This window comes from Curtobacterium sp. VKM Ac-2861, from assembly GCF_013204965.1.
Taxonomy (GTDB): domain Bacteria; phylum Actinomycetota; class Actinomycetes; order Actinomycetales; family Microbacteriaceae; genus Curtobacterium.
In genome coordinates, this window is sequence record NZ_JABMLA010000004.1 from 400031 (window position 1) to 456312 (window position 56282).

57 protein-coding genes and 1 tRNA gene (2 of these 58 running past the window's edge) are annotated in these 56282 nt (G+C 69.1%); 34 read left to right on the plus strand and 24 right to left on the minus strand.

Features of this window, described 5'->3' with window-relative positions; translation table 11 throughout:
• Window positions 1–789, minus strand: the 5' portion of a protein-coding gene (locus tag HQQ88_RS12820; protein ID WP_173169621.1) for a hypothetical protein. It extends 693 nt beyond the left edge of the window; the window shows 789 of its 1482 coding nt (coding positions 1–789); it begins with the start codon at window positions 787–789; the stop codon falls past the left edge of the window.
• Window positions 790–859: 70 nt separating this feature from the next.
• Here HQQ88_RS12820 and HQQ88_RS12825 point away from each other — a divergent pair, with 70 nt between their 5' ends.
• The 4 genes from HQQ88_RS12825 to HQQ88_RS12840 all read left to right on the plus strand — a co-directional run bounded on the left by HQQ88_RS12825 (window position 860) and on the right by HQQ88_RS12840 (window position 3576).
• Window positions 860–1690 carry an endonuclease/exonuclease/phosphatase family protein gene (locus HQQ88_RS12825; RefSeq protein WP_173169622.1) on the plus strand — a complete coding sequence of 277 codons (831 nt, stop codon included), beginning with the start codon at window positions 860–862 and terminating at the stop codon, window positions 1688–1690.
• A complete protein-coding gene (locus HQQ88_RS12830) occupies window positions 1687–2268 on the plus strand; it encodes a hypothetical protein (protein ID WP_173169623.1) in 582 nt (193 codons plus the stop codon). Before HQQ88_RS12825 ends, HQQ88_RS12830 begins: the two co-directional genes overlap by 4 nt.
• A 156-nt stretch (window positions 2269–2424) precedes the next feature.
• Window positions 2425–2498, plus strand: a tRNA-Pro gene (locus tag HQQ88_RS12835).
• A 271-nt stretch (window positions 2499–2769) separates the two neighbouring features.
• On the plus strand, window positions 2770–3576 hold the full coding sequence (locus HQQ88_RS12840) for an isocitrate lyase/phosphoenolpyruvate mutase family protein (RefSeq protein ID WP_173169624.1): 807 nt from the start codon (window positions 2770–2772) through the stop codon (window positions 3574–3576).
• Between the two features lie 165 nt (window positions 3577–3741).
• Here HQQ88_RS12840 and HQQ88_RS12845 read toward each other — a convergent pair whose 3' ends face one another.
• A complete protein-coding gene (locus tag HQQ88_RS12845) occupies window positions 3742–4611 on the minus strand; it encodes a GyrI-like domain-containing protein (protein WP_173169625.1) in 870 nt (289 codons plus the stop codon).
• 170 nt (window positions 4612–4781) lie between these two features.
• Between HQQ88_RS12845 and HQQ88_RS12850 the strand changes: the two genes are divergently transcribed.
• On the plus strand, window positions 4782–5837 hold the full coding sequence (locus HQQ88_RS12850; RefSeq protein WP_173169626.1) for an HD domain-containing protein: 1056 nt from the start codon (window positions 4782–4784) through the stop codon (window positions 5835–5837).
• A 27-nt stretch (window positions 5838–5864) separates the two neighbouring features.
• On the opposite strand, the gene HQQ88_RS12855 is transcribed toward HQQ88_RS12850, so the two are convergent.
• A complete protein-coding gene (locus HQQ88_RS12855) occupies window positions 5865–7106 on the minus strand; it encodes an FAD-dependent monooxygenase (protein WP_173169627.1) in 1242 nt (413 codons plus the stop codon).
• Between the two features lie 192 nt (window positions 7107–7298).
• Here HQQ88_RS12855 and HQQ88_RS12860 point away from each other — a divergent pair, with 192 nt between their 5' ends.
• Complete coding sequence (locus HQQ88_RS12860) at window positions 7299–7748, plus strand: TetR/AcrR family transcriptional regulator C-terminal ligand-binding domain-containing protein (RefSeq protein ID WP_173169628.1); 450 nt, start codon at window positions 7299–7301, stop codon at window positions 7746–7748.
• 336 nt (window positions 7749–8084) lie between these two features.
• On the opposite strand, the gene HQQ88_RS12865 is transcribed toward HQQ88_RS12860, so the two are convergent.
• The 3 genes from HQQ88_RS12865 to HQQ88_RS12875 all read right to left on the minus strand — a co-directional run bounded on the left by HQQ88_RS12865 (window position 8085) and on the right by HQQ88_RS12875 (window position 11218).
• The gene (locus tag HQQ88_RS12865) at window positions 8085–9176 is read right to left on the minus strand and encodes a nitronate monooxygenase (RefSeq protein WP_173169629.1); all 1092 of its coding nucleotides are present in this window, start codon (window positions 9174–9176) and stop codon (window positions 8085–8087) included.
• A 202-nt stretch (window positions 9177–9378) separates the two neighbouring features.
• Window positions 9379–10626, minus strand: a complete 1248-nt coding sequence (locus tag HQQ88_RS12870) for an MFS transporter (RefSeq protein WP_173169630.1) — start codon at window positions 10624–10626, stop codon at window positions 9379–9381.
• 76 nt (window positions 10627–10702) lie between these two features.
• On the minus strand, window positions 10703–11218 hold the full coding sequence (locus HQQ88_RS12875; protein ID WP_216834667.1) for a GNAT family N-acetyltransferase: 516 nt from the start codon (window positions 11216–11218) through the stop codon (window positions 10703–10705).
• 536 nt (window positions 11219–11754) lie between these two features.
• On the opposite strand from HQQ88_RS12875, the gene HQQ88_RS12880 reads away from it, so the two are divergent.
• A complete protein-coding gene (locus tag HQQ88_RS12880; protein WP_173169631.1) occupies window positions 11755–12309 on the plus strand; it encodes a hypothetical protein in 555 nt (184 codons plus the stop codon).
• A gap of 23 nt (window positions 12310–12332) precedes the next feature.
• Window positions 12333–12791: a hypothetical protein gene (locus HQQ88_RS12885; protein ID WP_131921972.1), complete on the plus strand. Its 459-nt coding sequence runs from the start codon at window positions 12333–12335 to the stop codon at window positions 12789–12791.
• A gap of 396 nt (window positions 12792–13187) precedes the next feature.
• Here the strand turns inward: HQQ88_RS12885 and HQQ88_RS12890 are convergent, their stop codons facing one another.
• On the minus strand, window positions 13188–13664 hold the full coding sequence (locus tag HQQ88_RS12890) for a hypothetical protein (RefSeq protein ID WP_173169632.1): 477 nt from the start codon (window positions 13662–13664) through the stop codon (window positions 13188–13190).
• A gap of 217 nt (window positions 13665–13881) precedes the next feature.
• On the opposite strand from HQQ88_RS12890, the gene HQQ88_RS12895 reads away from it, so the two are divergent.
• Entirely contained in the window at window positions 13882–14265 is a 384-nt protein-coding gene (locus HQQ88_RS12895) for a hypothetical protein (RefSeq protein WP_173169633.1), read from the plus strand.
• Between the two features lie 70 nt (window positions 14266–14335).
• Here the strand turns inward: HQQ88_RS12895 and HQQ88_RS12900 are convergent, their stop codons facing one another.
• Genes HQQ88_RS12900 through HQQ88_RS12910 form a run of 3 tightly spaced genes read right to left on the minus strand, consistent with a single transcriptional unit; the run spans window position 14336 to window position 16742 of the window.
• Complete coding sequence (locus tag HQQ88_RS12900; protein WP_173169634.1) at window positions 14336–14998, minus strand: ATP-binding cassette domain-containing protein; 663 nt, start codon at window positions 14996–14998, stop codon at window positions 14336–14338.
• A complete protein-coding gene (locus HQQ88_RS12905; RefSeq protein ID WP_173169635.1) occupies window positions 14995–16287 on the minus strand; it encodes a hypothetical protein in 1293 nt (430 codons plus the stop codon). The genes HQQ88_RS12900 and HQQ88_RS12905 overlap by 4 nt, the downstream gene beginning before the upstream one ends.
• Window positions 16275–16742: a hypothetical protein gene (locus tag HQQ88_RS12910; RefSeq protein WP_173169636.1), complete on the minus strand. Its 468-nt coding sequence runs from the start codon at window positions 16740–16742 to the stop codon at window positions 16275–16277. Before HQQ88_RS12910 ends, HQQ88_RS12905 begins: the two co-directional genes overlap by 13 nt.
• Window positions 16743–16892: 150 nt before the next feature.
• Here HQQ88_RS12910 and HQQ88_RS12915 point away from each other — a divergent pair, with 150 nt between their 5' ends.
• Window positions 16893–17606, plus strand: coding sequence for a GAF and ANTAR domain-containing protein (locus HQQ88_RS12915; RefSeq protein ID WP_173169637.1), 714 nt, complete (start codon window positions 16893–16895; stop codon window positions 17604–17606).
• A gap of 195 nt (window positions 17607–17801) precedes the next feature.
• Here the strand turns inward: HQQ88_RS12915 and HQQ88_RS12920 are convergent, their stop codons facing one another.
• Entirely contained in the window at window positions 17802–18809 is a 1008-nt protein-coding gene (locus HQQ88_RS12920; protein ID WP_173169638.1) for a carboxypeptidase-like regulatory domain-containing protein, read from the minus strand.
• 275 nt (window positions 18810–19084) lie between these two features.
• On the opposite strand from HQQ88_RS12920, the gene HQQ88_RS12925 reads away from it, so the two are divergent.
• On the plus strand, window positions 19085–20110 hold the full coding sequence (locus tag HQQ88_RS12925; RefSeq protein WP_173169639.1) for an alpha/beta hydrolase: 1026 nt from the start codon (window positions 19085–19087) through the stop codon (window positions 20108–20110).
• Here HQQ88_RS12925 and HQQ88_RS12930 read toward each other — a convergent pair.
• Genes HQQ88_RS12930 through otnK form a run of 3 tightly spaced genes read right to left on the minus strand, consistent with a single transcriptional unit; the run spans window position 20100 to window position 22805 of the window.
• A complete protein-coding gene (locus HQQ88_RS12930; RefSeq protein WP_173169640.1) occupies window positions 20100–20912 on the minus strand; it encodes a DeoR/GlpR family DNA-binding transcription regulator in 813 nt (270 codons plus the stop codon). The genes HQQ88_RS12925 and HQQ88_RS12930 overlap by 11 nt on opposite strands.
• A 4-nt stretch (window positions 20913–20916) precedes the next feature.
• Window positions 20917–21588: a class II aldolase/adducin family protein gene (locus tag HQQ88_RS12935; RefSeq protein WP_235035866.1), complete on the minus strand. Its 672-nt coding sequence runs from the start codon at window positions 21586–21588 to the stop codon at window positions 20917–20919.
• Entirely contained in the window at window positions 21585–22805 is a 1221-nt protein-coding gene (gene otnK, locus HQQ88_RS12940) for a 3-oxo-tetronate kinase (RefSeq protein ID WP_159572042.1), read from the minus strand. Before otnK ends, HQQ88_RS12935 begins: the two co-directional genes overlap by 4 nt.
• A 175-nt stretch (window positions 22806–22980) precedes the next feature.
• On the opposite strand from otnK, the gene HQQ88_RS12945 reads away from it, so the two are divergent.
• From HQQ88_RS12945 to HQQ88_RS12970, 6 genes are all read left to right on the plus strand, one after another.
• Window positions 22981–24294: a homoserine dehydrogenase gene (locus tag HQQ88_RS12945; RefSeq protein WP_173169641.1), complete on the plus strand. Its 1314-nt coding sequence runs from the start codon at window positions 22981–22983 to the stop codon at window positions 24292–24294.
• Window positions 24291–25634, plus strand: coding sequence for a gluconate:H+ symporter (locus HQQ88_RS12950; protein WP_173169642.1), 1344 nt, complete (start codon window positions 24291–24293; stop codon window positions 25632–25634). Before HQQ88_RS12945 ends, HQQ88_RS12950 begins: the two co-directional genes overlap by 4 nt.
• A gap of 86 nt (window positions 25635–25720) precedes the next feature.
• Window positions 25721–27013, plus strand: a complete 1293-nt coding sequence (locus HQQ88_RS12955) for an MFS transporter (protein WP_173169643.1) — start codon at window positions 25721–25723, stop codon at window positions 27011–27013.
• The gene (locus HQQ88_RS12960) at window positions 27006–27944 is read left to right on the plus strand and encodes an amidohydrolase (RefSeq protein WP_132100911.1); all 939 of its coding nucleotides are present in this window, start codon (window positions 27006–27008) and stop codon (window positions 27942–27944) included. Before HQQ88_RS12955 ends, HQQ88_RS12960 begins: the two co-directional genes overlap by 8 nt.
• A gap of 12 nt (window positions 27945–27956) precedes the next feature.
• Window positions 27957–28901, plus strand: coding sequence for an amidohydrolase family protein (locus HQQ88_RS12965; protein WP_173169644.1), 945 nt, complete (start codon window positions 27957–27959; stop codon window positions 28899–28901).
• Between the two features lie 24 nt (window positions 28902–28925).
• Entirely contained in the window at window positions 28926–30239 is a 1314-nt protein-coding gene (locus tag HQQ88_RS12970; RefSeq protein WP_173169645.1) for an MFS transporter, read from the plus strand.
• Window positions 30240–30248: 9 nt separating this feature from the next.
• Here the strand turns inward: HQQ88_RS12970 and HQQ88_RS12975 are convergent, their stop codons facing one another.
• Together HQQ88_RS12975 and HQQ88_RS12980 are read right to left on the minus strand one after the other, a co-directional pair.
• Window positions 30249–30896 carry a hypothetical protein gene (locus HQQ88_RS12975; protein ID WP_216834669.1) on the minus strand — a complete coding sequence of 216 codons (648 nt, stop codon included), beginning with the start codon at window positions 30894–30896 and terminating at the stop codon, window positions 30249–30251.
• Window positions 30893–31441 carry a hypothetical protein gene (locus HQQ88_RS12980; protein WP_254067080.1) on the minus strand — a complete coding sequence of 183 codons (549 nt, stop codon included), beginning with the start codon at window positions 31439–31441 and terminating at the stop codon, window positions 30893–30895. Before HQQ88_RS12980 ends, HQQ88_RS12975 begins: the two co-directional genes overlap by 4 nt.
• Window positions 31442–31618: 177 nt before the next feature.
• Between HQQ88_RS12980 and HQQ88_RS12985 the strand changes: the two genes are divergently transcribed.
• The 3 genes from HQQ88_RS12985 to HQQ88_RS12995 all read left to right on the plus strand — a co-directional run bounded on the left by HQQ88_RS12985 (window position 31619) and on the right by HQQ88_RS12995 (window position 34378).
• Entirely contained in the window at window positions 31619–32221 is a 603-nt protein-coding gene (locus tag HQQ88_RS12985) for a TetR/AcrR family transcriptional regulator (protein ID WP_173169647.1), read from the plus strand.
• Window positions 32222–32318: 97 nt separating this feature from the next.
• The gene (locus tag HQQ88_RS12990) at window positions 32319–33167 is read left to right on the plus strand and encodes an HAD-IIB family hydrolase (RefSeq protein ID WP_173169648.1); all 849 of its coding nucleotides are present in this window, start codon (window positions 32319–32321) and stop codon (window positions 33165–33167) included.
• The gene (locus HQQ88_RS12995) at window positions 33164–34378 is read left to right on the plus strand and encodes a glycosyl transferase (RefSeq protein ID WP_123939447.1); all 1215 of its coding nucleotides are present in this window, start codon (window positions 33164–33166) and stop codon (window positions 34376–34378) included. The genes HQQ88_RS12990 and HQQ88_RS12995 overlap by 4 nt, the downstream gene beginning before the upstream one ends.
• 88 nt (window positions 34379–34466) lie before the next feature.
• On the opposite strand, the gene HQQ88_RS13000 is transcribed toward HQQ88_RS12995, so the two are convergent.
• Complete coding sequence (locus HQQ88_RS13000; protein ID WP_173169649.1) at window positions 34467–35510, minus strand: LLM class flavin-dependent oxidoreductase; 1044 nt, start codon at window positions 35508–35510, stop codon at window positions 34467–34469.
• A gap of 57 nt (window positions 35511–35567) precedes the next feature.
• Between HQQ88_RS13000 and HQQ88_RS13005 the strand changes: the two genes are divergently transcribed.
• Entirely contained in the window at window positions 35568–36431 is an 864-nt protein-coding gene (locus tag HQQ88_RS13005) for an SMP-30/gluconolactonase/LRE family protein (RefSeq protein ID WP_173169650.1), read from the plus strand.
• 164 nt (window positions 36432–36595) lie between these two features.
• Window positions 36596–37597: an SPFH domain-containing protein gene (locus tag HQQ88_RS13010; RefSeq protein WP_165901188.1), complete on the plus strand. Its 1002-nt coding sequence runs from the start codon at window positions 36596–36598 to the stop codon at window positions 37595–37597.
• Between the two features lie 22 nt (window positions 37598–37619).
• Here the strand turns inward: HQQ88_RS13010 and HQQ88_RS13015 are convergent, their stop codons facing one another.
• On the minus strand, window positions 37620–37865 hold the full coding sequence (locus HQQ88_RS13015; protein WP_131847656.1) for a hypothetical protein: 246 nt from the start codon (window positions 37863–37865) through the stop codon (window positions 37620–37622).
• A gap of 107 nt (window positions 37866–37972) precedes the next feature.
• Between HQQ88_RS13015 and HQQ88_RS13020 the strand changes: the two genes are divergently transcribed.
• Genes HQQ88_RS13020 through HQQ88_RS13035 form a run of 4 tightly spaced genes read left to right on the plus strand, consistent with a single transcriptional unit; the run spans window position 37973 to window position 40066 of the window.
• Window positions 37973–38521, plus strand: a complete 549-nt coding sequence (locus HQQ88_RS13020) for a hypothetical protein (RefSeq protein ID WP_173169651.1) — start codon at window positions 37973–37975, stop codon at window positions 38519–38521.
• Window positions 38518–38949: a VOC family protein gene (locus tag HQQ88_RS13025; protein ID WP_216834670.1), complete on the plus strand. Its 432-nt coding sequence runs from the start codon at window positions 38518–38520 to the stop codon at window positions 38947–38949. The genes HQQ88_RS13020 and HQQ88_RS13025 overlap by 4 nt, the downstream gene beginning before the upstream one ends.
• Window positions 38950–38965: 16 nt before the next feature.
• Window positions 38966–39418 carry a GNAT family N-acetyltransferase gene (locus tag HQQ88_RS13030; RefSeq protein ID WP_173169652.1) on the plus strand — a complete coding sequence of 151 codons (453 nt, stop codon included), beginning with the start codon at window positions 38966–38968 and terminating at the stop codon, window positions 39416–39418.
• A gap of 18 nt (window positions 39419–39436) precedes the next feature.
• Complete coding sequence (locus HQQ88_RS13035; protein WP_173169653.1) at window positions 39437–40066, plus strand: hypothetical protein; 630 nt, start codon at window positions 39437–39439, stop codon at window positions 40064–40066.
• A gap of 44 nt (window positions 40067–40110) precedes the next feature.
• On the opposite strand, the gene HQQ88_RS13040 is transcribed toward HQQ88_RS13035, so the two are convergent.
• Window positions 40111–41928, minus strand: coding sequence for a BCCT family transporter (locus HQQ88_RS13040; RefSeq protein WP_216834672.1), 1818 nt, complete (start codon window positions 41926–41928; stop codon window positions 40111–40113).
• A gap of 387 nt (window positions 41929–42315) precedes the next feature.
• Between HQQ88_RS13040 and HQQ88_RS13045 the strand changes: the two genes are divergently transcribed.
• The 4 genes from HQQ88_RS13045 to HQQ88_RS13060 are packed head-to-tail and all read left to right on the plus strand — an operon-like array spanning window position 42316 to window position 47873.
• On the plus strand, window positions 42316–43587 hold the full coding sequence (locus HQQ88_RS13045; RefSeq protein ID WP_134194323.1) for an ABC transporter substrate-binding protein: 1272 nt from the start codon (window positions 42316–42318) through the stop codon (window positions 43585–43587).
• A 26-nt stretch (window positions 43588–43613) separates the two neighbouring features.
• Window positions 43614–44585: a carbohydrate ABC transporter permease gene (locus HQQ88_RS13050; protein ID WP_173169654.1), complete on the plus strand. Its 972-nt coding sequence runs from the start codon at window positions 43614–43616 to the stop codon at window positions 44583–44585.
• Entirely contained in the window at window positions 44582–45493 is a 912-nt protein-coding gene (locus HQQ88_RS13055; protein ID WP_134194268.1) for a carbohydrate ABC transporter permease, read from the plus strand. Before HQQ88_RS13050 ends, HQQ88_RS13055 begins: the two co-directional genes overlap by 4 nt.
• Before the next feature lie 16 nt (window positions 45494–45509).
• Entirely contained in the window at window positions 45510–47873 is a 2364-nt protein-coding gene (locus HQQ88_RS13060) for a glycoside hydrolase family 31 protein (protein WP_173169655.1), read from the plus strand.
• 61 nt (window positions 47874–47934) lie between these two features.
• On the opposite strand, the gene HQQ88_RS13065 is transcribed toward HQQ88_RS13060, so the two are convergent.
• Window positions 47935–48996, minus strand: coding sequence for a LacI family DNA-binding transcriptional regulator (locus tag HQQ88_RS13065; RefSeq protein WP_131922609.1), 1062 nt, complete (start codon window positions 48994–48996; stop codon window positions 47935–47937).
• Between the two features lie 133 nt (window positions 48997–49129).
• Here HQQ88_RS13065 and HQQ88_RS13070 point away from each other — a divergent pair, with 133 nt between their 5' ends.
• Both HQQ88_RS13070 and HQQ88_RS13075 read left to right on the plus strand, forming a co-directional pair.
• Window positions 49130–50239: an acyl-CoA desaturase gene (locus HQQ88_RS13070; protein WP_123293869.1), complete on the plus strand. Its 1110-nt coding sequence runs from the start codon at window positions 49130–49132 to the stop codon at window positions 50237–50239.
• Window positions 50240–50255: 16 nt separating this feature from the next.
• Window positions 50256–50465, plus strand: coding sequence for a cold-shock protein (locus HQQ88_RS13075; protein ID WP_111086735.1), 210 nt, complete (start codon window positions 50256–50258; stop codon window positions 50463–50465).
• Between the two features lie 173 nt (window positions 50466–50638).
• Here the strand turns inward: HQQ88_RS13075 and HQQ88_RS13080 are convergent, their stop codons facing one another.
• The 4 genes from HQQ88_RS13080 to melA all read right to left on the minus strand — a co-directional run bounded on the left by HQQ88_RS13080 (window position 50639) and on the right by melA (window position 55311).
• On the minus strand, window positions 50639–51514 hold the full coding sequence (locus HQQ88_RS13080; protein ID WP_216834676.1) for a carbohydrate ABC transporter permease: 876 nt from the start codon (window positions 51512–51514) through the stop codon (window positions 50639–50641).
• Window positions 51514–52473 (minus strand): carbohydrate ABC transporter permease, encoded by a 960-nt coding sequence (locus HQQ88_RS13085; protein WP_173169656.1) that lies wholly within the window; start codon window positions 52471–52473, stop codon window positions 51514–51516. Before HQQ88_RS13085 ends, HQQ88_RS13080 begins: the two co-directional genes overlap by 1 nt.
• Entirely contained in the window at window positions 52457–53761 is a 1305-nt protein-coding gene (locus HQQ88_RS13090) for a sugar ABC transporter substrate-binding protein (RefSeq protein ID WP_254067081.1), read from the minus strand. Before HQQ88_RS13090 ends, HQQ88_RS13085 begins: the two co-directional genes overlap by 17 nt.
• Before the next feature lie 125 nt (window positions 53762–53886).
• Window positions 53887–55311: an alpha-galactosidase gene (melA, locus tag HQQ88_RS13095; RefSeq protein ID WP_123293867.1), complete on the minus strand. Its 1425-nt coding sequence runs from the start codon at window positions 55309–55311 to the stop codon at window positions 53887–53889.
• Window positions 55312–55429: 118 nt separating this feature from the next.
• Here melA and HQQ88_RS13100 point away from each other — a divergent pair, with 118 nt between their 5' ends.
• Together HQQ88_RS13100 and HQQ88_RS13105 are read left to right on the plus strand one after the other, a co-directional pair.
• Complete coding sequence (locus HQQ88_RS13100; protein ID WP_173169657.1) at window positions 55430–55708, plus strand: hypothetical protein; 279 nt, start codon at window positions 55430–55432, stop codon at window positions 55706–55708.
• A 32-nt stretch (window positions 55709–55740) separates the two neighbouring features.
• Window positions 55741–56282, plus strand: partial view of a GrpB family protein gene (locus HQQ88_RS13105; RefSeq protein WP_173169658.1) — the 5' portion only. 508 nt of this gene lie beyond the right edge of the window; the window shows 542 of its 1050 coding nt (coding positions 1–542); it begins with the start codon at window positions 55741–55743; its stop codon lies beyond the right edge, outside the window.

Genomic DNA, 56282 nt, shown 5'->3' on the forward strand with positions numbered 1-56282 from the left:
CTGCTCGCCGAGCACACCGAGCGCCGGCGCGCCGGGAGCCCCGTACAGCGCCACGTAGCGGTGCCCGTCGAACGGCCTCTGGCCGCCGTTCCGCAGCTGGAAGCCGCCCTCGGCCGCCCGCACCGTCCACTCCGGGTCCTGCAGCGCGTCGAACGCCGCACCGACCAGGACGGTCTGGTGCTGCTTCCGCTCGTGCAGCGCCGTCACCACGTCGGGCGCGGCAGCCGGGTCGGTCACGCCCTTCGGCATGGTCACCACCTTCGCACCGGCGGCCTTCGCGGTCGCCACGGCCGCAGCGTCCGCGCTCGCGTCCGCCACCACCACGGTCGCCTGCCGGGAGGCCCGGCTCGACTCCGGCGCGTCGCCACCCTCGGGTGCCTTCCGCTGTTCGACGTCCGTGTCGAGCGCCACGTCACCCTCGGCCTGGTACCAGTCGGCCCCGAGCCGATCGAGCTCGCGGGCGACGGCAGCGCTGCTCTTCGCGCCCTTCTCGGTCAACAGCACCGGGACGTGGGCGCTCGCCGCGGCCTTCGCCGCTCCGGAGATCGCGTCGGCATCGCCGGCCGTCGCAACGATCGCGCCGGGAGCACTCGCGAACAGGGCCGTGCTCACGCGCACCGACCGTGCGGCAGCGTCGGAGGCATCGGCGACCGTCACCGTCGTCGCCGAAGCCTTCGCGAGGGTCGGCCGGCTCGTGTCCGGGCCGCTCGACGTGCACCCGGCGGCTCCGAGCAGCAGTCCGGAGACCGCGATCGCGACGAGGACACGAGGGGTGGAACGAGAACGCATCGGGCCACCCTACGAGCCACGCGGAGAGGTCCCTGGGAATCCGACGGGTGTCGTCTCGTAGAAGGGAGTCATGCCCCACCACCCCGACGACCACCCGCTCATCGGAGCCGTCCGGTCGCCCGAGGTCCACTGCATGACCCTCAACGTGCGGCGCCGCGTGCCGCGACCGTCCGCGCACCCGGACGCCTGGGAGCGTCGCCGCGATGCCATCACCGCGCTCGTCACGTCCGAAGCGCCCACCGTCCTCGCCGTCCAGGAGGCCCTCCCCACGCAGGCAGCGGACCTCACGGCCGCTCTTGGGTCGATTTGGGAGCCCGTCCTGGTCGGGCGCGGCGCGCGCGGCGGTGGGGAGCAGGTCGGGCTCTTCCTGGACCGCTCCCGCCTCGACGTCGTCGAGCAGCGCACCTGGGCACTGTCCCGCACGCCCCACCGCCCCGGTTCCCGCTCGTGGGTCACGTCCTTCCCCCGGCACGCCGTCGGGGCCGTCGTCGACGACCGCGCGACCGGCGTCCGGTTCCTGGCCATCGCCACGCACCTCGACGTCGCCTCGCCGTGGGCCCGACTGCGGTCCGCCGAACTCCTCGGCCGGATCGTGCGACAGCGCGGCCTGCCCGCCGTCGTGATGGCCGACTGGAACAGCCCGGCAGGATCCGCACCGTGGCGAGCACTGGCGGACGCTGGTGTCGTTGACAGCTGGGGACGGGCCTCCAGGCAGGTGGGCGAGCCGTACGGGACGTACCCGCACTACGGGAGTCCGCGTGTCGGTGGCCGGCGCATCGACGGCGTCCTGGTGACGTCGGACGCGACCGTCGAGCGTGTCGCCGTCTCGAACCGGCGGCCGGGTGGCGTGTGGCCCTCTGACCACGCGGCCGTGCACGCGGTCGTGCGGTGGGCGTCGTGATCCGGGCGCTCGGGCCGACGTTCCTGCGGCCGAGGTTCCTGGTGGCCGACGTCGTGCGTGCCCTGACACTCGTGAGTCTGGTCGTCGCGAGCATCGGGTGGGGCGGGACCGCGCTGCCGGTGATGGCGCTGTCGCTGCTCGGGGTCGTGGTGCCGCGGATGCTCGGACTGCGGCCCGCGTTCGACCTGGCGGTGTGCGTGCTCGTGCTCCTCGCCGGGTGGTCGAGCGTGCTCGAGTGGTACACGAGCGTGTTCCTGTGGGACAAGTTCATGCACGTCGTGCTCACCGGGCTGCTCGCCGCCGTGCTGTACGTCATCGGTGCCGACCTGCGCGCGGTGCCGGCGCCGGACGGGGAGCGACGGGTGGTCGTCGCGGTCCTCGGGCTGTGTGCGGGGCTCGCGATCGGGGCGGCGTGGGAGATGGGGGAGTGGCTGGGGCACAACTTCGTCGACTCGGCGATCTACGTCGGGTACGACGACACGATCGGGGACCTGGCGGCGGACGGGGCCGGCGGGTTGCTCGTCGGGCTCGGGTTGCCGTGGTTGGCGGCGCGGCGCGATGTGGTGCGGGCGGGGTGAGCGTGCGTGCTCGTGGTCTTTCCCCGTTTGGTGCTCGTTCGGTGCGACTCGCCGTGGCACTGAGGGGGTCTGACGTCCGCTATGCTGGACCGGTCGCTCGCGCTCCGGTCGGACGTGGGCGAGGGTCCTCAGGGATCCTGAGTTCTCCGGAACTCGCGGGCTGTGGCGCAGCTTGGTAGCGCACTTGACTGGGGGTCAAGGGGTCGCAGGTTCAAATCCTGTCAGCCCGACCGAAACGTGTCTGACACGACGACGAAGCCCACCGAGGATCTCGGTGGGCTTCTTCGTTTCAGTAGCGGTCGTGGGGTCGTACGCATAGGGGTCCCTCACTGCGACGATGAGCGGACCACCTATGTGAGACACCGTCCTTGCGGCAGCTGTATCCGGTTTGGTTCGGAGGCCGAGATTCGCTGGGGGACCGGCTATTGAAACCGCTGTAACGCTGACCGCGTCGTCCGATATCCGCCAGAAACTGAAGCGCGGCTCGGCTGAACTGAGCAGGTGAACAACAGAACCACGCAGGCCGCCGCCTTCCACACGCTCCACCAGGACTTCGCACAGCCGCTCCTTCTCGCCAACGCCTGGGACGTAGCAAGCGCCCGACTCGTCGAGAGTGCGGGTGCGCCAGCCATCGCTACCACCAGCGCAGGTGTCACATGGTCGCTCGGTCATGCGGACGGTAACGCGCTCGGGCGCGAGGAGGCCGTCGCGGCAGTCTCTCGGATCGCTGGCGCGGTGACTGTGCCGGTCACCGCTGACATCGAGGCCGGCTACGCCGACGACGCAGACGGGGTGGAACACACGGTCGACGCAGTTCTCGAAGCCGGTGCAGTCGGCATCAACATCGAGGACGGCGCACTGCCCGCAGCTGAGCTCATGGACCGTATCGGCGCGGCTCGACGTGCAGCGGGTCGTGCCGGGGTACCGATGTTCATCAACGCGCGGACGGACGTGTACCTCGCCGGCCTGGTCTCGCCGGAGCAGCGCTTCGCTGAGACCCTCCATCGGGCACACCGGTACCTCGAAGCAGGAGCAGATGGTGTCTTCGTACCCGGAGTTGGCGACGCCGACACGATCAGAGCGCTGGCTGAGGCAATCGACGGCCCGCTGAACGTGATGGTCGGCCCCGGCTCCCTGACTGCCGCGCAGCTCTCAGAACTCGGAGTGGCCCGCGTGAGCGTCGGTTCGGGCATGGCGCAGGCCGCGTACGAGATTGCTCGATCGGCCGCTATGGAACTGCTGACTGCCGGCACATACGGGTCCTTGACGCCGGCCGTCGACTACGGCGAGCTGAACTCGCTGTTCTAGCGAGGTCCGCGACGAAGGAAGAGGACCAACGTCGAATGACGTTGGTCCTCTTCGCTCCTTGCATGTCTGCCTCGGCTAATCCAAGGGTTGATGGTGAAGGTCTCGGCGACCGATCCATCAACGGGCGGCGGACCTGCCGGCATCCCACGGCCGACAGGTCCTTCTCTACTCAGCGCGCTCGACAGGGAGCCAGAGCTCGCAGGTGGCCGTGCTGAAGTCGCCGGCGCGGTCGAGTACCGCGACGATGGACGGTCCAGGCCGAAGCCGCCAGGGGTTCGACGGGAACCAGTCGGTCGCGGTCGCAGCCCATGCCTCTTGCAGCGCAGCCGGATACTCGCCCTCGGTGTGGAACACGGCCCACGTGCCGGCTGGAACCTCGATCGTGTCGAGATCTCCGATCATCGGCGCCTTCCCCGTGACGGCCACTCCGTGCAGGTAGGTCAGTTCGCTCCCCTCGGTGTAGTCCGGGTCGACGTCGGCGCTGACCTGAAGCAGGCCGGCCGGTTCGGTGTCGCTCAGGGCTTTGAGGCGTGCGTGTTCTGCTGCCGGAAGTGATGCGATGTGGGCTTGGATCTGCTGGTTGATGCCCTCGTGGATGAGGGGCACGCGGATGGCGTGGCCGATGAGGTGAAACGCCGGTCGATCGGTGATGCGGGTGTCCATGGTGATGTTCCCTTCTACGGTCAGGCGGAACCTGAGCTGCGGTTGCGTTCGAAGGGGGCCGCCATTTCGCTTGACGCTGCCGACGCTGACACCGTGCACTGATCGGAACGCTCGACCGAATGCCTCGGTGGAGCCGTAGCCGTACCGCACCGCGATGCTCAACAGGTTTCCGTCTCCGAGGGCATCCGCTGCCGCGACTGACATTCGGCGACGCCGGATGTACTCCGACAGGGGCATCCCAGCGAGTGACGAGAACATTCGACGGAGGTGGTACTCCGTCGTGCCGAGTTCCCTCGCCAAGGATGCAACGTCGAGGTTGTCGTTCAGGCGACCTTCGATCAGTTCGACCAGTCTGTTGAGCTCCGCGATCATGCCGCCTCCTTCGACACCCACACTTCCGGGTCATAACGGTCGGCACCCTACTATCGCGGTCCGATCGGATCGCCTCTGTGCTCCGGAACGTGCCCGTTAGCCGATCGTCTATCGGACGCAACCCGTCACGTGTGCGTAGCCGGAGCGGATCGGGCCCAGTCTGAGCGAGCTTGCTGGAAATCGCTGTTCGTTCCGATACCGTCGACGGGGACGGCAGAGAGGCCATTGTGCACGGGGACGCGATCGACACGTTGGGGAACGACGGGGTGTTCTTTGACCCGCTGTGGCGGATCGAAGTGAGCCTGACAGAAACGGAGCAGTGTCTCCTCCGCACCTGGCCGGTGCGGCGTCTGGCCTTCATCGCACATGCGGGAGCCGCCTCGATCACAACGGTTCAGACCTACTCTCGCCTCGAGCACTCGCTCGGCGTGCTTGCCCTCGTGGCCCACTTCGCGTCCGAGGATCACCCTTCGCGGATCGCAGCGTTGTTGCACGATGTCGGCCATCTGCCGTTCAGTCACACACTCGAGGGCCTCGCGGGTCTCGACCACCACCGCCTCACCCGACAGCGGATCACTGCGATCTTCGCCGCAGATGTGACACTCGATAGCGATGCTGAAACGATCATCGCACTCGATGACGGGAGCCTCCCCTCGGCGCTCACGGCAGTGCACGGTGGACTGAAGCTGGACCACCTCGACTCCTTCTTGCGTAGCGGGCAGGCGCACGGGCGCACGCGGTCCGCACCACATGAGCTGCTGCGACGGCTGCGTTTGCGCGACGGAGCCGTTGATGCTGATCCGGTCGATGTGGTGGAACTCACGGACCTCGCGATCGGCGAAGCCCACGCGCAGAGAAGCGCAGCAAACCTCGTCCCCGTCGCCGTCATGCGTGGCTTGGTCAGTCGTCTCCTCGGCACGGGAGCCCTCGAACCGACCGTCCTGGCCGGCATGACTGACGACGAACTGTGGTCACTTCTGCTCTCCGCCGATGAGACCCGTGTCGACGCAGCGTCGTTGCGACGTCATCCTCAGCATTGGTACCTCCGTCGTCACCGGGACAACAGTCACGGCGCGCCCTTCTCGCACGTGATTCGGCGGAGCTACCTCGATCTCCCCATGAGTGACGGTCAACCTACTTTCGACCCCCGCGTCGACGCCTTGCAGCAGGACCTTCCGATGCGGGTGAGCGTTCAGAGAACCAAGGGCCAGGCCCCCGTCGCGTAGGCCCGACCGCGACCGGCAACGGATCCTCTACCGCGCGTCGGGTGTGGGCGAAGATGCGGCGTTCTCAGCGGATGCGGGATCGTGGCCGCGGCTGCCTGCCACGAACCCGACGACGCTCAGGAGGGCGCGTGCCTGGAGCATGCGCATCGCGACGGCGTTCACCCGGATACCCCATTGCCGTTTCGGAGCGACCATGGGGACACGGCCCGGAAGCAGTTTCTGCGCTGCGGCGGCCCTGGGTCGCATGGCACCTTCGAACGTCTGCAGCGCCGCGGCCACCCGCACTCCGGACGCATCTCCGTGCACGCCGTGCTGGCGCAGTGCGTGGGCGAGTTCTGCTGCACCGCGGAGACCGAGTGCGGTCCCGAGGCCGCTGAGCGGGCTGGCACTCCACGCGGCATCACCGATGAGGACCACGCGTCCGTCGGACCAGATGTCGGGTAGGAGGATCTGGTCGTACGTGTCGAGTGCGAAGTCCGGCGCGGTTCGTGCTGCTCGGAGGAACTCGGCAGCACGCCACCCGGTGCCGGCGAACACATTGCCGAGGAGAGTGAGCTGCTCATCCCGATCGCGAGGCACGGTGGACGCCGCGAACGTCATCCCGATCTCCTGTTGACCGTCATGGCCGGGCCGAGCGGTCAGGCCGCGACGACCCGGCTCGTTGTAGGACAGCGCCCAACCATCCAGCAGAGGCGTCTCCGGTTGCTCATCAAGGGTGAACCAGGCGTGCGCCAGACCAAGGGGCTTCCGGTAGCGGGACTCGGGGCCGAAGCGGAGCGCCCGCGTTCGGGAATGCGTTCCATCCGCGCCGACGACGAGATCGAACGATCCCGAGCGCCCGGAACGAAAGCGCACATCGATCCCCTCGACCGTGTCGGTGAGAGCGTCGACCGTGTCCGCGAACCGGTGCACGACACCGGCCGCGCGCGCCTCGTCATGCAGGAGACGTGCGAGGTCTGCCCGCGGGAGTTCCTCGCGAGAGATAAACCCGCGACCCCCGAACGCCTCGACCGGCATCTCGGCCATCCGACTGCCGTCAGCGCGGATCCAGGCAATGCCGCGCTGCGGGATCAGGTGCTCGAGTGCGGCGCCGATGATCCCGAGGTCGACGAGGACCTGCCGGGAGTCGCCGCGCAGGTCGACGGTCTGTCCGCCGGTCCGGAGCGCGGGCGCGATCTCCACCACGGTGACCTCCCATCCGTCGCGGGCGAGACAAAGTGCGAGGGTGTCGCCGGCGATGCCAGCTCCGACGATGAGCGCGGTGGTCATGATGCTCCGTTCTTGCAACTTACGTTGCGTTAGTAGCTTGGAGCATACCTAACGCAGCTGGCTGTGCAATAGGGTGGAGTTATGCCAGAAGTTGCCGGTTCTCGTCGCCCTGGTGGGCGCACTGCTCGCACGCGCGAAGCCGTACTCGCCGCGGTCCGGGCGACGCTTGCGGATCCTGAAGCAGAACTGACGGTGCCCGCAGTCGCGAACCGCGCCGGGGTGCACGCCACCACGGTGTACCGCCGGTGGCAGACAATCGAGTCACTCTTGCTCGACGTCATGGTCAGCGACGTCCGGCAGGCTTCCCCGGTCCCGGCGACCGGCGACCTCCCCGCCGACCTCACGGGGTACATCGGCCGACTCCTCACAAGCCTCCGCGGGCCGCACGCGCTCGGGTTGCTGCGGGCACTCCTCGCCGCATCGCAGGCAGCGCCGGACCTCGAGGCGGTCAGCGAGCTCGTGAAGCCTCGAATCGACGACTTCCAGGCGATGCTCGACGCCGCTGACGTCACCACGATCGACGGCCTGGGATGCATCGAACTCGTGATCGCACCGGCGTACCTCTGGGCCCAACTCGGCGCCCCACTCGACCCAGCCAAAGACACGGAACGCCTCGTGAACACCGTGCTCCGAACCGTCTAGGGTCGACTCCGCTGCTACCGGCTACTTCCCCCGGCGGCAAACCGACTTCGAGGACCCCGCACGCTCCATTGAGGTGAGCGCTGCTGTCGTCCGATAGGAATCGAGGCGTGACTCCCTCTCGATAGCGAGCAGAGGAAGGGGCGCCTGTGAAGTTCTGCGGGTCGCCGCGACCGCTGACCGATCGGCCAGCGGGACGGTCACGTGCGCCGACGAGGATGGGTCAGTAGCCGCGGCGGTAGAGCGCTCGGAACACGAACACCCAGGCGACGAGGGCGGCCAAGACGACCCCACCGTTCCAGACTTCGGCGCAGGCATGCCGGGTTCATGCCCCGGATATCAGTCGAGAGTGGAGTGGTGCCCTGATGAGCCTGTGGTGAGTTGGCGGAGGATGGTGGCCACGGGCCCTGTTCGTGCGAGCCGCCAGCTCTGGCCGGCCCAGAGATGTAGTGCGGACGGGTCTACTGCCGTGGTTGCGGCGGTGCGGAGTGGGCGGGTTAGGTGATGCAGTGCTGGGTAGCCGCTCGGGGCGTCATCGTGGTCGCTGACGAATCGGTTGACCAGCGCCCGAGCGGGACGGCCTGTGAACGCGCGGGTCAGGGCGGTGGAGGTGTACCGCCGGCCGACGATCGCGGCTTTATGGACCTGGGAGGCACCACTCTCATCGGAGCACAGTACGGCGGTACCGACCGCCACCGCTGAGGCGCCCGCCGCATGTGCGATGCGGACGTCTTCCGGAGTGGCGATCCCGCCGGAGGCGATGATCGGCAGGGTGACTGCCGCCCGAACGTCAGCGATGAGCCGTGCGAGTGGCACGTTGGGTGGGAGAACGTCAGCGTGCCATATCCCGCTGTGGCCGCCGGCCGCGAATCCCTGAACGATGAGCATGTCGACGCCGCGATCCTCCGCACGACGTGCTTCGTCGACGGATGTGACAGTCTGCATGAGCAGAGAACCAGCACCGTGGAGCACTTCGACAACGTTCGGGGTGGGCAGGCCGAACGTGAAGCTCACCAACGGCACGGGGTCGTCGATCAGCGCGGTGATCTTCGCGTCCCAGTCGTCGTTGTCCTCGGTGAGCGGGGCCGGGTAATCGGTGACGCCCAGGCGGAGAGCGTCGCTCTGAAGGGTGTCCGCGTACCGGGCGTATTCCTGCTCAGCGATGGGGTGGACGTTCGGCGTGAACAGGTTCACGCCGAAAAATCGCGTACCCGCCGCGCGGACTGCTTGGATCTCCACAACCATCGCCGCGGCACTTTTGTATCCGGCGGCGAGTTGCGCGAAGTGCCCCACCTCGGCTGCAGCGATCACCAGCGCGGGGCATGACGCACCGCCGGCCATCGGTGCAACCCAGACGGGTTCGCTCCGATTCAACGGTGCGGGCAGGGCGTAGTTCGACGGGACGTCGCCGACGTGCGCGTCGTCGTTCATCACTCCTCCTAGTGCAGGACCTCAAGCAACGATTTTCCTCCATGCTTGTCCGTCAGGTCCGGGTCGGGGGCTGCCGGGAGAGAATACGACGCTTACACCCTTCCCGCAGCTACCGTGATGTGAAACGCCCGACCGGTTCGAGAGGCTGCGAGTGCGATGCTCATCAGGATTGACCGGTCACTGAGTCTTGATAGACGATCCTCTACCGAACGGCGTTCGTTCTGAGGGGCGAGCACATCGCGACGACGACGGCGCCAGCGAACACGAGGGTGACCGCGAGCAGTGCGACGCCGTCCCCAGCGACGGTCATGAGTGCGCCGCCGCCCACTGCTCCCGCAGCCGCAAGGGTTCTGTTCGCGCTGCGCATCGTGCCGTTCATCCGGCCGAGAAGCGCGTCGGGTGTGACGGTCTGGCGGAGGCTCATTTCGTTCGCGTTCTCGCACCCCGCGGCAGCGCCGTGCACGGCGAACGCGACGAACAAGACCACGACGGACCCCGGTGGTGCTGCAACACCGAGGCCAACGGTCGTGAGCGTGATGGCCGCCCATGCGATCGGGTAGGCGGCTCGTGCGGCGATGATCGTTCGGCTTGCGCCGAAGCGTGTGCCGAGGCGCGGCGCCGCAGTGGCACCGAGGAGCATCGCGACTCCGCTGACTGCGAGGATGGCCCCGTACACGGCCGCTGGGAGCGCGAGGGTACGGAGTGCGAAGGTCGCGAATACCGTCAGTCCGGCGGCGTTGGCGAGGAACCAGAGATGTGTCGACAGCGCCAGCGGTGCGAGTGTCGGATGACCGTACGTCCACCGCAGACCGTCAGCGATGTCGCGCCGCAGCCGCGCGCCGGCCCGGCGTGCTGCCGTTTGCTCGACAACGCGGACGCGGGCGATGAGGACAGCGTCGACGAAGTAGCTCACCGCATCGAGCGCTATGGCCACCGGCGCGGTCACGATGCTGACCAGGACACCTCCGAGAGCCGGGCCCACCGTCTGCGCTGCCGCGTCACTCTGATCCACCCGCGCATTCGCTGCTAGCAGGAGAGGGCGAGGAACGATCCGAGGGAGGAGGGACTGCGTGGCAGCGAATCCCACAACGGACAAGATTCCGAACACGAACAACGCCGCCGCCGTCACCCAGAGGTTCAAGAGCCCGGTCAACCAAAGGACCGGAATCGCGCTCAGGCACACGCCGCGACCGACACTCGCCCAGATCAGGAGTGGCTTCCGCCGGAACCGATCGACGTACGCGCCGACGATCAAACCGAACAATGCGTACGGCAGAGACTGGGCAGCGTTGACCAGTCCTACTTCGAACGGGCTAGCGTGCAGCACGGTCACCACGAGAACTGGCACGGCCACCGCGCTCACTGCTGATCCGAACGACGAGACGGTCGCGGCAGACCAGTACGGGCGGAACCCGGGCACTCGACGCAGCGTGGTCACGTCGTCGCCCATGCGCCAACGCTGGCAGACCGCAACGCTGCGAGCAAGAGAGGTCGCACCCCGCGTCCCTGTCTCGGTAGCCGACCGGCTACCGGACCAGCTCGTGTTCGTAGAGGCTGGACGCGAGTTGCCGCCCGCCCTCGAGGGCTGTCACCGTCACGTCGCGAACGTGCCGGAACCCTTGCTGTTCGTAGAAGCGCCGCAAGCCCGGGTTGTCCGTCGCACAGTCGAGCCGCACGAGGGCCGCCCCGCGCTCGGTAGCTCTTTGTTCTGCCCACACCAGCAGTCGTTGTCCGAGCCGGCTGCCACGATGAGTCTGCGCAACGGCCAGTCGGTGCACGTACACAGCGGAGCTGCTCTCCATGCACCACGTCTCGGAGTCCGAGTCGGACACGGTGACCATGGCCACGATCACCTGGTGCTGACGCACGACGAAGAGATTCCCCTGCTCGGCGTCGCGGAGTAGAACACCATCCGGGACGGGGTCTTGCCACTGGTCTATCCCACGCGAGCGCAGCCACTGCCTCGCACCGTCGATGAGCGCTTGAGCTGCAGGAATGTCCGTGGCGCTGGCCGCTTCGACCACCAGCACGTCTTGATCCATAGGACGACGCTACGGGGTGATTTAAGCGGATACGAGCGGAAGCGCCGTCGCCGACCGCCCGACAGCCGATCGATTACCGGACGCCCGTAGCGTCGTGATCTTCAACTGCCGCTGAAGAACCCGATAAGCAGGAGGGTGATGCACGTCACCGCTACAGCAGCATTGCGCGCGCACAGCGCCTTCCGGGGGCGATGGCTCGGCTGGCTGCGCTGACGAGTTTGCTTGAACGGCGATCCGCAACCCCCGAAAGGGGTACAAGCTAGTGGGGCGAAACACCCACTCGAGACATCGCGGCTCGTCTGTACGGTTATTCAGGTACGCCGACAGCAACGAGAAAGGCTTCAACGATGAAGTTCAGAACCGCCGCCTTCAGCGCAGCGACCCTTGTCCTCCTCAGCACTCTCGGGCTTGCTGGCCCCGCCAGCGCGGCCACGTCAGCGACCGACGACAACGGCGCAGCTGGTCAAGCCTGCGTCCAAGCGGCAACCGACCTCACCAGCAGCGGTGGAACAGGCGACTTCGCCTGCCTCATCACCATGTCCTCCGAAGAGGCGGCGAACCTCGCGCCACCGTCGAACGCCCGTGCCGACAGCGTCGGCTGCTATAACAGCACCCCCGTGCGCACGATCTGGGCTCCATCGTCGAGCGACATCGTCTACGGCGTGATCTACGGACAGGCGAACGACCCGACCAACGGCTCCTGGAGCAATTGCATCGACCTCACGTTCACCATCGGACTGCAGACCGACAAGCACATCTTCGGCCTGTCCGCTTTCTCCGTCCTCCGCAACTACAACGTGGACCTCAGCGGTGGCATCACTCTTGAGCAGATGGAAGGACTCCTGCCCAGCCGGACGGTGGACTCCACGGGCTACTCGAACCTCTCCGGCGACGGCTTCAACTTCACCGGCTCGATGGGCGGAACACACAACGGCACCTACATCTTCAAGCTCGGCAACATGAAGATCCAGGACTACGAGCGTGCGCACACGTTCAACCTCAACCTCGACCTCTCCACGTACCGTTTCCTGTGCACCCCGGGAGACAGCTGCCGGTACCCGGACGGCAAGGAAGCGCCGGTCTTCGGCTGAAACACCTAAGAGGAGGAGCGCACGTGAACAACCGCATCGAGGCAATTCGTGAAGCCATCAGAGCAGACACCGACCGTAGCGTCACCGCGACAGTCCTCATGCAGGACTTCAACGGTGTCGACGAGTGGAGTGTGAAGACCGACCTCCGGGACGCCAGCTGGACCGCCATCCACGTTGCAACGCAACGCACCATCGTCTCCGACGGCTACAACGAGCGCATCGGTGAGGGGCACAGCAAGCGCCCCCATCCGGCCGCGAGCCTCATCTATCCCGACAGCATGTTCATCTGGGGTGGTGATCAGTCCGACTGGCATCCGACCGACGCAGAAGACGGGGACGGCTTCACCGTGCTCGTCCTTCGACACCGATTGGACCGTTCTCTCCTTGCTTCCATCACCTACGACCAAGAGCTGAATCTCTTTAGCAGGTTCGACTCGCCAACCCGCCTCATTCACCTTCGAGACGCCGCAGTCAGCCGGTGACAGGTAAGTACGCCGTCACCCTTTCGTTGGGCGATGGGTGGTAAGCGGAGCCGTGATCGTCCGGTAATCGACCGGCGAGCGAGCACACCGGCTGGTACCCGTCGCGATCGGTAGTGCGTCTCATCCGGCATGCTCGTCTTGTGGAGTTCTCGTGGTGGACGTGGTGGGGGCTCATGGTCATCGCGCTGACGGGGCTCGGGCTCATCGGGCGCGCTGCTGTCATTGCAATTCGTCGAGATGGGATTGGCCAGGCGAAAGCCGAGCGCGGAACTAGTGCTCCGTGGTTTTGGCCCGGGATCGGATTGCTCATCGTCGCGGGGCTCCTGCTGATCCCGTGGGTCATCGCACTCGACAGCTGACTGCTGGCAGACCGACATCGACTCGGGAAGGTATCCGTTACCGATCGCGCTTCGCCTTCCGAAGGGCGAAGCGCCACAACCAGATGCCCGCGCCGAGCCAGAAGATGCCAAGCGCGGTGTTCACGATGGCCAGGACCACGTCGAGATCCGGCCGGATGAAACGGACGACCGACGTCGTGATGAACACCAAGCCGAAGGCGAAGGCGATCGTGCCCAAGTCCTTCGCGCTCAGAACGTCCACGGGGCCAACATAACCCGCTGGCAGCTCGTTCCGAGAGTGCCCAACCGCGGCCATGGCCTCCTTGATTCGAGCGAGCGACAGGTCGACGGTCACCGCGCACTCCAACAGCCGCGGCATCATCTTGTCGGTCTGCCCGTTGTGATCCCGCCCGTTGTTGCCGATGAAGTGCCGCGTCTCGAGGATGCCTTGCTGTTCCTTCGTGATCCCGATCCAAGAAAGATCGGCAGACGGCGTCATGACTCCATTCTGCTGATCAAGAATCGTGTCCGCCACCCGACCACGATGAGAGCCCAGATGATGACCAGGTCGTCTCGACCGGTGTGCTCTCCCCAGGGTGTTCTTGCGAGGCGTGCCTTCATTGCTGTTGTCTCGATCGATTCTTCTCCGTGAGGGACCCCCGCGTACCGAAGCCGAGCCGAGCGTAGCGCCCTGGTCGGCTCCCGTGAGCTGGTCGTCTTGCGCACGCTCGGTTGGCAGCGAGAATGAGTTCGTGCAGATCGAAGCAGTGGACGAGCGGCGCTACGGCGCCGAAGGCGAGCGCGACACGTTCGTCGTGCACTTCTTCCATGCACCCAGCGGCGAGATGGTCGCACCCGACTGGGACGCCACGAGTTGCTCGGTCAGTGTGATCCGCGTCACCGACGCGACGTACCGCGCGGCGTTCGCAGAAGCTCGGCGGATTGCTGCTGGCGATACGTCGCCGACGCTCTTCTCGGTGTCACTCGAGACCGCCGATCCGAATGGCTCGGGAATCCTGCGACTGTTCGGGACCGACCTCAACATGGAAGGACTGGAGCTCGACCTCGATTCGCACGCGGCGAAACGGGAGATGTTCGCCGAGTTCTTCAGCCGCGACCGTACTGCGCACGCGTGATCGGGGATCTGGAGCGCAACCACTGACGGACTGGAGGCCCGATGCCAGCTGGCACTGTGCCTCCAGTCCGTCACGTACCGCACTCGATGAGCTGTTCGTGGTGCAGGTGGAGTCGCCGTCCGCATCGCTGTGCAACGCGCTCACTGTGGGTGACGATCACGAACTTGGTCCCTGCTTGCTGCAGCTGATCGAAGAGGGCGAGCACGCCGTCTTCGGTCGTCTCGTCCAGTGCGCCGGTGGGCTCATCGGCGAGGACGACGACTGGGTGCTTCGCGATGGCTCGGGCGATGGCGACGCGCTGTGCTTCTCCTCCCGACAGTCGTCGTGGGCGCTTGCCGGCGAGGTGACCGATGTCGACCGCCTCGAGGGCGTCCCGTGCTCGGTCGGTCGAGCCGGCACGAGCAGGGACTCCGAGTCGGACGTTGTCGAGCACACTGCGGTCGCCGAGCAGGCTGTGGTCCTGGGTGACGATGCCGATGTGTCGGAGCCGGTGTTCCGCCATCCTGCGTGGGGTGCGCTCGAGCACGCGCCCGTCGTGCTCGTAGGTCCCCGTGAAGTCGGTGTCGAGACCGGCGAGGATCCGGAGCAGCGTGCTCTTGCCGGATCCGCTCCGCCCGGTGATCGCGACTGACCGATCGTCGTCGCGAAGGGCGAAGCCGAGTCGGTCGAACAGCGTTCTGGTCGATCCGTCGGGCTCGGTGATCGTCTTCGAGACGTCGCGCAGCGTGATCATCGTGGGGTACCTCTTCGACGTCGGGTGGTCAGTTCGATGCGGACGGCTCGTCGGCTGAATGCGCCGTCCACCACGCACCAGAGGAGCAGGGCGGCACCCGCGCCGGATCGAGCCAGCGCACTGTCGTTGGGGAGCACCGCGCTCGTCGCGAGGAACAGCCCGATCGCGGCGGTGAACTCCGTGAGGCGGCTCGCGCGGAACAGTCGGTTCGTGTGGTTCGGACTCTTTCCGAGGAGATGGTGCACCCGCGCGACTGGCGCTCGACGGTGATGGAGAAGTCGGTTGAGGAACGCCGTGATGATGCCCACTCCCGCGGTGAGCGAGACGAGCAGCGCGGTGACGAGCACCAGGTTGTCCTGGATGAGCTGGCGGACGAGGGAGAGCTGCACGAGGTAGGTCGGAACTCCGAGCAACGTGTACGACCTGAAGCCGGTGTCGTCTCCGATCTCGTCGAGTCGCGCGACGACGCCACTGAAATCGAGGCTGCGATCGACGGCGAGGTCGGCGTTGAGTACCTGGAACACCAGGCGTCCGAACAGCTCGGGATCCAGCCGGTCGAGTGCTACTCGGTCGAGTTCGGCGAGGGTCGGCGGGTAGGGCACGATGACGGTGTCGTCGAGGTAGTGGTTGGCATCGCCGCGGAAGTACATGGCACTGTTCGGTTCGAGGAAACCGACGACCTCGAGCTCCCGCTCCTGCAGGATGACCGAGCCGGTGAGTCGCTGTCCGAGCTCGTACACGCCGCGGTACTCAGCGCCCAGGAGCACCGGCAGCTGGCCGGACCCCCAGTCGACGGCATCCCACTCGATCGGCTCACCGTCCTGCACGGAGAGCCCCGCGAACTCGTACGCGGTCTCGTTGAGTTGGAGGGACTTGATGTCCTGAACACTTCGCCCCGTTTCGTCCTGGTACTTCCCGTTGAGTGTGTACTCGGTGCCGTAACCGACGTCGAAGCGGTCGTCGCCGCGGAAGTCCTGCACGGTGACGGGTTGGTCGTACGAGGAGATGAAGTCGAATCCGGGCTCGTCGTCGATGCGATCGACGAACGAGGCGACTTCGTCGAGCGCGTGCTGGTCTCGCCGGATCGCTTCGAAAGCGTCCGGGTCGAGATCGTCGATCACCGTGTACAGGTCGACGTCGGCGTCAGCGGACAGGCCCTGGGCCACGGCCTGCGATGTTGACTGGGTGAACGACGCCACGTTGTACCAGCAGAGTGCGAGCAGCACGAGCAGGACGATCTTGGCGACGATGATCGGCCAGTTGGACCGGAGGTCGTTCAGCAGTTCCATCGACGGCTTCCCTGCCAGAACGAAGCGACGGACACGGCAAGCACGACGCTTCCGACCGCCACGACTGCGGCGGTGACGTCGAGGTCGAGGGTGGTGGTCTGCCTGACGACCGCCGCGCCCGTGAGGGCGGTCGTACAGGCGGCGGTGCCGATCACAGCGACTCTGGCGGCCGCGCTGCGAAGGGTGTTCAGCGGTCGGAACCCGGTGGTGAAGCGGACGGCGGCGGTGCGAAGTTCCCATCGTCCAGCCTGAAGACCTGCGACCACGGCGATGAGCATGATGACGAGCGCGCCGAGCGCGACCAGGACCGGTGACACGGCGTCGACGTTCGTCCTGCGGTTCGTGCCGTCGTCGATGATCTCAACGACTCGTACACACGGATGCTCGCGAGCGACGTCCGGTACCGGTTCGTCCTCGACGCCAGCACGATCTGACGCCCAGTCGGCCGTTCGCACCCGGGTCGGTGATCTGGACGAGTCCCCAGCGGGGAGTCGTTGCGCCAGGCGTGTTCGCATCCCCGGGCCGTAGTGTGGCGGCACGCGGTCTTCGACTGCTGGAGCAGGGCACGACCGGCCACTTCTGATCACAGCATCTGGAGTGACCCCGTGGGCGCCGACCGCGAACGACGACTGTTGCAGACGATCATCGCGCTGGTCGGCAGCGCCACCAGCTCAGAGGACCTCACCGGGCGCCTGCAGCACCTGGTGGACGAGTCGGCGGCGTTGTTCGACGTCCACGCTGCCGGGCTGATGCTGTTCGGCTCGGATCACCGGTTGCAGATCACCGCCTCGGTGGGGCACCACAGCGGACTGCTCGAGCTCCTGCAGCTCGAAGTCGGCGACGGGCCCTGTCTCGAGGCAGCGCGGACGGGGAGCGTGGTCTCGATCCCCGACGTCCGAGTGGCCGAGCCGCGATGGCCGCACTTCTGCCGGGCCGCGGCTGACGCCGGGTACACAGCCGTCCACTCGATCCCGCTGCGGCTCCGGACCACCGTCATCGGATCGCTCAACCTGTTCGGCGAGTCCGCCGGCGCGTTCGACGAGGACGACCTCATCGCTGCGCGGGCACTGGCCGACATCGCAGCGGTCTCGCTCATGCAGCAGCGCACCATCGACGACGCGGTGACGACGCAGGGGCAACTGCAAGCAGCACTCGACAGCCGTACCGTCATCGAGCAGGCGAAGGGGTGGATCGCGAACCGGAACGGGGTGGACATCGCGACCGCGTTCTCCCTGCTGCGCGACCACGCGCGGCGGAACCAGCTCCCGCTCGCCGAGGTCGCCCTCGCCGTCCTCGCCGGACGGACCACCCTCGGCTAGTCCCCGCCCCCTCGCAACGCTGCGCCGGTACGTGTTCCAGACGGACAGGAGGCCCGATGCCAGCTGACACCGTCCCTCCCGTCACGGCCGTCGCCCCGCTGGCGCGGTGCGCCGCTCAGCCAGACTCAGCCACGCGCCCGGCGTCGCCGCTTTCGCTCGTTTCCGCTTCGGTCACCCGGAGCGCCGTCCTGTGGATCACGACGTGGCTGCGGTCGAAGCGGCCACGGCCACGGACGTTTCCGGCACCGCCCCACCCCAGCCGTTGAATCCGCCGAACACGACCCGCACCGGGACGGCCTGGGCCCGGTCGGTCACGTACCGGTACACGCCGCCGGGGCGTCCGAGCCACAGCACACGCGCCGGCGTCGCGGTCGTCGCCACTGTCCGGAGCTCGACCAAGTACTGCCCGGAGGGAATCTGGAACTGTGCCGTCTGCTCGCTGTCGAGCAGCGTCGAGAACCGGGTCGAGAACGACGCACCGGTCGTCGCGTTCGTCACCGTGACGCGCGCGCCACTGAGCAGCGGCGACGGGGTGCGGGACGCCGTGTCGGTGTAGACGACCAGGTCGTAGTCGCTGTGTGCGTAGTGCCTCGACAACGTCACCTGCGACGCTGGGAGGGTCCCGCGCTGCTGGTACACCCGGGTCTTCCAGACGGCGGGCGACGCCGTGCCGCTGGCGTAGGCCTCGATGCGGTACTTCCCGGTGCTCAACCCGACGAACCGGTACTGGCCCGCGCTGTCCGAGGTCGTCCGGAACACCTGCGAGGTGTCTTCGTTCCAGGCGTACATCAACCGTCCAGCAGCGGGACCCGAGGGGCCGACCACCCCGCCCTCCACGGTGGCGCCGATCACGAGCGGCACGGTGACCGCGACCGTCGTGCCGCCGCGGACCACGATGGCCGAGCGGAGTCCGGGGGCGTAGGTCTGCGTTCCGCGCGGCGGGAGTTGCCGTGTGGTGACCGTCACGGTGTCCGGGGCGGGGATGCCGGTGAACGTCGCGGTGCCGTCGGCATCGGTGGTGGCGGTCCCGACGACGGCGTCGATGCCGATCGCAGCGATTTCGACGTCCGCCAACCTGATCGGGGTGCCGTCCGGCGTCGCGAGCTGCACAGCGATCGTCCCCGACCCGGCCGCGGCCGCTGGCGGCGCCAGGCCGACCATCGCTGCTGCGGCAAGCGCCACGACCAGTGTCGTTCCCGTCATCAGTCGCATCGCGTTCCCCGCCCACCGGTCGTACCTTGCGGGGGACTGTACGCGTCGTGCGAGTGGTGGGGAAGGACGGCGTCCCGGTTGCGCACCAGGAACGTCGGCGTTCAGTACCTCGTTTCCGCGGCTTCTTGCACAGTGCGGTGCGCGCTCCGGAGCGTCGCGTGCACTACTGTCCTCGGCAGAGGGAAAAAATCCCGCGCTGCTCCGGCAGGCGGGACCGCACACGCGTCTCACGGGAGTCGCCACTTCTTCATCGAAGGAGTGTGCCCGTGTCCGACCCCATCGCTCGCCCGCCGTTTGACCCCGAACTCGCGACCTTCCTGACGGCGCTCGAGGCCCGCGGTCCGTTCACCCTCACCGCGGAGATGCTGCCCCGCATGCGACAGCTCGACGTGCCCGAGGACGTCGTCGACGAGCGCCTGCGTTCTCGCGGGTACCAGCGGCGGAGCGTCACGGTTCCGGGGTACCTCGGTGAGCCCATCGACCTCGCGATCATCGACCGTGTCGAGCGCACCGGAACGACCGCGGCCGTCTACTCGATCCACGGCGGGGGCATGATGTTCGGCCACCACCTCGGGAACCTCGACTCGTTCGACGACTGGCTGCTCGACCACGACGTGGTCCTCGTCAGCGTCGACTACCGCCTCGCACCCGAGTACCCCGATCCGTACCCGGTGGAGGACTGCTACGCCGGTCTCGTCTGGGTGGCGGCGCACGCCGACGAGCTCGGCATCGACCCGGCGCGGATCGTCATCGCGGGGCAGAGCGCGGGCGGCGGACTCGCGGTGGGGACGGCCCTGCTCGCCCGTGACCGGCAGGGTCCCGACCTGATGGCGCAGATCCTCGTGTCACCCATGCTCGACGACCGTGACGAGACCGTCTCGACCCAGCAGATCGACGGCGTCGGGGTCGCCGACCGCCAGATGAACCGCTTCGCGTGGGACGCGTACCTCGGCCCACGCCGTGCCACCCCTGACGTCTCCGAGTACGCCGCGCCGGCTCGTGCCGCAGACCTGTCTGCGCTGCCGAAGACCTACATCGACTGCGGCAGTGCTGAGGTCTTCCGCGACGAGGACGTCGCCTTCGCGAGCCGCCTCTGGGCAGCGGGGGTCGACGCGGAGCTCCACGTCTGGCCCGGTGCCTTCCACGGGTTCACGAGCATGGTGCCCGACGCCGCGATCTCGAAGACCGCGACCGCGGCCCTCGCGGACTGGACCCGACGACTGCTCGGCGATCCTTCCCGGGACGACGGAGGCCGACACCCCCAGATGGGCCTCGATGGTGTCAGCGGCTGACGGTGACGCGTTCGACGGAGGTTCCGCCACCACCGTCGGCCTCGATGGACGCGGCATCGCGGAGAGGGAGGCCGTCGTCGGTGATGATCGTCGACAACTCGTCGAGTCCGAGGACCCGGTACCGGCCGAACGTGCCGTACTTCGAACTCGTCGCGACGAGCACGGTGGAACCGGCTGCGCGCGCCGCCGCCTTCTTCGGCTCGACCTTCGACTCGGACGGGATGGTGATCCCGCGACGGAGGTCCCACGAGCTGGTGCTCAGGAACGCGATGTCGATCGAGAGCTCTGCGAGCACGATCGAGGGGAGCCGTCCGACGGTGGACTGGTTCTGCTTGTCGAGGCGTCCGCCGACGACGATGACCTCGATCGTGGGGTGGTCGAGGTACGACGACGCGATGACGAGGTCGTTCGTCACGACGGTCAGGTCGTGCAGGTGGTCGAGGTAGGGCCGCATCGCCTGGATGGTCGTCCCGGCGTCGAGGTAGACCGTCATGGACTCGTGGACGAGCTGGGCTGCCCTGGCAGCGATCGCGTCCTTCTCGCGGACCTCGGTCGTGGACTTCTCGATCCGTGGCGGCTCGCTCGCAACCCGTGCGACGCTCTTCGCGCCGCCCTGGGTCGCGATGACCCGGCCCTGTTCCTCGAGTTCGGCGATGTCCCGCCGGATGGTCATGTGGCTGACCCCGAGGAGACCGGCGAGCTGGCGGTAGCTCAGGACGGAGTCCTGCCGCAGGTGGCGCACGATCAGGTCGCGCCGCTGCTCGGGGATGAGCGGCGGTTCGGACGTCTGCGGCTCGCTCACACGGTCACTGTAGCGATCGTCGGGTCCACGGCGTGCCGTACCGGTCGGCGAGCTCGATCGCGTCGTCCTCGGACAACAGTCGTCGGTCGTGTCCCGCGGTCAGGACACTGATGCGGCACGCCTCTTCGAGCTCGATGGCGGCTTCGAGGGCGTCGGCCGTGTCCGTCCCGCTGACGACCTGGCCGTGGTTGGCGAGCAGGACGGCCCTGGAGGGTGTCGGCTCGTCGCGGATGAGCGCGCCGATCTCCGGGTGGCCGGGAGCCCGGTAAGGGATGAGTGGCGTCTGCCCCACACGCATGACGAAGTACGGGGTGATCGGTGGGATCGCGCTCGTCGCGGACCACGGCGCGAGGCAGGACGCAGCGACGGAGAACGGCGAGTGCACGTGCACGCATGCGCCGTGCGTCGGGTTCCGGGCGTACATGGCGAGGTGCATGGCGACCTCCTTCGACGGCCGCGGCCCGTGCACGTGGGTGCCGTCGAGGGTGAGCTCGGCGATGCCGTCGGGGCGGAGGTCGCTCAGGTCGGTGCCGGTACCGGTCATCGCGACCCGTCCGTCGCGGAGGACGCTGATGTTGCCGGTGCTGCCGGGGCTCAGGCCGGCCGCCGCGAGGCGCTTGCCGGTGTCGGCCAGGGCAACGGTGACGTCGGCGAGCCAGGGGTCGGTGGTGTTCACGCGAGGGCCTCCCATGCGGTGACGAACATGTCCGGCGACCCGAAGTTCCCGGACTTCAGTGCGATGGCGATGCGGCGTCCCGATGCGGTCACCCCTTCTGCCCAGCACACACCGGGGGCGATCGGTGCACCGATGACGAGCCGCTGGATCCCGAGCCGCGAGACCACCGCGCCGGACGTCTCCCCGCCGGCGACGATGCACTGTGCGAAGCCGTCGGCGATCGCACGGTCGACGATCTCGGAGAGTGCGTGCTCGATCCGGGTCGAGCTGTCGGCGTCCGCGGAGACGTCGGACGGAACGCCGACGCTGTAGACGACGGGTGCGCTGTCCGCGGGTTGCGCTCGGAGCCAGGCCACGGCCTCCTGGACGACCGCTGGTGCATCGACGGCGAGCCGGGCGACGTCGAGCTGGTGCGTGGGGGAGCCGGCCGCGACGGCGGATGCGATCTGCTCGCGGGTGCGCGCAGACGCGCTGCCGCAGACGACGAGGCGGCGGCCGACGGGCGCGGTGAAGGCGGCGGTGGCGTCCGCACTGCCCGGTGCGACGCCGAGGGCGAGCCCGGAGCCGCCGGACCGGAGGACGTCTCCCTCGGTGGCCGCGGCGATCGTGACGAGGTCGTCGTCGTCGACCGCGTCGACGACGACGTACGGATCTGCGGACGCGTCGAGTGCTGTCCGGACTGCCTCCGGCCCGGCCTGCACCGTCGTGAGACGGACCTCGCCGACGGTGTGCCGGGTCTGCGGGCGGAGGATGTCGGCCACGCGTGACTTCGTCATCGGGGTGAGCGGGTGATGCCGCATCGAGGAGTGCTCGAGCAGGTCGGACCAGACGAAGAGGTGTCCTTGGAAGGTGGTGCGGCCGTTGTCGGGGAACGCGGGGACGACGACGCAGCGTGCAGCACCGGTGCGTTCGACGAGTGCGTCGAGGACCGGTCCGATGTTGCCGCGATCGGTCGAGTCGAACGTGGAACAGTACTTGAGGAAGAACCTCGTGTGGCCGGCTGCCGCGAGACGGTCGTGCGCGGCGAGCGATTGGGCGACGGCGACGTCGATCGGCGCCGTCCGGGTCTTCAGCGCCACGACGGAGACGTCCGTTCCGGGGTCTGCGCGCGCGTCGGGTGCCGTGAGGACCTCGGTCCGGTAGCCCCGGGCGGCGTACGCGGTCGCGATGTCGGTCGCTCCGGTGAAGTCGTCGGCGATGACGCCCATCGTGGCCATGTCGTTCCCTCCTGACGATGCCCGCCGCTCTCCGGCGCGCGTCCTCCAATGAGAATACACGTGAATCCGTGTGAAAGAAGTTGAACAACTGTGACAAGCGGTGTTACGGTGGCGATCGCCCGGTGGTCACCTGACCCGGTCATCGGGCACCTGATCAACGAGGAGACGAGGAACGATGGCGATCCAGCAGCCCAGTGGCACGCAGACCCGAGTCGCGCTGACCGGCGCGCGCGGAGGCTACGGACGGACCCTCCTGGCACAGCTGCGGAACGTGGCCGACATGACGCCGACGGTCCTCGTCGACCCGGACGGGGCAGGGGTCGAGTCGATGCTCGCCGACCTCGGCATCAGCGACGCCACCGTCGTACCGGACCTGGCGGGGATCGACTGGAGCGCGATCGACGTGCTCGTCGAGGCCACCGGCCGGGTCGCCGCCGGCGTCGCGTACGCCGAAGCCGCCATCGCGCACGGCGTGCACGTCGTCATGGTGAGCAAGGAGGTCGAGACCGTCGCCGGCGTCACGCTCGCCGCCACGGCCGCCGCGGCCGGCGTCCGCTACCTGCCCGGCGACGGGGACCAGCCGGCCAACCTCATCCGCCTCGTCACCTGGATCGAACGTGTCGGGCTCGACATCGTCGCGCTCGGCAAGTCGGGGGAGTACGACCTCGTGTTCGACCCGACCGCCGGCACCGTGACCCAGGTCGACGAGACCATCCCCGCGCCGGGCATGGCCGACCTGCTCGCCCTCGGGGACGACCTGCACGCCACACTCGCCGCGCGCGCCGACCTGGTCGCTCCGCTCAAGCGCCGTGCCGCGGCCGACCACTGCGAGATGACCGTCGTCGCCCAGTACACCGGGTACACCGCCGACCGCGAGGACCTGCACTACCCGGTCGTCCGCACCACCGAGCTCGCCGACGTGTACGCGGCCCGTGCCGACGGCGGGATCATCGACCGTCCGGGCAGCCTCGACGTCTTCTCGATGCTCCGCCTGCCCGACGAGGCGAGCTTCGGCGGAGGTGTCTTCGTCGTCGTCCGCACCGGCGACCCGGAGACCTGGAGCCTGCTCGCCGGCAAGGGGCACGTCGTGAGCCGGGACGGCCGCTACGCCTGCGTGTTCTGGCCGTACCACCTGATGGGCGTCGAGACGCCGCTCACCATCGCAGCCGCAGCCTCGGGCACCGCGACCATCCCGGTGCCGCGCCAGAGCTCCGTGCTGGCCGGCCGGACCGCCGAGCCACTGACGGCCGGCGCGGCCTTCCAGGTGGCTGGGCACCACCACGAGGTCGCGGGCATCGACCCCGTCCTGCTGTCCGATGACGACGCGCCCGCGGGGACCGCGCCGTTCTACCTGCTCGGCGGTGCACGGCTCGTCCGCGACGTGCCCGCCGGTCACCTGCTGACGTTCGATGACCTCACCGGGATCGACGAGATCGGGCAGCGCATGTTCGAGGAAGCCCGTGCGGCAGGTTCGCGAGCTGCGCTGTGAGCGCACCGGAACTCCACCTCGTCTTCGCCGCCGTCGCGATCGTCCTGCTCGTCATCGGCATCGCGAAGTTCAAGCTCAACCCGTTCCTCGCGCTCCTCATCGGTGCGCTGCTGCTCGGGTTCGCGAGCGGACTCGGCGTCGAGAACACCGTCGGCACGTTCGAGCAGGGATTCGGCGACACGCTCTCCGACACCGCTCCGGTGATCGGACTCGGGTCGCTCCTCGGCGCGATCCTCACCAGCACGGGTGGGGCGAACCGGATCGCGGACGCCTTCATCGGCAACCGCAAGGTCGCGCTCATCCCGATCTCGATCGCCGTCGCTGCGCTCGTCATCGGCCTGCCGAACATCTTCGACGTCAGCTTCGTCATGCTCGTGCCGCTTGCCTACGCCCTCGCACGCCGTTCCGGCACACACCTGTTGTTCGTCGGGATGCCCCTCGCCGCCGGCCTGTACACCGCACACGGCCTGCTCCCACCGCACCCCTCACCCACCGCCGCGGTCGCCGCCTACGACGCGAGCTTCGGACTGACCCTGGCACTCGGCTTGGTCGTCGCGATCCCGACGGTCATCCTCTGCGGGCCAGTGCTCACCCGGGTCGCCTCGCGCTGGTTCGGACCGGCACCCGACCTCGATGCCGGTCCCGCTGCCGGGTCCCGTGAGCTGACGGAACTGCGCCCGCCGCTGTGGCTCGCCCTCGGCGTCGTGCTCCTCCCGCCGCTGCTGCTCGTGATCGGCGCGTTCGGCGTCGACGCCACGGCCGACGGCACCGTCTTGCACACCGTGTTGACGTTCTGCGACGACCCGGTCGTCGCGCTGCTCCTGGCCGTGGTCGTCGCGATGATCGGCCTCGGCCGGACTTCCGGATCGTCGATCGCGACGATGGGGAGCGTCGCCGGTTCGGGACTCAAGACAGTCGGACCGGTGCTGCTCATCATCGGAGCCGGCGGTGGACTCGCAGCGATGCTCGCCGAGACGGGCGTGAGCAAGGTCATCGTCGAGTACGCGCAGGGATGGCACGTGCCGGCACTCGTCCTGGCCTGGGTGATCGCTGCCCTGCTGCGCATCGCGCTCGGGTCGGCGACCGTGGCCACCGTGACGGCAGCCGGGATCATCGCTCCGCTCGCTGCGGCCGACCCGTCGATCTCGCCTGAGCTGCTCGTGCTGGCCACGGCGTCGGGCTCGGTGATGCTCTCGCACGTCAACGACTCCGGGTTCTGGCTGTTCAAGGAGTACTTCCAGCTGTCCGTCAAGCAGACGTTCCGCACGTGGACGCTCATGCTCTCCCTCCAGTCGGTGATCGGCCTGGTCGGCGTGCTGCTGCTCTCCCTCGTCGTCTGACCCGACGCAGCCTGCGCTGCACCCGACGCGGCGCTCGCCGCCCCCGACGCGGCGCTCGCCGCACCCACCCCGTGCAAAGGAGCATCATGACCGCGTCCACCCGCCTCGAGCCGGACAGCGATCCCAGCGTCGCCCGCCCGACCAGGATCCGCTGGGCGATCGTCGTCCTGCTGTTCGTCTTCTACACGATCAACAGCGTCGACCGCAGCGCGCTCAGCGTGGCCCTGCCCTTCATCGGGGACGACTTCCATATCTCCGGCACCGTGCAGGGGATCATCCTCAGCTCGTTCTTCTGGTCGTACTGCCTGCTCCAGATCCCCGGCGGTCTGACGGTCGACAAGTTCGGGCCGCGCACCGTGATCGGCATCGCCTCCGTCATCTGGGGTTCGTTCATGGCCCTCGCCGGGTTCGCCGCGAACGCCGTGATGCTCGTGCTCTCCCGCATCGGCCTCGGCGCGTTCGAGGCGCCGTTCATGCCGGCGGCATCGTCGCTCGTGTCGAAGTGGATGCCGCCGCGCAAGCGAGCAAGCGGCGTCACGTTGATCGATTCCGGTGCCCCGCTCGGCGCCGCGGTCGGCGGGTTGGTCGTGGCATGGCTGATCGGTACGACCGGTTCGTGGCGCGTCTCGTTCGTCATCATCGGCGTGTGCACGGTGCTGTTCGGCATCGGCGCGTGGTTGTACCTGCGGAACCGCCCCTCCGAGCACCGGTCGGTGAACGCCGCCGAGGTCGCCCTCATCGAACAGGCCGAAGACGAGCAGTCCGACCGCCCCGGGGTCAGCCGCGCGAACGTCGTCGCGATGGTGGTCGGACGTCTGGCGTGGGCGATGGTGTTCTGGGGCCTGGTCACGTGGGGGCCGAGCTACCTCTCCGCCGCCCGTGGACTCGACCTCTCCGCGCTCGGGTTCGCGACGTTCCTGATCTTCTCCTGCGGCGCGGTGGGCGAGATCCTGAGCGGCTTCCTCGCTGACCGTCTGCAGCGCCGGTTCCGCCGGAACGTGGCGTTCAAGATGCTGTTCGGCGGCTCGGGCGCGCTCAGCCTGGTGGCGCTCGTCGCCCTGCCGTTCGTCACCGACACCGCCGTCGCCGTCGCGTTGCTGTGCATCGGCGTGTTCTTCAACCTGTTCGGCGGGCTCTACTGGACCATCCCGTCGATGCTCGCGAAGCCGAGCAACGTCGGCATCGTCGGCGGCGTGATGAACTTCGCCGGTACCGCCGCCGGCATCATCGTCCCGATCGCGGCCGGGGTGCTCCTCGACCTCACCGGCGGGTACACGGCAGTCCTCGTGTTCCTCGCGATCGCGGCAGCCGTCTACCTGGTCGGTTCGCTCTCGATCAACTTCACCGGCACCACGCGGACGGAGCCCGCTCGTGCCTGAGGCCGGGTACCGCGGCCCGGTCATCGACGCGCACCACCACCTGTGGCAGCTCGCCGACGACCGGTACCCGTGGCTGCGGCCCGGCGTCCTCGTCCCGCACCGCTACGGTGACTACTCGGCGATCAAGCACGACTACACCGCCGCCGACCTGCTCCGCGACACCGCTGGTCAGGGGGTCGTCGCGACCGTCTCGATGGAGGCCGAGTGGGACCCGGCCGACCCCGTCGGCGAGACCCGGTCCCTGGAACGGGTCGCCGCGACCACCGGGGTGCCCGGCGCGATGGCCGCGCAGGCGCGGCTGGACGCCGACGACGTCGCCGAGGTGCTCGCCGCACAGGCGTCGCACCCGTCCGTCCGCAGCATCCGGCACAAGCCAGGAGGCCCGGCTCGGCTCGAGCAGGTCGGGTCCGGTCGGACGCGCATGAGCGACCAGACCTGGCGCGCCGGCTACGCGCTGCTCGCCGACCACGGACTCCACTTCGAACTGCAGACTCCGTGGTGGAACCTCCACGAAGCGGCCGAGCTCGCCGTCGACCACCCCGAGACGCTGATCGTCGTGAACCACGCCGGCGTGCTCCTCGACCACGGCGCACGGACCATGCGTGGGTGGCGTGCAGCGCTCGCCGAGCTCGCGGACCTGCCGAACGTCGTCGTGAAGGCATCCGGACTGTGCACCGAGGCCGACGGCTGGGACCAGTTCGTGAACCGCGAAGTCGTCCTGACACTCGTCGGCCTCTACGGCGCCGAGCGGGTGATGTTCGGCAGCAACTTCCCCGTGGACGGCATGTTCACCACCTACGCGGCGATGCTCGACGGTTTCCGGGACATCCTCGCCGACCTCCCGGCGGCCGGGCAGCGCGCCGTGTTCCACGACACCGCTGCCCGTGTCTACCGACCGACCCGCATCCACCAGCCCGCCAGCGCTTCGTAGGGAGCACCGACCATGACCATCGCCAACGGCCACCGTCCGAGGATCCTCGACGCCCACCACCACTTCTGGGACCTGCAGAGCGAGGGGCACTGGCCCTGGATCCAGACGGATGTCAACGCCGACTTCTTCCTCGGCGACTACGCCGCGATGCGCCACACCTTCATGCCCGATGACTACCTCCGCGCGACCGCGGGATGGGACGTCATCGGCACGGTGCACTGCGAGGCCGAACGCTCCCGCACCGAGCAGGTCGAGGAATCGGCATGGCTCACCGCGCTCCACGACACGGACCCGCGGTTCCCGATGGCGGCCGTCGGACACGTGTTCTTCACCCAGCCAGACCTCGACGACGTGCTCGCGGGGCACGCGGAACACCCCCTGGTCCGCGGCGTCCGGTCGAAGCCCGTGACCTCCGCGCACCCGGGTTCGACCGTGCGCGGGGTCCCCGGGTCCATGCAGGACCCGGCCTGGATCGCCGGTCTGCACCGACTGGCGGCGTACGACTTCAGCTGGGACCTCCGCGTGCCGTACCACCACCTCGCGGAAGCGGCCGACGTCGTCCAGGACATCCCGGACACCACCGTCGTGATCAACCACTGCGGCCTGCCCCTGGACCGCAGCGACGACGGACTCGCGATCTGGCGCCACGGCATGGAACGACTCGCCGCCCTGCCGAACACGGTCGTCAAGGTCTCCGAGCTCGGCCTGCCCGGGAACCGCTGGGACCGTCCGAGCAACGAAGCGGTGGTCCGCGAGACCCTCGCGGTCTTCGGTCACGACCGGTCGATGTTCGCCTCGAACCTGCCCGTCGCGACGCTCACGGCGCCCGACTTCGACGAGGTGATGGACACGATCCTCACCGGGGCCGCCGGGTCCACCCCGGACCAGCTCGACGCCCTCTTCCACGGCACCGCCGCTCGCGTCTACCGCATCCCGCTCGCCGACACCGTCGGCTGATCCGACACCGAACGAAGGAACCCGATGACCACCGTCAACGACGACGCACTCTTCCGGAAGGTGTCGACCCGCGTGCTCCCGCTCGCGATGATCGGCTTCTTCCTGTCCTACCTCGACCGCGTGAACATCGGATTCGCGCAGGAACAACTGAGCACCGACCTCGGCTTCTCCTACGCCGTCTACGGACTCGGCGCCGGCCTGTTCTTCGTCGGGTACTTCATCTTCGAGATCCCGTCCAACCTGATCCTCGCCAAGGTCGGTGCGCGGAAGTGGATCGCCCGGATCATGATCACGTGGGGCCTCATCTCCGGGTGCATGTTCCTCGTCGACTCCGAGACCACGTTCTACGTGCTGCGGTTCCTGCTCGGTGTCGCCGAGGCCGGCTTCATCCCCGGCGTGCTCTTCTACATGTCCCAGTGGTTCCCCGCCAGCCGTCGCGGCCGAGCATGGGGCATCTTCTACATCGCCCTCGCCGCCTCGGGGGTCGTCGGCGGGCCGGTGTCCGGCTTCATCCTCGACGGCATGCGCGACGTCGCGGGTCTCGACGGATGGCAGTGGCTCTTCATCATCGAGGCGATCCCGACGATCGTGTTGGGCTTCGTCGTCCTCCGGTACCTGCAGGAGGACCACCGCACCGTGCGCTGGTTGACCGAACCCGAACGCAGCCGGCTGGGCGCGCTCCTCGACGCCGAAGCCCCACCCGCCGGACACACGAAGCTCCGGGAGGTCTTCCGGAGCCCGATGATCTGGATGCTCACCGGCATCTACTTCTCGTACAACTTCGCGCTCTACGGCATCAGCTTCTGGCTGCCGAACCTCATCCGTGACCTCGGAATCGACGGCGACGTCACGGTCGGTCTCGTGTCGGCACTCCCGAGCATCGCCGCGATCGTGTCCATGGTGATCTTCGGCCGCAGCTCCGACCGACACGGCGAACGGAAGAAGCACATCGCAGCGGCCTTCGCGCTCAGCGCCGTCGGGTTCGTCATCTGCATCCTCGCCGGCGACCAGGCGGTGCTCGGGATCATCGGACTGATGCTCGCCAACGCCGGCGCCCTCTCGATCCCAGCCGTCTTCTGGAGCTTCCAGACGTCGATGCTCAGCGGCACCGCGCTCGCCGGTGGCATCGCGCTCATCAACTCCACGGGGAACCTGGCGGGGTTCGCGGCGCCGTACGCCATCGGCGCGGCGAAGGACGCCACGGACTCGGCGACGATCGCGCTGTGGATCACCGCGGGGTTCATGGTGCTCGGCGGTGTCCTGACGTTGACGGTGCGGACCGCGCGTGCACATGCCGCAGTGCCTGGCCGGGTCGAGACCCCCGACCTCACCTCGTAGCGAGCTGCGTCACGGCGCGAGGAGCCACTGGCTCAGCGGGTGGACGAGGTACCGCAGCGAGGCTGCCTCCCACGCGGCGCCGATCACGAGGAGGGCGAGGGCGGGGACTGCGAGGGTGCCGAGCTGCTGGAGTCCACGTCGGTACCCGTCCCGATGACGCTCCGCCCCGGCAGCCCCGGGGCGGAGCCAGTACTTGCCCAGCAGGAACGAGCCCAGCAGCAGCAGGACGTACGCCTGCAGCTCGATGAGGAGCGTGATGGAGTGCGGGATCAACGCCACCCAGCCTTCCCCGGTCGACGGCACGAGGGTGATCCCGGTCTGCACCGCCCAAGCGCCGAAGATCGCGAGCCCAGCGAACGGGACGACCAGTGACGGCAGGACGAGCGTGAGCAGGCTCAGCCGGAGGACGTTGACGGCGAGGATCGTCAGTGCGAAGAGCGCCGGCGAGCTCACGAGTCGGGTGACGAGTCCGGCGGTGCCGTCGGCTTCCATCGCGGACATCCGGGCGTCGGTGAGTCCGGGGAACACGAGGCCGATCGCGAAGCCCAGCACGACCAGCCCGTACGCCGAGAGGTTCAGGACGAGGTACGCGCGGGACTCCCGTCGGACGATCTGGTTCGAGCCTCGCACCACGCTGCGGCCGACCGGCGGCGTCACGAGGCTGCTCCGCCGTCGAGCAGCCAGTGGTAGCGCAGCCGCGTCGCTCGCTCGACCGCTCCCAGGGCTGCCGCGAAGCCGAGCGCGACGTTGGCCCACGGGGTCAGGTGCACAGGCGACTCGAACGTGCCGACCGTGTCCGCGATCGGCGGGATCTCCGAGATCGGCTCGAGCACCTGCAGGACGTTGAGACCGACACCGACGAGCAGCACGACGACCGACACGGCTCCGACGATCCTGCTCGCAGCAGGGTGGCGCTGCGCGAACCGCAGGCGGCGCCCTTCGGCCGAGCGAGGGTCGGGAACAAGCTGCCGCTGGGTGCCGTCCTCGGCGACGAAGTGGCAGCGGCGCAGCCCCGACTCGCTGACACGGACCTCGATGTGCCCGCCGGCGACCGGGAAGCGTGCAGGGACCCGCGAGACGAGGGTGACGGTGCCGTCGACGTAGAGGCGAGCACGTACAACGCCGTCGGTCGCGTCCCCGCCGTGGCGGACGTCGATCGTGTGGTGGGCCGGGACGCCGTTGCGCGTCAGGGTGATCGACATCAGTGAGCGCCGCGTCGTCTGCCACCAGCGGAAGGGCTTCAGGCTCGTTCCGTCACCGGGTTTCGCTCGGCTGGCCCACCGTTGTGCTCGCCGGTTCGCATCCATCCGCCCGTCCTCTCTAGTACAGTGTGACAACTCGGCGAGACGCTAGCACACTGTGCTAGTCGAATGGAGAGGATGGTGACCTTGGTCGATCCGGCGGCACCGGACACCCGGTCGAAGATCTTGATCGCAGCGGCGACGATGATCGGAGAGGACCCGACGGCGCGCTTGAGCGTGCGTGGGGTGGCTGCCCGAGCCGGCGTCAGCACGGGGTCGCTCCGGCACTTCTTCCCGACGCAGCGGGAGCTCATCGACACCGTCGTCGAGGGACTCCAGAGCCTCGACCTCCCGGAAGACCCGATCGCGGACCACTCCAAGGAGCCCGCCGAGCGGCTCGAGGGGTGCCTGCACCTGCTCCTCGCGAGCATCGGGAGCGGTGCGTCCGCTCGGCAGAACTGGGCGGCGCTGCACGATGCCTACGTCGCCGTGCCGGTCGCCGGTGATGCCGAGCACACGTTCCTCGCGATGGAACGGCTCGCCGTCGATCGGGTCGAGCGGTGGCTGTCGGTGCTGCGGCTGGAGGGGGTCCTGCAGGACGGCAGTCCCGAGGAACACGCGCGGTTCCTGCTCACGGTCGTGAACGGCCTCGCACTCGAGCGTGCCCTTCCCGGGGCACCTGCTCGGACCGCCTTCGAGCGGGCGTCCATGCGGTTGGCGGTCGCAGCCGTACTGCGCTGACGGCAAGTCGCCCCTGTTCACCAACCGGACTCCCACGCATGGCAGGGTGGTCCGGGGCACCGTCGCCCGCAGCCCACCCAGCCGCGAGCGGAGCACGATGCCACCACAGGACCTGATGGTCGTCACGGACCTCGACGGGACGTTCCTCGACCACCACGACTACTCGTTCGACGCTGCCCTGCCGATGCTCGAGCGGCTTCGCGCGGACGACGTGCCGGTGGTGTTCTGCAGCAGCAAGACCCGGGCCGAGATCACCGCCCTGCAGCGGCGGACCGGGCTGGACGGGCAGGCGTTCGTCGCGGAGAACGGTGCGATCGTCGTCGGACCGGACGGCAGCGTGATCGCCGGAGCTGGCGCGGGCCCCGCGGATGCCGACCTCGCGCGTCTCCGCACGGCCCTCGACCGCACCCGAGCGGACCTGGGCCTGCACTTCGCGACCTTCGGCGGCGAGACCGACGAGGTCGTCGCCGCCTGGACCGGCCTCGACCTCGAGTCGGCAGAAGCTGCACGCCGACGCGAGGCCTCCGAGGTCCTGCTCTGGCACGCCGAGGACGACGACCGCGCCGACGCGTTCCGTGAGGCGCTCGCCGCGGCCGGCCTCGACCTCGTGCGCGGCGGCCGCTTCTGGCACGTCCTGCCCGCAGGCCGCGACAAGGGGACCGCGGTCCACCTGCTCGTCGCCGACCACGAACGTCGCACCGGCACCGCTCCGCGCACCATCGGACTCGGCGACGGGCCGAACGACACCGCGCTGCTCGACGCCGTCGACCTGGCGGTCGTCGTCCACGGCCACGGCCCGGCGCCCGGTCCGCTCGCCGACGACCGACCCGAGCGCGTGTACCGCACGACGCACCCCGGCCCGCTCGGATGGAGCGAAGGCCTCGAACACCACCTCGGACACCACCGCGAACAGCACCGCGAACAGCACGTCAGGAGCCACCGATGAGCGACTTCCACCAGAACGGCGTCATCACGACGTTCCACGACCTCGGCCGCCGCAGCACCGCGAGCATCGAGGACGACCTGCGGGGCTTCGCCGAGAAGCGGCCGATGAGCCTGATCCTGCCGGCCCTGTACTCGGAGCTCGAACGCCCGGCGCTCTCGCGGATCGTCGACGAGCTGGCCGAGGCCGACTGGCTCAGCGAGATCGTGATCGGGCTGGACCGCGCCGACCGCTCGCAGTTCGAACACGCGCGGGAGTTCTTCGCCCGGCTGCCGCAGCGGCACCGCATCCTGTGGAACGACGGTCCGCGGCTGCGGGAACTCGACGCCGAGCTCGAGCGCGAGGGGCTGGCTCCCGGCGAGCCGGGCAAGGGTCGCAACGTCTGGTACTGCACGGGCTACGCGCTCGCGTCGGAGCGGGCCGAGTGCATCGCCCTGCACGACTGCGACATCACCACGTACGAGCGGGGCATGCTCGCGCGGCTGTTCTACCCGGTCGCGAACCCCGCGTTCGACTACGAGTTCTCGAAGGGCTACTACGCCCGGGTCGCCGACGGCCGGATCAACGGTCGCGTCGGTCGGCTGCTCGTCGGCCCGCTACTGCGGTCGCTCCGCCAGGTCTACGGGGAGTCCGAGTACCTCGAGTACCTCAGCAGCTTCCGGTACCCGCTGTCCGGCGAGTTCGCGATGCGCGCGCACGTGCTGAACGGCCTGAAGATCCCGGGGGACTGGGGGCTCGAGATCGGCATGCTGTCCGAGGTCTACCGCGACTACGCCACGCGGCAGGTGTGCCAGGTGGAGATCGCCGATGCCTACGACCACAAGCACCAGCCCCTCGCCGAGGCCGACGGCACCGGCGGGCTCGCCCGCATGGGCAACGACATCGTGCAGTCGCTGCTGCGGAAGCTCGCGACGATGGGCGTCCCGCTCACCTCGGACTCGTTCCGGGTGCTCAAGGCGACGTACTACCGGAACGCCCTCGACATCGTCGAGGTCTACCGGCACGAAGCGGAGATGAGCGGGCTCGGCTTCGACCAGCACGCCGAAGAAGCCGCGGTCGAGCTCTTCACCAAGGCGATCCTCGACGCCGGCGGCGCCTTCAGCGCACGCCCCGACGACAAGCCGTTCATCCCGAGCTGGAGCCGGGTGCGCTCGGCGGTGCCGGACGTGCTCGAGCGGTTGCAGGATGCGGTGGAGGCGGACCAGCAGGACTGATCACGCGCCCTGGGCGCGACCGAAGGGCGGACGGGAGGCACGGCGCGAGCTGGCACCGTGCCTCCCGTCCGGCGGTCTGGCGCCGTTCTCAGGCCGCCGGTCGCGGCGCCCAGCCGAGTTGCGGCCCCAGGTGCTCGGCGATGTCGGTGGTGATCTGCGCGTAGTCGTCCGGTTCGAACGAGAACGGCAGCGCGAAGGCGACCTCGGTGACCGCTTGGTAGCCGGCGTCGGCGCGCAGCCGGTCCGCGATCTCGGCCGAGGTCCCGACGAGGTCGGCGGCGAAGAGCATCCCTGCGGGCCCCATCGGCACGCCGACGCGGCCCGAGCGGCTCTCGACGTAAGCGCGGTAGCGGGCCTCCTGCTCGCGGGTCGCCGTGTCGGTCGGGATCACGACCAGGCCCTGCGAGACCCGAGCGGTGCTGGGATCGGGGTGGGAGTCGAGGTAGGCGTCGATCTGCGCGCGCTGGTTGGCGGCGAAGTCCGTGCCGACCTCGCTGCGGGTGACGCTCGACGTGAGCAGGTGGAAACCGTTCTCGCCGGCCCAGACCGCCGACTTCGTGCTGCCGGTGCCGTACCAGATGCGGTCGGCGAGGCCGGTGCTGTGGGGTTGGACGGTGCTCGCGAACTCCTCGATCCCTCGGCGCTCGACGGCGCCGGTCGCGGTCCCGGTGCCGGTCACCGCGTCTCCGCGCACGAGGGCACGGAAGCGCAGGAGTCGGTCGTTGCCGAGGTCCTCGTGCTCGAGGGTGTCGGGGTAGATCGCGTCGCGGTACAGGTCGAAGTTCATCGGGGTGCCGACCGAGAAGCCGGGGTTCAGCCGCCCGCCCAACAGCACGTCGACGGTGCCGAGGTCCTCGGCGAGCCGGAACGGGTTCTCGGCGCCGATCGGCGTGACGGCGGTGCCGAGTTCGATCCGCGAGGTCCGCTGCGACGCGGCGGCCAGCACCGCGACGGGGGAGGAGATGCCGTGCTGCAGGTGCCGATGCCGAAGCCACGCGCTGTCGAAGCCGAGCGCTTCCGCGCGTTCGATGACCCGGAGCGTGTCCTCGTGGCCCTCGGACGGTCGGGCGGGGTCGAACGACCCGATCGTCAGGAAGCCGAGCCGTTCCAGGGGAGTTCCGTCGAGGGGCATGGGTCGATCGTGCCAGACCACCGGGTGGCGCGGGGGTCCGGCTGGCAGGGTGGATCGGTGCACATCACTCTGGACTCCGCGACCGACGTCGTCACCGACATCCGCTTCCCCGAGGGCAACCGCTGGCACGACGGGCGGCTCTGGTACTCGGACATGCACACCGGCGAGGTGTTCTCGGTCGACCCGGCCTCGACCGCGGCTCCGCGTCTCGAGACCACGGTCGAGGGCCAGTCGTCGGGGCTCGGGTGGCTCGCCGACGGGCGACTGGTCGTCAGCTCGATGGAGTCCCGTACGGTCGTCGCCGTCGATGACCGTGGCCAGACGTCGGTGTTCGCCGACCTGTCCGGCGAGGAGTCGTCGCTCCTGAACGACCTGGTCGTCGACGAGGCGACCGGCCGGACCTACATCGGGGCCTTCGGCTACGACCTGTACGGCGGCGAGGAGCTCCGCCCCGGTCCGCTGTACGTGATCGAGCAGGACGGCTCGTTCCGCCTCGCCGCCGAGGGGCTGGTGTTCCCGAACAGCGCGAACGTCCTGCCCGGCACCCGCACCCTCGTGGTGAGCGAGACGTGGGGCGGCCGGCTCACCGCGTTCGACATCGAGCCCGACGGGTCGCTGACCGGCCGACGCGAGTGGGCAGCGCTGCCCGGTGGCGTCACGCCGGACGGCAGCACGGTCGATCGTGACGGCGCCGTGTGGGTCTGCTCCGTGGACACGGGGGAGTTCCTCCGGGTCCTCGAGGGTGGCGAGGTCACGGACCGGATCGATGCGCCGGGGCTGTGCGCGATCGACTGCGCGCTCGGGGGCGAGGACGGCCGCACGCTCTACCTGGCGACGGCGGACAGCTACGACCCGGCGACCACGGCGGAGACCCGTGCGGGGCGGATCAGCGCGGTGCGGGTGGCCGTGCCGGGTTGGTGAACGGAGGCCTGGCTGCCCGCTGATCGCGGTGGGAGCCCGCTCGGTGCGAGGTTGACCGCATGGTGCGAGGCATCAGGGCCGCACCATGCGTGCAACCTCGCACCAGGCTGTTCGGGCCTCCGAATACGGCAGACTGCACGGACAACCATCCAGGAGTGTTCGTCATGTTCGTTGCCGCCATCGTCTTCCTCGTCATCGCGCTCGTCGCGCTCCCGTTCCGGAAACGGACCTACACCACCGCGGAGCGACCGGCCACCCCCGGTCGCGAGGCCCGGCCAGCCGTTCCCACCCGCCGCCCGAACCGCATCGCCACGTGGACAGCAGCCGGAGCCGGCCTGGTCTTCGTCGGCTTGGCACTCGGGAGCACCCTGTACGCGCAGGACACGGGCGAGTCGAAAGTGCAGGTGGACATCTCCGGCAACATCGTCGGGCAGACCACGGACTCCGGGTTCCACTTCAAAGCGCCGTGGGCCACGCTCCACACGTTCAACATCCGGAACCAGACCGTCACCTACATCAACGCGGTGAACGGCTCCGACTCCGACAACAACGGGAACGTGCGATCCGGCCCCTACGTCACCGTCCAGGACCAGGACGGCGTCTCGTCGAACGTCAGCCTGAACCTGCAGTACAGCATCGACGCCAAGTCGGTCACCGACATCTACCGGTCCTACAAGACCGAGGAGAACTTCAAGACGCAGTTCATCGGCAACTCGGTGCGCAGCGTCGTCCGGCAGGTCCCGAACGACTTCACCACCATCGAGCTGATCACCAAGCGCGGCACGGTGGAGAAGTCGATGATCCAGGCCCTCGAGACCCGGTGGAAGGGGTCCGGCGTGCACGTCGACAACTTCGCACTGCAGGAGATCACCCCGCCGAAGTCCGTCACCGAGGCCTACGCCACGGCCCAGCAGGCACAGATCCAGGTCACGAAGGAGCGCGCGCTGCTCGACGCGAAGAAGGTGCAGGCGCAGCAGCAGGTCGCCGAGGCGCAGGGGCAGGCGGACGCGAACGAGGTCCTCAACGAGCACCCGCTCTCGGCGGCGGCGCTCAAGCAGCGTGAGATCGAGGCCCTCAAGAGCGCCGGCGACAACGGCTCGCTCATCGTCGTGCCGCAGGGCACCGACAACATCCTCAGCCTGCCCGGTACCGGGGCGTCGAAGTGAGCGGACGGCTCACGACCCTCCGTTACCGGACGGGCTGTCGCGAGCGAGCGGCGCGGGTGGTCCGCCACGTCGTCACGAGGGCCGCGACGCCCATCGCGATGCCGACGACGCCGGAGCCGAGGCACAGTGGCATCACGAGCCCGAGGCCGATGTTGGCACCCCCACCCTCCGGTCCGTAGTAGACGTCGGCCATCAGCGCGCCGACCCCGAGGAACCCGACGGCCAGCAGCAGCGTGCTGATCAGGTGGAACGTGCGCGCGGTGGTCATGATCGAGCCCTTCGTCGATGTGGTCGACGAATCCTCGCACGACGCCGCATCGTCGTATTCCTGTCCCGGCATCTGACGGCGGTAGTGGGCGTGCGTAGAGTGCAATGGTGAGCATCAGACAACTCGACGCCATCGGGTGGGCACAGCTCCTCGGCGTCCCCGCCCTCTTCGTGGGGCTGTGGCTCATGCTGGTCGGCCTCGACTTTCCGGAGATGTCCCAGACGGCCGTCCTCGTCGTCGTGGCCGTCCTCGCCGCAGGCGGCTTCGCGCTCATCCTGGGCAGCTGGTCGCGCTTCGGCGGCTACGGCTCGTACCGGGCGATGAACCGGTGGCTGCGCGGTGGCGCCGACCCGACCGGTGTCCCGGTCGCGATCCGGATGCGCTTCCTGCGCCGCCAGACGTCACAGGGCGCGGTCACCGGGTGGGTCTGGATCAGCCTGGGCGTCCTGTGGGCCGCGCTCGCCGTGCCGGAGGTCTTGCAGGGAGACCCCGCGGGCATCGGGCGCGGGGTCATCGCCGTGCTGTGGGGTGTCAGCGGCATCGTCCGCGTGGTCTTCGTGCGCAGGTGGGGAGCCCGCGTCGACGAGCTGGTGCGCGAGACCGAAGCGCAGATGGCCGATCCCGGCGCGACTCCGCACCTCGACCTGTTCCGATGAGCGTGACAACCGAGCCCGCACTCGTCCCCGAACTCCTCGTCGCCGACCTGGACCGGAGCCTGTCGTTCTGGTGCGACCTGTGCGGCTTCGAGATCCGCTACGCGCGGCCCGAGGAGCGCTTCGCGTACGTCGCCCTCGGCACCGCACACCTGATGCTCGAACAGGTCGGGGTCGGTCGGAACTGGATCACCGGCCCGCTCGACCGCCCGCTCGGCCGAGGCGTGAACTTCCAGATCGCCGTGGCCGACAGCCGCGCGCTCGCCGCCACCCTGCTCCGTGCCGGGACCGAACTCTTCATGCAGCCCGAGACGAAGTGGTACGACGTCGGGACGGAGCAGGCGGGCGTGGACCAGTTCCTCGTGCAGGACCCGGACGGGTACCTGGTGCGGTTCCAGTCCTCGGCGGGACGACGTTCAGTGGCCGACTGAACTCGTACAATCGGCCGTGCCTTCCATCCAGATCGAGAGCTCTCGCGGCGACGACGTCCTCAGCCTGCTCAGCCAAGGAGACGCCTTCGCCCTGGCCCTGTACCCGGCCGAGAACTACTACGGCCTCGACGTCGACGCCCTGGAAGCCGACGGGGTCTCGCTGTTCGTCGCTCGCGAGGGTGACGTGGCCGTCGGCACCGCGGCACTGGTCGATCGGCGCGACGGATCCGGCGAGGTCAAGCGGATGTTCGTCACCGACGAGGCTCGAGGGCTCGGGGTCGGTCGAGCCCTGCTCGAGGCACTCGAGGCGCACGCGCTGGCCGGGGGCATCTCGACGCTGCAACTGGAGACGGGTTTGCCGCAGGTCGCGGCGATCGCCCTGTACGAGAAGCTCGGGTACCGCCAGGTCCCGCGGTTCCCGCCGTACACCGACGACCCGACGAGCTACTGCATGGAGAAGCGCCTCTGACTCGGGTTGGATGAAGTCATGCTCGACGTGACGACATCCGCTGCACGCTCGTCAGCCGAGTGGGAGCTCGCGATGCCACTCGAGGAAGCGCACCAACGGGTTCTGCGTGCTGTCGCCGGGATGCCGCGCGTGCGGGTCCGTTCGGTCGCCGAGGACAGGATCGAGCTGTCCGTGCTCGGGAACTTCTCCTCGTGGGGTGAGGTGATCTCGATCGAGTTGACTCCTGCCGCAGGCGGAACTGGCTTGCGCGTCCGGACGCGTCCGATCGTCCCCTTCACGTTGCTCGACTGGGGTGAGGGTGCGCGCGACATCCGCGCGCTCCACGCTGCGGTCGCGCACGACGATGGCGGAGGTGGCGGCGCAGCCGGCCTTGCCGGAGGATCCACCGGCGAACCCTCGCCACAGCTTGGCCGCTTAGCCCCCTGGCCGGAACCGTTCGCGTGGTTCGCGGTGGTCACCGCGTCCGTGCTGCTCTTGCTCGCGTTGGTGAACCTCGTGCTGAACTCCAGCCACATCGGGTCGTCGCTCCCGCTGCTGGTCCTCATGCCGTTCTCGCTCGTCTTCGGCATCGGGAGCCTCCGAGCCAGCCGCCGCACCGACGTCAGCGAGCACGACGGGCGTCGGCGACGCCCTGGTCGCGACCGCTGACGGACGGGAGGCTCGTGGCGGCCCCGCCACGAGCCTCCCGTCCGTCATTCGTCCGTCGGGCGCGGCGCGCTCTCCGCAGCCGGCCCGTCGTCCAGGCTCGCGTCGACCGCCGGGTCGGGTGACACCGTCTGCGTCCGGATCGGGAAGTCGTCGAGGGCGGTGGCGGTCGGGTGCGCCGCTGACCCGCCGCGCACCCGCTTCTTGACGGCTGCCCACGGCCGACCGAACGCCGATCGCGGCGCGCGCTCCGACGGCCCCTCGACCTCGAGCCCGTAGTACGCGCCGACGTGTTCGAGCAGGACCTCGCGCTCGGCCTTGTCGTACGCCCGCCGCTCGCGGGTGAAGGCGATGATCGTCGACCAACAGGTGAGCAGCAGCACGACGCTGAAGGGCAACGCCGTCGTGATCGCCGCGGTCTTCAGGGCGTCCAGTCCGCCGCTCAGCAGCAGTGCGACGGCGAGCAGGGCGGAGACGAACGCGAAGAAGACCCGCAGCCAGTTCTTCGGCTCGATGTCACCACCGGACGCGATCATCGCCATGACCAGGGCGCCGGAGTCCGACGAGGTCACGAAGAACACGCCGATGAGCAGGATCGCGCCGAAGGTCAGCACCGCTCCGGCGGGCAGGTCGCCGAGCAGGGCGAAGAGCGAGCCTTCGAGGTCCACCGAGCCGTCCGAGCCGACCAGGCCGCCGGCGCCGTCGGTCTCGCGGTGGATCGCCGCACCGCCGAGGACCGCGAACCACAGGAACGTGAGCGCGGTCGGGACGAGGAGGACGCCGAAGACGAACTGGCGGACCGTGCGGCCCTTGGAGATGCGCGCGATGAAGACACCGACGAACGGCGCCCACGACATCCACCAGCCCCAGTAGAAGGTGGTCCACGCGCCCTGCCAGGCGACGCCCTCGGCGCCCTGCTGTGCGGTGACGTTGAACGACAGGCCGACGATGTTCTGCAGGTACGCGCCGATGGACTGCACGAAGTCGCGGAGCAGGAACTGGGTCGGCCCGACGATGAGCACGAACAGCAGCAGTGCGGCGGCGAGCAGCAGGTTGAAGTTCGACAGGATCTTCATGCCCTTGGTGACACCGGTCACGAGCGACACGATGGTGACCGCGGTGATCACGGCGATGATGGCGATCTGGCTGACGATGCTGCTGTCGGCGATGCCAGCGCTCTCGAGCCCGGCGCCGATCTGGATGACCCCGAGGCCGAGCGAGGTCGCGACACCGAACAGCGTGCCGACGAGCGCGATCACGTCGATGAGGTTGCCCCACCCGCCGCGCACACGGTTGCCGAGCAGTGGCTCGAGCGCCCACCGGATCGACACCGGACGGCCGCGCCGGTGGATGGCGTAGGCCAGGGCCAGACCGAGCACGACGTAGATCGCCCACGCGTGGAGTCCCCAGTGCAGGAACGTCTGGGTGAGGGCCTGCTGCGCGAGCTCGTTCTCGGAGCCGGTGACGCCGGGGCGCGGTGAGGCGAAGTGGCTGAGCGGTTCCGAGACGCCGTAGAACACGAGGCCGATGCCCATGCCGGCGGCGAAGAGCAGCGCGAACCACGACCCGGTCGAGAACTCGGGCTCGTCCTGGTCCTTGCCGAGCTTGATGTCGCCGAACTTGCTGAAGCCGACGAACAGCGAGAAGCCGACGAAGAACGCGGCGACGAGGACGTAGTACCAGCTGAAGTTCTTGACGATGCCGTCCTGCAGGCCGACGAACATCGCCTCGGCACTCGACGGGGAGATCAGGGTGAACGCCACGAAGCCGAGCACGAGGACGGCGGCGGGCCAGAACACCCACCGCCGCACCTTCGACGTCGTCTCGACGGGGCCGGGCGGGGGAGCGGAGGTGGTGCTTGCCATGCCCTCCATGGTGCCTGCTCGCGTTCCTGTGTGTTCGGTCAGGCGTGTCGTTCGGGTGAGCGGGCAAGGCTGCACCGTGCAGCCTTGGCCGTTCCGTGCCGGGTTGCGTGCTCGGTGCGGCGCCGTAGGCGCGCACGGAGCGACCAACGGCGCACCGGGTGGCGACGTGCGCACGGTGCGCCCAGCGGTCGCGCCGCGAGTGGCGGCCGGGAGGCGCGGGGCGGGGGCGATCCGCGCCTCCCGTCCGCCTGTGGGCGCGCACACCCCGTCAGGTGCGATTACAACGTTGACTTCCCGTTTACAGCGCTGTAAACAAGACGTGCGCGACGACGCGCACGAGGGAGTTGCCCGATGGTGGGAAGCAGGACCGGAACGATCAGCGCGGCCGTGAGCCGGCGGGGGTTCCTCGCCGGAGCAGCCGGCGGGATCGCGCTCGGCACGATGGCGCTCGCGGGGTGCGCGGCACCGCGCGCAGCGGCAGGGGGTGCGACCACGCTGCGCTTCTACGAGCAGAAGCAGGAGGTCATCGCCTACTTCGACGCGCTCCTGCGGCGCTTCGAGAAGGGGCGCTCCGGGTTGTCCGTGGTGCACGACAGCACGGCGGCGATCGCGCCGCAGTTCGTCCGCGGTGAGCCGGCCGACGTCGGCTGCTTCAACGACAACCTCGAACTCGCGCGCTACATCTCCCGCGGCGTGCTGAGCGACCTCGGAGACCTGCCGTCAGCGGCACGGGTCCGACCGGACATCGACACCCTGACGAACCAGTACGCCAAGTTCGAGGACCGCACGAGCGTGCTGCCGTACTCGCTCGCCGCCGCCGGGGTCATCTACAACAAGCGGATCTTCGCCGACCACGACCTGCCTGTGCCGACGACGTGGGACGAGTTCGTCGAGGTGTGCCGGACGCTCCAGAAGGCCGACATCACCCCGATCTACGCGACGGACCGCGACACCTGGACGCTGTGGCAGGGGCTGTTCGACTACTCGGTGGGCAGCCTGGTCGACACCGGGTCGTTCTTCACGAAGATGAAGGCACTCGGCACCGACGTCGGCCCGGACTCCGAAGTGTCGTTCGAGAAGGACTTCGCGGTGCCGATGGAGCGTGCGAAGACCATCTCGACGTTCTTCAACCCCGACCACGCGACCCGTGCCTACGCCGACGGAAACCTGGCGTTCGGCAAGGGCGAGGCCGCGATGTACCTGCAGGGGCCGTGGGCGCTCGGACAGATCGCGCTGGTCGACGAGGACCTCGAGGTCGGCACGTTCGCACTGCCGGTCTCGAACGACCCCGGCGACCGACAGGCGCGGGTGAACATCGACCTCGGCCTGTGGATCCCGACCGCGTCGCAGCACCCGGACGAAGCGAAGGAGCTCGTCGAGTTCCTCATGCAGCCCGAGGTCATCGACGCCTACAACCGCGACAACCTGGCCTACTCGCCGACGAAGGACGCGCCGCCGCAGCAGGACGAGCGGCTCGCCGGCCTGCAGCAGTACGTCGACGACGCCGCGTTCTACCAGGGCGCCGGCACCTTCATCCCCACCTCGATCCCGCTCGGCAACTACCTGCAGTCGGCGATCCGGAGCGGGGACTTCACCTCGATGCTGCAGCGGCTCGACTCGGACTGGCGGCGTCTCGCCGGCCGTTCGGCGACGGTCTGAGCCGGACCAGGACTCCAGGAGCCACCATGACCATGCAGACCCCGCTCTCCCGCGACACCGACCCGGCGACGTCCGGGCCGGCCACCGCGGCCGCCCGCACGCACCGCGCCGCCGGTCCGCGTCGCCCGGGCTCCCTCCGCCGGACGGAGGGCATGTACTACCTGTTCCTCGTGCCCGCCCTCATCGCGTTCACGGCCTTCGTCGTCGCACCCGCCTGCGTCGGCATCTTCTACAGCTTCACCGACTACCTCGGTTTCGGGCAGTGGGACTTCCTCGGGCTCGAGAACTACCGGGCGCTCGTGTCCGACCCGGCGATCCTCGCCTCGTACGGCTTCACCCTCGGGTTCGCCGTCGTCACCGTCATCGTCACGCAGGTCATCGCGCTGGCACTGGCGATCGCGCTGGCGAAGAAGATCCGGTTCGCCGCGGGCCTTCGATCGATCTTCGTGATCCCGATGGTGATCTCCGGGATCATCGTCGCCTACGTGTTCAACTTCCTGTTCTCGAACACCGTGCCGGCCCTGGCCACGAGCGTCGGGTTCGGACCCCTGGAGCAGAGCATCCTCGGCGACCCGAACCTGGCCTGGGTCGCGATCGTGATCGTTTCCGCCTGGCAGACCGTGCCCGGCGCCCTCCTCATCTACACCGCCGGGCTCACCTCGATCCCCGAGGAGCTGTACGAAGCGAGCTCGCTCGACGGCGCGACCGGCTGGAAGCAGCTGCGCGCGATCACGCTCCCGCTGCTCGGCGGCTTCATCGTGATCAACACCGTGCTCGGCGTGAAGGGCTACCTCGGCGCCTACGACGTCATCGTCGGCCTGACCAACGGTGGCCCGGGCAGCGCGACGAGCAGCGTCGCGATGACCATCTTCGGCGGCTTCACCGGCGGCGACTACGCCTACCAGATGGCGAACGCGACCGTGTTCTTCATCATCACCGTCCTCATCTCCGTGCTGCAGCTCGCGGCGACCCGCGGAAGGAACCTGCGACTCGCATGACCGCCATCGACACCCGCCCACCCACCGACACCCGCGCGGTGACCACCGGCGACGCGCGACGACCGGGCCGCGGACACCGGCGACGCCTCGGCGGCACGAACTGGACCCTGACCGTCGTGCTCGGACTGGCCGCGCTGACGATCCTCATCCCGCTGTACGTCACCGTCGCGATGGCGTTCAAGACGAGCGAGCAGTCCGTCGACGGCAACGCCCTGTCGCTGCCGTTCCCGTTCAACCCCGGCTCGTTCGCATCGGCCTGGGAGCTCACGCGCTTCCCCGTCTCGTTCTCGGTGTCGCTCGGCGTCGCAGCGCTCACCGTCGTCGCCACGCTGCTGCTCAGCTCGTTCGCCTCGTACGCGATCGTCCGGAACTGGCACAAGCGGTTCTTCCGGTGGTCGTTCGTCTACCTGCTGGCAGCGATGTTCCTGCCGTTCCCGGTCGTCGCACTGCCCCAGATCAAGCTGACCGCCCAGATGGGCCTCGACAACCCGATCGGCGTCGGCATCCTGCACGCCATGTTCCAACTGTCGTTCAGCGTGCTGCTCTACTCGGCGTACCTGCGGTCGATCCCGGTCGAGCTCGAGGAGAGCGCCCGCATCGACGGCGCCTCGACGTGGCAGATCTTCTGGCGGATCATCCTGCCGCTGCTCGGACCGATGAACGCCACCGTCGGGATCTTCGCGTTCCTGGCGTCGTGGAACGACTTCATGATGCCGTCGCTCATCACCGCCGACCCGACCCTGCAGACCCTGCCCGTGGTGCAGAACATCTTCCAGAGCCAGTTCGGCACGAACTACAACGTCGCCTTCGCCTCGTACCTGATGGCCATGGCGCCGACGATCATCGTCTACCTGTTCGCGCAGCGCTGGGTCATCAGCGGCGTGACGCAGGGCGCGGTCAAGAGCTGAGGGGTACGACGTGACCATGACCACGACCGCACTTCCGACCATCCGGCCGTTCCCCGGATCCGACCCGGTCGCCGACCCGGCCGCCGTCGTCACGGGCGAGCACTGGCGGATCACGGTGCTGGACGCCGGCACGTTCCGCATCGAGTGGAGCGACGACGGCGGGTTCGAGGACCGCGCCTCGACGTTCGCGATCCGGCGGCGGTTGCCGGTGCCGGCGTTCACCGTGGAGCGCGTCGGCGAAGGTGGCCTCGTCGTCACCACCGAACGGGCCCGGCTCCGGTACGACGGCCGTCCGTTCAGCCCGAGCGGCCTGGTGGTCGAGACCATCGGCCCGGACGCGAACCGCTGGCGCTGGGGGCAGGAACCCCGCGACCTCGGTGGCACCGGCCGCACCCTCGACGACGTCGACGGTCGGATGCCGCTCGAACCCGGCATCCTGGCCCGCGACGGCATCACCGCGCTGGACGACAGCGAGTCGTTCCTGTTCGAGGACGACGGCTGGATCGGCGCGCGCGTCCCCGGTCGCCGCGACGTCACGGTGTTCGCCCACGGCCGCGACTTCGATGGCGCCCTCCGCGCCTTCCACCAGGTGTCCGGCGCCCCCACGCGGCTGCCCCGGTGGGCGCTCGGCAACTGGTGGAGCCGCTACCACCCGTACAGCGACACCTCGTACCTGGGGCTCGTGGACCGGTTCGCCTCGGAACGCCTGCCGTTCTCGGTCGCGGTCATCGACATGGACTGGCACCGCGTCGACTCCGTACCGCCGCAGTTCGGTGACGGCTGGACCGGCTACTCGTGGGAGCCGTCGCTCTTCCCCGACCCGCAGGCCTTCCTGGCTGAACTGCACCGGCGGGGGATGCGCACGACGCTCAACCTGCACCCCGCCGACGGCGTCCGGGCGTTCGAGGACGCCTACCCCGCGATGGCCGAGGCGATGGGGATCGACCCGGCGACCGAGCAGCCGATCCCGTTCGACCCGACCGACCGGCGGTTCCTGCAGGCGTACTTCGACCAGCTGCACCGACCGCTCGAGGCGCAGGGCGTCGACTTCTGGTGGATCGACTGGCAGCAGGGCAGCGAGAGCGGGCTGCCCGGCGTCGACCCGCTCTGGCTGCTCAACCACTTCCACCTGCTCGACTCGGCACGCTCGGGCGACCAGGGGATGACCTTCTCGCGCTACGCCGGCCCCGGCAGCCAGCGGTACGCCGTCGGGTTCTCCGGCGACGCCGTCGTGTCCTGGGCGTCGCTGGCGTTCCAGCCCGAGTTCACCGCCACGGCCGCGAACATCGGCTACCCCTGGTGGAGTCACGACATCGGTGGCCACACCCGCGGGGTCCGCGACGACGAGCTCGCCACGCGCTGGGTGCAGTTCGGGGTGTTCTCGCCGATCATGCGCCTGCACTCCGCCAACAACCCGTTCATCCGCAAGGAACCGTGGGTGTTCCCGGCCGAGGCGCGCACCGCGATGGGGGACGCCCTGCGCTTCCGGCACCGTCTGGTGCCGTACCTGCACACCATGAACCACCGGACCGCCGAGGGCACCGCGCTCGTCCGCCCGCTCTACCACCTGGAGCCACGGCGCGACGAGGCGTACCGGGTGCCGAACACGTACGCCTTCGGGTCAGAACTCCTCGTCGCCCCGATCGTCGAACCGCGCGACCCCGTCACCCTGCACGGGACCGCACGGGCTTGGTTGCCGCCGGGGACCTGGACCGACGTGTTCACCGGCACCGTGTACGCCGGCGACCGGTTCGTCGACCTGCACCGCACCCTCGACACCGTGCCCGTGCTGCTGCGCGAGGGCGGGTTGCTGCCCCTCGCCGCCGAGGACCAAGTCGACGCCACCGCGAACCCGACCGCGTTCGAGGTCCTCGTCGCCCCTGGTGCCGCCGGCTCGTTCACCCTGGTCGAGGACCAAGAGGACCCCGCCGGCGACACCGGCCGCAGTGCCGGGACCCGCCTGACGTGGGACGCGGCGCTCGCCGAGTTCCGCGTGCACGCCACCACCGGCGCGGTCGACGTCGTCCCGGCCCGTCGCGACTGGCGGGTCACGTTCCTCGCCGCCCCCGCCGACGGGCAGGTCGTGTCCGCCCGTGGCGAGGACCGGTTCTCGGTCGACCTGACCGTGGAGTCGATTGCGGGCGGAGCGGTCACGTTGGCCGGGTCGCCGGTGGTCGGCGTCGACGCCCGCGAGGCCGTCCGGCACGCCCTCGAACGCGCGCAGACCGGCAACGCCGAGAAGCTCGCCGCGTGGCAGATCGTGTCGAAGGACCTGCCGCGTGCCGACCGGATCGTCGAGCTCGGGACCGTCGACCTGCCCGAGGAGCTGCGTGCCGTCGTCGTCGAGCTGCTGGGGAGTGTGCACCCGGGCGAGCGCTGATGCTGCGCCGAGACTCGCGCTGGGCGACACTCCTCGGGCGGATCGCCACGAGGAGTGTCGCTCAGGCCGAGACTCGGCCCTGGCCCGGCACCGGCCCGCGGTCGACCGAGCCGTCGGGGAACGGCGCGCTCTCGCCCACCAGCAGCCGGTGCCCGACCGTGACCAGCCTGCCGGGTACCTCAGAGCCGTCCATCCGCTCGAGCAGCAGGTCGAGGGCGGTGTCCGCCAGCGCGACGGTGTCCGGCGCGACCGACGTCAGGCTCGGTACCAGGCTCGACCCGAGTCCCATCGCGTCCCACCCCACGACCGCGATGTCCCGCGGAGCGTCGAGCCCGCGCAACCGCATCGCGCGCAGGACCCCGAGGGCGGCGAGGTCGTCGCGACAGAGCAGTGCGTCGACCCGGAGCCCGGCGTCGAGCGCCCGACCGAACGCGGTCTCGGCACCTGCGGCGTCACCGACCTCGCGGGGGACCAGGAGCGCGTCGTCGACGGGCAGGCCGGCGGCTGCGAGCCCGGCCCGGTAGCCGTCGAGCCGCAGGCCGGAGGTGCTGGACTCCGGCCCGGTCTCGTGCCCGAAGAAGCCGATGCGCCGGCGACCGAGCGCGACCAGGTGGGCGACGGCCTGTGCCGCCGCGGCCGCGTTGTCGATGACCACCTGGTCGGAGTACTGGGGGCGGACGTCCTCGCCGAGGAACACCACGGCGGTGTCTCCGCGGATCCGGTCGATCGCCTCGGGGGTCAGGACCTGGGGGTGGATGACGACGCCGTCGACCACCCCGGCCTCGCGACCGCGGACGGCGGAGCGCTCGCCATCGGCCTCGCCGAGGGTCTCCTCGAGCAGCAGTTGGTATCCGCGTTGCGCGCAGACGCGGGAGAACACGTGCGCGAGCTCGGCGAAGTACGGCCGCCGGAGGTCGGGGAACGCGAACGCGAGCATGTTCGACCGGCCGGTGGCGAGCGACCGTCCGGAGACGTTCGGGCGGTACCCGAGCTCGTCGATCGCGGCCTGCACCCGGTCGCGCATCGGCGGACTGACGTGCTGGTAGCCACGCACGACGTTGGACACGGTCTTCATCGAGACGCCGGCGTGCACGGCGACGTCCTGCAGCGTGACCTTGCCCATCCGATCACCGTAGTGGGGCAGGCGGATTGTCAGGTGGAATCGCACCTTCAGGCCCTAGGGTCGCACCAAGCGCAATCGCGTGAACTCTCTCGAACCGGCCGAAGGGCCGGTCCGCACCGGAAGGTCGGTCCACTTGACCACCACTCCGCTCGCTCCGGGCTACACCCGCACTCGTCCAGGAACAGGAAGCCCCAAGGGCACCTCGACCTACTCCGCTCTGCTCGCGCAGGTCAAGGAGAACGGACTCCTCCGCCGCCGCACCGGGTTCTACTGGTCGCTGTTCGGCACACTCATCGTCACCTTCGCCCTCGCGTGGGTCGCGTTCGCATTCCTCGGCGACACCTGGTTCCAGCTCATCGTCGCCGGCGCGCTCGGCGTGATCTTCACGCAGTTCGCGTTCCTGTCGCACGAAGCCGCGCACCGCCAGGTCTTCGCCTCGCAGAAGTGGAACGACCACGCTGGCCGCTGGCTCGGCACGTTCCTGGTCGGTCTCAGCTACTCGTGGTGGATGAACAAGCACACCCGCCACCACGGCAACCCGAACACCGTCGGCAAGGACCCCGACATCGCACCCGACGGCATCCGGTTCCTGCCGGAGGACGCCGCGGCGGTCAAGGGTCCGCTCATGACGACGTTCATGCGGTTCCAGGGCTGGCTGTTCTTCCCGCTGCTGACGCTCGAGGGCCTGAACCTGCACCGGTACGCCGTGCAGAGCATCGTCACCGGCAACGGCACCAAGGCCGACGTCAAGCACCGTTGGCTCGAGGCCGCGCTGCTCGTCGCCCGCTTCGGCATCTACCTGACGGTCGTGTTCTGGTTCCTGCCGTTCGGCATGGCCTGCGCGTTCCTCGGTGTGCAGCTCGCCGTCTTCGGCGTGATGATGGGCGCCTCGTTCGCCCCGAACCACAAGGGCATGCCGACCATCGCGCACGACGCCAAGGTCGACTTCTTCTCGCGCCAGGTCCGCACGTCGCGCAACATCCGTGGCGGCTGGTGGGTCTCGTTCCTGATGGGCGGCCTGAACTACCAGGTCGAGCACCACCTGTTCCCGTCGATGCCCCGTCCGGCGCTGAAGCAGGCCCGCCTGCTCGTCCGCGACCACTGCGACACGCTCGAGGTGCCCTACACCGAGACCACCCTGCTGCGCTCCTACGGCATCGTCGTCCGGTACCTGAACCGGGTCGGGCTCGCTGCCCGCGACCCGTTCGCCTGCCCGATGGTCGCGCAACTGCGCATCCACTGACGCCGTGCTGTCGACCATGCCGACCGGCACTGTGAAGTGGTTCGACCACGCCAAGGGGTACGGCTTCATCCACCCCGACGACGGGTCCGAGGACCTGTTCGCCCACTTCTCCAGCATCATCGCGACGACCGGCTACCGGTCGCTCGAGGAGAACGACCACGTGCAGTACGACGTGGGCCCCGGCAAGAAGGGCCCGCAGGCGGACAACATCTCGATCATCCGCTGACGCGGACGACGGACGGGAGGCACGGTGCCAGCTGGCACCGTGCCTCCCGTCGTTTCTTTCCCATGTCCACTGCGCTGGTATGCGGAATCGGGCGTACCTGGTCGAAAGAATCGACCAGGTACGCCCGATTCGGGCAGGTACGCCGCCCGCCGTGCCGGCGCGCGCCCGCCGCGCTACTTGATGCCGGTCGAGGCGATGCCCTGCACGAACTGGCGCTGGAACGCCAGGAACACCACGAGCAGCGGCAGCACGGTCACGGTCGCGATGGCCATCACGGCTCCCCACGGTGAGCTGAACGCCGGGTTGTTCGTCAGGGTCGACAGGGCCACCGGCACCGTCAGGTTCTCGTTTCCCTGCAGCACGACGAGCGGCCAGAGGAAGTCGTTCCACCGAGTCATGAAGCCGAGGATCACGAGTACCCCGACCAGGGGGCCGCACGAGGGCAGCACCACCCGGAAGAACGTCTGGAACTCGCCGGCGCCGTCGAGTCGAGCGGCCTCCATCAGGGCGTCCGGCACCCCGAGCATGAACTGCCGGGCGATGAAGATCCCGACGACGTCGAACACGGTCGGCAGGATCACCGCCCAGGGGGAGTCGACCAGGCCGATCTTCGCGACGACCAGGAAGCTCGGCACCAGGGTGACCTGGATCGGGATCATGATCGTGACGAGGAACGCCGAGTACAGCAGCCCTCGGCCCATGAACCGGAACTTGGCGAGGGCGTACCCGGCCATCAGCGAGACGACGACGCTCAACGCGGTGCCGACGCTGGTGATGAGCGCCGAGTTGCCGAGCCACCGCCAGACCGGCTGCGTGCTGAACACCTGCGTGTAGTTCTCGAACGTCGGCCTGGTCGGGAACAGCGAGAACGTGCCGCTCTGCGACTGCCCGCCGGAGGTGAGCGCCGAGACGACCATCCAGTACAGCGGGAACACCATCAGGATCGCCAGGGCGGTGAGCCCGGCGACGAGCACCCAGCGACCAGGCCGGCGCCGGGAGCGGGCTCCAGCCGGACGGCGGCGGGGACCGCGGACATCGAGTACGGCCATCAGAGCATCTCCTCCGCCTTGCGGTTGGCGCGCTGCCGGAGCAGCGTGAACACGAGCAGGATCGCGACGAGCACCAGTCCGAGCGCCGCGGCGTAGCCCATCCGGGCATCGATGAACGCGGACCGGAACACGTACTGGATCAGTACGGTCGTCGAGAAGCCGGGGCCGCCGCCGGTCATCACGTAGATGACGTCGAAGGCCTGCAACGAGAACACGACGTTCAGGATGAGCAGGATCGACGTCGTCGGGCGGAGCAGCGGCCACGTGATGGTCCGGAACCGCACCCAGCGCGAGGCGCCGTCGATCGCGGCGGCCTCCTTGAGCTCGGCGGGCACGGACTGCAGCGCGCCGAGGTAGATCACCATGCAGAAGCCGATCCGGGTCCAGACCACGACGACCACCAGGGTCGCCATCGCCCACCCCGGAGCGGTCAGCCAGGGCACGCGCCCCATGCCGAGCGCTTCGAGCAGGTTGTTCACGACGCCGTAGTCGCCGTTGAAGATCCACGACATGATGACGCCCACCACGACGCCGGCCGCGACCATCGGCACGAAGAACAGGGCGCGGAACACCGAGCGCCCGGGCAGCGGCCGGTTCAGGGCGACCGCCAGGGCGAGCCCGATCGCCATCGAGGTGGGCACGGTGCCGAGCGTGAACACGAGCGTGTTCCGCAGTGCCGTGCCGATGAGCGGGTCGGAGCCCATGTCGACGAAGTTCTTCCCGCCGACCCAGGTGCCGTCGCCGAGCGAGGTGCTGGAGTCCTGGAAGCTCAGCGCGATCGCCGTGATGATCGGGATGAGCGAGAAGCCGAGGAACAGCAGAGCCGCGGGGCCGATGAACACGTACGGGACGAAGCGGCCCCGGCTCCGGCGGGCGCCGCCGCCCGCGGGGGATCCGCCGGTCGGTGGGGCGGTGGACGCCGTCGTGCGGACCGGCGCGGTCTCAGTTCGCAGTGACACTGCGCATCGCCTCCATCATCTGGTTCGAGGCCTCTCTCGGGCTCAGTTGCCCGAGCAGACAGAGGTCGAGGTAGTCGGCGAACACCGCGTTGAGCGAGCTGAAGTACTCGCCGCTCTCGGCCTTCACCATCGAGAGCGGGATCGTCGTCCCCTGGTCGATGAACCGCTGCATCGTGTCGGTGTTCGCGGCGTACCCGATGTCCTTCGCGTCGAGGGACTTCCGGGCGGGCAGCCAGTTGCCGTCGTGGCAGAACTGCTGCATCTTCGACCGTGACGTGATCATCGCCACGAGCTCGGCCGCGAGCTCCGGGTGCTTGCTCGACTTCGTGACGGCCAGGGCGTTGCCGCCCAGGTCGCTCGCCTCGCCGACGTTGCGGATCATCGGGGCCGTGCCCCAGTTGTCCGGCATGTCGGTGTCGAGCTGCGCGATGGACTCCGGGTTGTTGAGCATCATGCCGATCTGCCCGGTCAGGAACAGGTTCCGCGAGACGTCACCGCCGCCGCTCTTGCTGAGGTTGCCCGTGGTCGCGAGTCCCTCGGCGTACCACTTCCGGCCGAAGGCCAGGGCGTCGATCGCCTCCGGGGTGTCCATCGACGGGGTGGCACCGTCCTCGCCGAGGAACGCGCCCCCGTTCTGGTGGACCAGCGGCAGCCACCGGTACGCCGTCTCGGGCGACGACCACCCGTACCCGAACGCGTACTTGCCGGTGACCTGCTTGACCTCCTTCGCGACGTCGAGGAACTCGTCCCACGTCCACGCGTCGGCCAGGGCCTGCGGTGGCGTGACGCCGATCTGCTCCATGACGTCGCGGTTGTAGTAGGTGATGAAGTTGTCGGTGTGCTGGAAGACGCCGTACACGCCGTCGTCCCGCGCGCCGATCGCCCAGAACGGGTCGCTGTAGTCCTGCCGGTAGTCCGCCGGGACGGACCCCGAGATGTCGACCAGGCTGCCGTTCGCGGCGTACCGGCCGATCTGCTGCGGGGTGATCCTGATGACGTCCGGCGCCAGGTCGGCGGCGAGCCGGGTGATGAACCACTGATGGAACTGCCCGGTGGTCACCTCGACGGCGACGCTCGTGCCGGGGTGCGCCGCGACGAACTCGTCGGCGATCGCCTGGTAGCTCGTGATGTCCGTCGGGATGTTCCAGGTGGACAGGCGGATGTGCTTCGTCCCGCCGCGGCCGGTCGTGCCGCCGCCGGCGCACGCTGCCAGCGCGCCGGTCAGCGAGATGCCGGCGAGGGCGAGGAACCCCCGTCTGGCGAGCTGGGGGGATGGTCGGGTCGGCATGGTCCTCTCCTTTGAGGTCGTGGTGCCGTTCAGGTCGGCCGGGAGGCGCGGGGTGCGCACACGGGGCGCCGCGCGTCCGACGTGGGGTCGCGTCCTGGAACCGACCCCACGTCGGGCGCGACGGTTCAGACGAGCGCGGGGCGGGCCTCCCGGTCGGCCACCGGTGCCGCGGTGACCGCGTCCGCCGGACGCAACGACTCGGGGAGCAGCGCCGCGTGGGCGTGCAGGAGCTCGTCGGTCATCTCGGCGATGCGGTCGAGCGTCAGGTGCGCCGCCGTCAGCGGGTCGAGCGCCACCGCGTGGTGGACGTGCTCGACGTTGCCCGTCAGCGCAGCGCGCACCGCCAGGGTCTGCACGTTCGTGTTCGTGCGGTTGATCGCGGCGAGCTGCGGCGGGAGCTCACCGAACGACGTCGGCTGCACCCCCTTGCCGTCGACCAGGCACGCGACCTCGACGCAGGCGTCGGACGGCAGGTTCTGGATGACGCCCGTGGCGTTCGGCACGTTGCCGTAGACGACCGCCGGCACACCCGTCACGATCGCGTTCACGATGCTCGCGCCGTACTCGACGCTCGGCGTCAGGTCGGCCTTGAGCTTCTCGAGCTGCGTGTCCACGTCGCCCTGCTCGTCGTGCGCCAGGCAGATCTCGTAGTAGTCCCAGCGCTCCGGGATGTACTCGAGCACCGTCTCCGGGTCCTTGCGGAAGTACGGCACGTACTCGCTGGCGTGGTGGCTCGACTCGGTCTCGAAGTACCCGAACGAGCGCATCAGCTGGGTGCGGACCTGCTCGTTGCCGCCCTCGTAGTTGCTCGCCGCCGCAGCCGCTTCGCTGTGGTCGCCGTCGTCGTCGTGCAGGTCGGACGCCGCGACGCCCCGCTGGTGCTTCGCCGTCATCACCTCGCGCAGACGCGGATAAAGGTCCTCGCCGTTGCGACGCGTGAACTCGAGGATCCACGCCTGGTGGTTGATGCCGGCGCTGACGAACTCGACCTCGTCGTACGGCACGCCGAGCGTGCGCGCCAGCATGCGGGTCGTGCCCTGCACGCTGTGGCAGAGCCCCACCGTCCGGAGCCCCTTCGCGTTGAGGAACGCCGTGGCCATCGCCATCGGGTTCGCGTAGTTGATGAACTGGGCGTCCGGGCAGAGTTCGAGGGCGTCACGGGCGATGTCCTCGTACGCGCGGACCGACCGCAGGAACCGGAAGACGCCACCCGGGCCGACGGTGTCGCCGACCGCCTGGTCGATGCCGTACTTGCGGGGGATCTCGACGTCCCACTTGTACGACTCGACGCCGCCGACCTGGAACGTGATGATGACGACGTCGGCACCCGCCAGGGCCGCACGGCGGTCCGTGGTCTCGAGGACCTCGACACCGAGGCCGTGGTGGGCGACGAGCTCGCGGGCGGCCGTCGCGGTGCGGGCGACCCGGCCCGCGTCGAGGTCCATGAGGTGCAACGTCGCGTCCTGCAGGGCGGGGAAGGAGACGAGGTCGCCGATGAGGCGGAAGGGGAAGACGAAGCCGCCGGCGCCGATGATGGTGATCTTGGTCATGTGTCGACGGTAGGAAGCGCGGGGGTGTGCGGTCCTCCGGCTTCGGACGGTGGGGTTCCAGGATCCTCGGATCGGTCCGTGGCCGGTGTGCGAGTGTTGTCCGGTGCGCTACCGACTGATGAACGAGTACAGCGTCGACTGGCCGCTCTGGGACGAGGACGGCCTGTGCCCCGAGGGGAGACCGGCGTTGTCGGAGACGGTCCGCGACGAAGTACTGCGGTGGGCCGCCGAGTTCAACGAGGCCTACTCGGTGGAAGCGGGATGGCCGACCGAGGCCGCGGCGCGCTCGGCCGAGCGTCAGGCGCGGCGACTCTTCCGGCTCGTCGAACGCGAACTGCCGCCGGGCGACGAGCTGGTGCTGGGGTACTGGGAGACGAACAGACGGAAGGGGCTCTGAGGGGTCGCGACGGTCGTCGTACGCTGGCGGTCGTGGACGAGTGGTGGGACGTGGTCGATGCGGGCGGTGGAGCGACGGGCGCGACGTTCCGGCGAGGCGACAGCGGCTGGCCCGACGGGTCCTTCCACCTCGTGGTCACGGTCTGCGTCCACCGCGCCGACGGGACCGTCCTCGTCACGCAACGAGCTCCGACGAAGGAGTTCGCGCACGGGTGGGAGTTTCCCGGTGGCAGCGCGCTCGCCGGCGAGTCGGGGACAGCGGCGGCCTGCCGTGAACTGCGCGAGGAGACCGCCATCGAGGTCGCGCCCGACGCGCTGCAGTGGGTCGGTCGCTTCACCGAGGACTCTGCGCTGGTGGATCTCTTCACCGTCCGGGAACCTGCCGGCTCGACCGTGCGGCCAGCTCCGGCCGAGGTGATGGCCTGGAAGTGGCTCCCCGCGTCCGAGGTGGTCGAACTCCGTCAGAGCGGCGTGATGGCAGATCCGTGGGGACCGCGGTTGGACGCGCTGTGGCCAGCGGCGATGGCCACGATCCGGTCCGTGGGAGAGCCTCCCGCGGTGCAGCTGGAAGCACA

Coding starts and splice junctions, on each gene's coding strand:
- HQQ88_RS12825 (WP_173169622.1), top strand. CDS start 860: ATGCCCCACCACCCCGACGACCACCCGCTCATCGGAGCCGTCCGGTCG.
- HQQ88_RS12845 (WP_173169625.1), bottom strand. CDS start 4,611: ATGATCGCGGAGCTCAACAGACTGGTCGAACTGATCGAAGGTCGCCTG.
- HQQ88_RS12855 (WP_173169627.1), bottom strand. CDS start 7,106: ATGACCACCGCGCTCATCGTCGGAGCTGGCATCGCCGGCGACACCCTC.
- HQQ88_RS12865 (WP_173169629.1), bottom strand. CDS start 9,176: ATGAACGACGACGCGCACGTCGGCGACGTCCCGTCGAACTACGCCCTG.
- HQQ88_RS12870 (WP_173169630.1), bottom strand. CDS start 10,626: ATGGGCGACGACGTGACCACGCTGCGTCGAGTGCCCGGGTTCCGCCCG.
- HQQ88_RS12875 (WP_216834667.1), bottom strand. CDS start 11,218: ATGGATCAAGACGTGCTGGTGGTCGAAGCGGCCAGCGCCACGGACATT.
- HQQ88_RS12880 (WP_173169631.1), top strand. CDS start 11,755: ATGTCCTCCGAAGAGGCGGCGAACCTCGCGCCACCGTCGAACGCCCGT.
- HQQ88_RS12900 (WP_173169634.1), bottom strand. CDS start 14,998: ATGATCACGCTGCGCGACGTCTCGAAGACGATCACCGAGCCCGACGGA.
- HQQ88_RS12905 (WP_173169635.1), bottom strand. CDS start 16,287: ATGGAACTGCTGAACGACCTCCGGTCCAACTGGCCGATCATCGTCGCC.
- HQQ88_RS12920 (WP_173169638.1), bottom strand. CDS start 18,809: ATGACGGGAACGACACTGGTCGTGGCGCTTGCCGCAGCAGCGATGGTC.
- otnK (WP_159572042.1), bottom strand. CDS start 22,805: ATGGCCACGATGGGCGTCATCGCCGACGACTTCACCGGAGCGACCGAC.
- HQQ88_RS12945 (WP_173169641.1), top strand. CDS start 22,981: ATGGCGATCCAGCAGCCCAGTGGCACGCAGACCCGAGTCGCGCTGACC.
- HQQ88_RS12955 (WP_173169643.1), top strand. CDS start 25,721: ATGACCGCGTCCACCCGCCTCGAGCCGGACAGCGATCCCAGCGTCGCC.
- HQQ88_RS12965 (WP_173169644.1), top strand. CDS start 27,957: ATGACCATCGCCAACGGCCACCGTCCGAGGATCCTCGACGCCCACCAC.
- HQQ88_RS12970 (WP_173169645.1), top strand. CDS start 28,926: ATGACCACCGTCAACGACGACGCACTCTTCCGGAAGGTGTCGACCCGC.
- HQQ88_RS12980 (WP_254067080.1), bottom strand. CDS start 31,441: ATGTCGATCACCCTGACGCGCAACGGCGTCCCGGCCCACCACACGATC.
- HQQ88_RS12985 (WP_173169647.1), top strand. CDS start 31,619: ATGGTGACCTTGGTCGATCCGGCGGCACCGGACACCCGGTCGAAGATC.
- HQQ88_RS12990 (WP_173169648.1), top strand. CDS start 32,319: ATGCCACCACAGGACCTGATGGTCGTCACGGACCTCGACGGGACGTTC.
- HQQ88_RS12995 (WP_123939447.1), top strand. CDS start 33,164: ATGAGCGACTTCCACCAGAACGGCGTCATCACGACGTTCCACGACCTC.
- HQQ88_RS13000 (WP_173169649.1), bottom strand. CDS start 35,510: ATGCCCCTCGACGGAACTCCCCTGGAACGGCTCGGCTTCCTGACGATC.
- HQQ88_RS13010 (WP_165901188.1), top strand. CDS start 36,596: ATGTTCGTTGCCGCCATCGTCTTCCTCGTCATCGCGCTCGTCGCGCTC.
- HQQ88_RS13015 (WP_131847656.1), bottom strand. CDS start 37,865: ATGACCACCGCGCGCACGTTCCACCTGATCAGCACGCTGCTGCTGGCC.
- HQQ88_RS13025 (WP_216834670.1), top strand. CDS start 38,518: ATGAGCGTGACAACCGAGCCCGCACTCGTCCCCGAACTCCTCGTCGCC.
- HQQ88_RS13035 (WP_173169653.1), top strand. CDS start 39,437: ATGCTCGACGTGACGACATCCGCTGCACGCTCGTCAGCCGAGTGGGAG.
- HQQ88_RS13040 (WP_216834672.1), bottom strand. CDS start 41,928: ATGGCAAGCACCACCTCCGCTCCCCCGCCCGGCCCCGTCGAGACGACG.
- HQQ88_RS13050 (WP_173169654.1), top strand. CDS start 43,614: ATGACCATGCAGACCCCGCTCTCCCGCGACACCGACCCGGCGACGTCC.
- HQQ88_RS13055 (WP_134194268.1), top strand. CDS start 44,582: ATGACCGCCATCGACACCCGCCCACCCACCGACACCCGCGCGGTGACC.
- HQQ88_RS13060 (WP_173169655.1), top strand. CDS start 45,510: ATGACCACGACCGCACTTCCGACCATCCGGCCGTTCCCCGGATCCGAC.
- HQQ88_RS13065 (WP_131922609.1), bottom strand. CDS start 48,996: ATGGGCAAGGTCACGCTGCAGGACGTCGCCGTGCACGCCGGCGTCTCG.
- HQQ88_RS13075 (WP_111086735.1), top strand. CDS start 50,256: ATGCCGACCGGCACTGTGAAGTGGTTCGACCACGCCAAGGGGTACGGC.
- HQQ88_RS13080 (WP_216834676.1), bottom strand. CDS start 51,514: ATGGCCGTACTCGATGTCCGCGGTCCCCGCCGCCGTCCGGCTGGAGCC.
- HQQ88_RS13090 (WP_254067081.1), bottom strand. CDS start 53,761: ATGCCGACCCGACCATCCCCCCAGCTCGCCAGACGGGGGTTCCTCGCC.
- melA (WP_123293867.1), bottom strand. CDS start 55,311: ATGACCAAGATCACCATCATCGGCGCCGGCGGCTTCGTCTTCCCCTTC.
- HQQ88_RS13100 (WP_173169657.1), top strand. CDS start 55,430: ATGAACGAGTACAGCGTCGACTGGCCGCTCTGGGACGAGGACGGCCTG.